General features: G+C 74.1%; 43 protein-coding genes (1 of these 43 running past the window's edge). 21 read left to right on the plus strand and 22 right to left on the minus strand.

Features of this window, described 5'->3' with window-relative positions; all coding sequences use genetic code 11:
• The 5 genes from typA to KZX60_RS08925 all read left to right on the plus strand — a co-directional run.
• Nucleotides 1-858 carry the 3' end of a translational GTPase TypA gene (typA, locus tag KZX60_RS08905; protein ID WP_248117568.1) on the plus strand. The gene continues 1,053 nt to the left of window position 1, outside the view, so the window shows 858 of its 1,911 coding nt (coding positions 1,054-1,911); its start codon lies off the left edge, out of view; it ends in the stop codon at nt 856-858.
• Nucleotides 851-1,366, plus strand: coding sequence for a hypothetical protein (locus tag KZX60_RS08910; RefSeq protein WP_248117570.1), 516 nt, complete (start codon nt 851-853; stop codon nt 1,364-1,366). Before typA ends, KZX60_RS08910 begins: the two co-directional genes overlap by 8 nt.
• Nucleotides 1,363-1,689, plus strand: a complete 327-nt coding sequence (fdxA, locus tag KZX60_RS08915) for a ferredoxin (RefSeq protein WP_248117572.1) — start codon at nt 1,363-1,365, stop codon at nt 1,687-1,689. The genes KZX60_RS08910 and fdxA overlap by 4 nt, the downstream gene beginning before the upstream one ends.
• 6 nt (nt 1,690-1,695) lie before the next feature.
• On the plus strand, nt 1,696-2,847 hold the full coding sequence (gene dapC / locus KZX60_RS08920; RefSeq protein ID WP_248117574.1) for a succinyldiaminopimelate transaminase: 1,152 nt from the start codon (nt 1,696-1,698) through the stop codon (nt 2,845-2,847).
• Between the two features lie 164 nt (nt 2,848-3,011).
• Nucleotides 3,012-4,274 carry a citrate synthase gene (locus tag KZX60_RS08925; protein ID WP_248117665.1) on the plus strand — a complete coding sequence of 421 codons (1,263 nt, stop codon included), beginning with the start codon at nt 3,012-3,014 and terminating at the stop codon, nt 4,272-4,274.
• Between the two features lie 90 nt (nt 4,275-4,364).
• Here the strand turns inward: KZX60_RS08925 and KZX60_RS08930 are convergent, their stop codons facing one another.
• Entirely contained in the window at nt 4,365-5,282 is a 918-nt protein-coding gene (locus tag KZX60_RS08930) for a hypothetical protein (RefSeq protein WP_248117576.1), read from the minus strand.
• Between the two features lie 2 nt (nt 5,283-5,284).
• Nucleotides 5,285-6,286, minus strand: coding sequence for a 2,3,4,5-tetrahydropyridine-2,6-dicarboxylate N-succinyltransferase (gene dapD / locus KZX60_RS08935; RefSeq protein WP_248117578.1), 1,002 nt, complete (start codon nt 6,284-6,286; stop codon nt 5,285-5,287).
• 70 nt (nt 6,287-6,356) lie between these two features.
• On the opposite strand from dapD, the gene dapE reads away from it, so the two are divergent.
• Complete coding sequence (gene dapE, locus KZX60_RS08940; protein WP_248117580.1) at nt 6,357-7,511, plus strand: succinyl-diaminopimelate desuccinylase; 1,155 nt, start codon at nt 6,357-6,359, stop codon at nt 7,509-7,511.
• Between the two features lie 83 nt (nt 7,512-7,594).
• Here dapE and KZX60_RS08945 read toward each other — a convergent pair whose 3' ends face one another.
• The 5 genes from KZX60_RS08945 to KZX60_RS08965 all read right to left on the minus strand — a co-directional run bounded on the left by KZX60_RS08945 (nt 7,595) and on the right by KZX60_RS08965 (nt 12,203).
• On the minus strand, nt 7,595-8,485 hold the full coding sequence (locus tag KZX60_RS08945; RefSeq protein ID WP_248117582.1) for an amino acid ABC transporter permease: 891 nt from the start codon (nt 8,483-8,485) through the stop codon (nt 7,595-7,597).
• On the minus strand, nt 8,482-9,162 hold the full coding sequence (locus tag KZX60_RS08950; RefSeq protein WP_248117584.1) for an ABC transporter permease subunit: 681 nt from the start codon (nt 9,160-9,162) through the stop codon (nt 8,482-8,484). Before KZX60_RS08950 ends, KZX60_RS08945 begins: the two co-directional genes overlap by 4 nt.
• A 109-nt stretch (nt 9,163-9,271) precedes the next feature.
• A complete protein-coding gene (locus KZX60_RS08955) occupies nt 9,272-10,159 on the minus strand; it encodes a glutamate ABC transporter substrate-binding protein (protein WP_248117586.1) in 888 nt (295 codons plus the stop codon).
• Between the two features lie 72 nt (nt 10,160-10,231).
• On the minus strand, nt 10,232-11,044 hold the full coding sequence (locus KZX60_RS08960) for an amino acid ABC transporter ATP-binding protein (RefSeq protein WP_248117588.1): 813 nt from the start codon (nt 11,042-11,044) through the stop codon (nt 10,232-10,234).
• An 85-nt stretch (nt 11,045-11,129) separates the two neighbouring features.
• Nucleotides 11,130-12,203 carry a transporter substrate-binding domain-containing protein gene (locus KZX60_RS08965; protein WP_248117590.1) on the minus strand — a complete coding sequence of 358 codons (1,074 nt, stop codon included), beginning with the start codon at nt 12,201-12,203 and terminating at the stop codon, nt 11,130-11,132.
• Nucleotides 12,204-12,336: 133 nt separating this feature from the next.
• Here KZX60_RS08965 and KZX60_RS08970 point away from each other — a divergent pair, with 133 nt between their 5' ends.
• The 3 genes from KZX60_RS08970 (at nt 12,337) to KZX60_RS08980 (ending at nt 13,763) form a co-directional block, all read left to right on the plus strand.
• Nucleotides 12,337-13,137, plus strand: coding sequence for a TIGR00730 family Rossman fold protein (locus KZX60_RS08970; RefSeq protein ID WP_248117592.1), 801 nt, complete (start codon nt 12,337-12,339; stop codon nt 13,135-13,137).
• Entirely contained in the window at nt 13,134-13,478 is a 345-nt protein-coding gene (locus KZX60_RS08975) for a cell division protein DivIVA (RefSeq protein ID WP_248117594.1), read from the plus strand. Before KZX60_RS08970 ends, KZX60_RS08975 begins: the two co-directional genes overlap by 4 nt.
• Nucleotides 13,479-13,592: 114 nt before the next feature.
• Complete coding sequence (locus KZX60_RS08980; protein WP_248117596.1) at nt 13,593-13,763, plus strand: DUF3117 domain-containing protein; 171 nt, start codon at nt 13,593-13,595, stop codon at nt 13,761-13,763.
• A gap of 79 nt (nt 13,764-13,842) precedes the next feature.
• Here KZX60_RS08980 and KZX60_RS08985 read toward each other — a convergent pair whose 3' ends face one another.
• Nucleotides 13,843-14,493, minus strand: a complete 651-nt coding sequence (locus tag KZX60_RS08985) for a class I SAM-dependent methyltransferase (protein WP_248117598.1) — start codon at nt 14,491-14,493, stop codon at nt 13,843-13,845.
• A gap of 228 nt (nt 14,494-14,721) precedes the next feature.
• Here KZX60_RS08985 and KZX60_RS08990 point away from each other — a divergent pair, with 228 nt between their 5' ends.
• Both KZX60_RS08990 and KZX60_RS08995 read left to right on the plus strand, forming a co-directional pair.
• Nucleotides 14,722-15,618 (plus strand): zf-HC2 domain-containing protein, encoded by an 897-nt coding sequence (locus KZX60_RS08990; protein ID WP_248117600.1) that lies wholly within the window; start codon nt 14,722-14,724, stop codon nt 15,616-15,618.
• A gap of 21 nt (nt 15,619-15,639) precedes the next feature.
• Nucleotides 15,640-16,317, plus strand: a complete 678-nt coding sequence (locus KZX60_RS08995; RefSeq protein ID WP_248117602.1) for a twin-arginine translocase TatA/TatE family subunit — start codon at nt 15,640-15,642, stop codon at nt 16,315-16,317.
• Between the two features lie 21 nt (nt 16,318-16,338).
• Here the strand turns inward: KZX60_RS08995 and KZX60_RS09000 are convergent, their stop codons facing one another.
• Genes KZX60_RS09000 through KZX60_RS09010 form a run of 3 tightly spaced genes read right to left on the minus strand, consistent with a single transcriptional unit; the run spans nt 16,339 to nt 19,634 of the window.
• Nucleotides 16,339-17,502, minus strand: coding sequence for a P-loop NTPase (locus tag KZX60_RS09000; protein ID WP_248117604.1), 1,164 nt, complete (start codon nt 17,500-17,502; stop codon nt 16,339-16,341).
• Nucleotides 17,499-18,311, minus strand: coding sequence for a DUF1003 domain-containing protein (locus tag KZX60_RS09005; protein WP_248117606.1), 813 nt, complete (start codon nt 18,309-18,311; stop codon nt 17,499-17,501). Before KZX60_RS09005 ends, KZX60_RS09000 begins: the two co-directional genes overlap by 4 nt.
• A 60-nt stretch (nt 18,312-18,371) precedes the next feature.
• Nucleotides 18,372-19,634 carry a CBS domain-containing protein gene (locus KZX60_RS09010; protein WP_248117614.1) on the minus strand — a complete coding sequence of 421 codons (1,263 nt, stop codon included), beginning with the start codon at nt 19,632-19,634 and terminating at the stop codon, nt 18,372-18,374.
• A 103-nt stretch (nt 19,635-19,737) separates the two neighbouring features.
• Between KZX60_RS09010 and KZX60_RS09015 the strand changes: the two genes are divergently transcribed.
• A complete protein-coding gene (locus KZX60_RS09015; protein WP_248117616.1) occupies nt 19,738-20,475 on the plus strand; it encodes a general stress protein in 738 nt (245 codons plus the stop codon).
• Nucleotides 20,476-20,548: 73 nt separating this feature from the next.
• Here the strand turns inward: KZX60_RS09015 and KZX60_RS09020 are convergent, their stop codons facing one another.
• Together KZX60_RS09020 and KZX60_RS09025 are read right to left on the minus strand one after the other, a co-directional pair.
• The gene (locus KZX60_RS09020) at nt 20,549-22,369 is read right to left on the minus strand and encodes a pyruvate kinase (protein ID WP_248117618.1); all 1,821 of its coding nucleotides are present in this window, start codon (nt 22,367-22,369) and stop codon (nt 20,549-20,551) included.
• Nucleotides 22,370-22,402: 33 nt separating this feature from the next.
• A complete protein-coding gene (locus KZX60_RS09025; RefSeq protein WP_248117620.1) occupies nt 22,403-23,974 on the minus strand; it encodes an aminopeptidase P family protein in 1,572 nt (523 codons plus the stop codon).
• A 35-nt stretch (nt 23,975-24,009) separates the two neighbouring features.
• On the opposite strand from KZX60_RS09025, the gene KZX60_RS09030 reads away from it, so the two are divergent.
• The gene (locus tag KZX60_RS09030; protein ID WP_248117622.1) at nt 24,010-24,861 is read left to right on the plus strand and encodes a PHP domain-containing protein; all 852 of its coding nucleotides are present in this window, start codon (nt 24,010-24,012) and stop codon (nt 24,859-24,861) included.
• A gap of 142 nt (nt 24,862-25,003) precedes the next feature.
• Here KZX60_RS09030 and KZX60_RS09035 read toward each other — a convergent pair whose 3' ends face one another.
• The 5 genes from KZX60_RS09035 to KZX60_RS09055 form a co-directional block, all read right to left on the minus strand.
• Nucleotides 25,004-26,983, minus strand: coding sequence for a DEAD/DEAH box helicase (locus KZX60_RS09035; RefSeq protein ID WP_248117624.1), 1,980 nt, complete (start codon nt 26,981-26,983; stop codon nt 25,004-25,006).
• A gap of 257 nt (nt 26,984-27,240) precedes the next feature.
• Nucleotides 27,241-28,755: an RNB domain-containing ribonuclease gene (locus tag KZX60_RS09040; RefSeq protein ID WP_248117626.1), complete on the minus strand. Its 1,515-nt coding sequence runs from the start codon at nt 28,753-28,755 to the stop codon at nt 27,241-27,243.
• Nucleotides 28,756-28,773: 18 nt separating this feature from the next.
• Nucleotides 28,774-28,998, minus strand: coding sequence for a DUF3107 domain-containing protein (locus KZX60_RS09045; protein ID WP_248117628.1), 225 nt, complete (start codon nt 28,996-28,998; stop codon nt 28,774-28,776).
• A 173-nt stretch (nt 28,999-29,171) separates the two neighbouring features.
• On the minus strand, nt 29,172-29,819 hold the full coding sequence (locus tag KZX60_RS09050; protein WP_248117630.1) for a TetR/AcrR family transcriptional regulator: 648 nt from the start codon (nt 29,817-29,819) through the stop codon (nt 29,172-29,174).
• The gene (locus KZX60_RS09055) at nt 29,816-31,174 is read right to left on the minus strand and encodes a glutamyl-tRNA reductase (protein ID WP_248117631.1); all 1,359 of its coding nucleotides are present in this window, start codon (nt 31,172-31,174) and stop codon (nt 29,816-29,818) included. Before KZX60_RS09055 ends, KZX60_RS09050 begins: the two co-directional genes overlap by 4 nt.
• 105 nt (nt 31,175-31,279) lie before the next feature.
• Here KZX60_RS09055 and hemE point away from each other — a divergent pair, with 105 nt between their 5' ends.
• The 6 genes from hemE (at nt 31,280) to KZX60_RS09085 (ending at nt 38,210) form a co-directional block, all read left to right on the plus strand.
• Nucleotides 31,280-32,473, plus strand: coding sequence for a uroporphyrinogen decarboxylase (gene hemE, locus KZX60_RS09060; protein ID WP_248117634.1), 1,194 nt, complete (start codon nt 31,280-31,282; stop codon nt 32,471-32,473).
• Entirely contained in the window at nt 32,470-34,029 is a 1,560-nt protein-coding gene (locus KZX60_RS09065) for an FAD-dependent oxidoreductase (RefSeq protein ID WP_248117636.1), read from the plus strand. Before hemE ends, KZX60_RS09065 begins: the two co-directional genes overlap by 4 nt.
• Nucleotides 34,026-34,742, plus strand: a complete 717-nt coding sequence (gene hemQ / locus KZX60_RS09070) for a hydrogen peroxide-dependent heme synthase (protein WP_248117638.1) — start codon at nt 34,026-34,028, stop codon at nt 34,740-34,742. Before KZX60_RS09065 ends, hemQ begins: the two co-directional genes overlap by 4 nt.
• A gap of 107 nt (nt 34,743-34,849) precedes the next feature.
• Entirely contained in the window at nt 34,850-36,097 is a 1,248-nt protein-coding gene (locus tag KZX60_RS09075; protein ID WP_248117667.1) for a ferrochelatase, read from the plus strand.
• A gap of 6 nt (nt 36,098-36,103) precedes the next feature.
• The gene (hemC, locus tag KZX60_RS09080; RefSeq protein WP_248117640.1) at nt 36,104-37,303 is read left to right on the plus strand and encodes a hydroxymethylbilane synthase; all 1,200 of its coding nucleotides are present in this window, start codon (nt 36,104-36,106) and stop codon (nt 37,301-37,303) included.
• A gap of 1 nt (nt 37,304) precedes the next feature.
• Nucleotides 37,305-38,210: a uroporphyrinogen-III synthase gene (locus KZX60_RS09085; protein ID WP_248117642.1), complete on the plus strand. Its 906-nt coding sequence runs from the start codon at nt 37,305-37,307 to the stop codon at nt 38,208-38,210.
• A 15-nt stretch (nt 38,211-38,225) separates the two neighbouring features.
• On the opposite strand, the gene KZX60_RS09090 is transcribed toward KZX60_RS09085, so the two are convergent.
• The 4 genes from KZX60_RS09090 to KZX60_RS09105 all read right to left on the minus strand — a co-directional run bounded on the left by KZX60_RS09090 (nt 38,226) and on the right by KZX60_RS09105 (nt 41,411).
• Nucleotides 38,226-38,459: a hypothetical protein gene (locus KZX60_RS09090; protein WP_248117644.1), complete on the minus strand. Its 234-nt coding sequence runs from the start codon at nt 38,457-38,459 to the stop codon at nt 38,226-38,228.
• A 129-nt stretch (nt 38,460-38,588) separates the two neighbouring features.
• Nucleotides 38,589-39,659, minus strand: coding sequence for an NYN domain-containing protein (locus tag KZX60_RS09095; protein WP_248117646.1), 1,071 nt, complete (start codon nt 39,657-39,659; stop codon nt 38,589-38,591).
• A gap of 329 nt (nt 39,660-39,988) precedes the next feature.
• The gene (locus tag KZX60_RS09100; protein WP_248117648.1) at nt 39,989-40,456 is read right to left on the minus strand and encodes a hypothetical protein; all 468 of its coding nucleotides are present in this window, start codon (nt 40,454-40,456) and stop codon (nt 39,989-39,991) included.
• A gap of 436 nt (nt 40,457-40,892) precedes the next feature.
• On the minus strand, nt 40,893-41,411 hold the full coding sequence (locus KZX60_RS09105) for a GNAT family N-acetyltransferase (protein ID WP_248117650.1): 519 nt from the start codon (nt 41,409-41,411) through the stop codon (nt 40,893-40,895).
• A 224-nt stretch (nt 41,412-41,635) separates the two neighbouring features.
• Between KZX60_RS09105 and KZX60_RS09110 the strand changes: the two genes are divergently transcribed.
• Both KZX60_RS09110 and KZX60_RS09115 read left to right on the plus strand, forming a co-directional pair.
• On the plus strand, nt 41,636-42,112 hold the full coding sequence (locus KZX60_RS09110; RefSeq protein WP_248117652.1) for a hypothetical protein: 477 nt from the start codon (nt 41,636-41,638) through the stop codon (nt 42,110-42,112).
• A complete protein-coding gene (locus KZX60_RS09115) occupies nt 42,109-42,456 on the plus strand; it encodes a transcriptional regulator (protein WP_248117654.1) in 348 nt (115 codons plus the stop codon). The genes KZX60_RS09110 and KZX60_RS09115 overlap by 4 nt, the downstream gene beginning before the upstream one ends.
• Nucleotides 42,457-42,874: the final 418 nt, after the last annotated feature.

Below are 42,874 nucleotides of genomic sequence, written 5' to 3' on the forward strand. Positions count from 1 at the left end.
AAGGGCGCCAAGGTCACCGCGCGCCAGGTGAAGGACCGCCTGGACAAGGAGCTCATCGGCAACGTGTCCCTCAAGGTGCTCCCCACCGAGCGCCCCGACGCGTGGGAGGTCCAGGGCCGCGGCGAGCTCGCCCTGGCCATCCTCGTGGAGCAGATGCGCCGCGAGGGCTTCGAGCTCACCGTCGGCAAGCCCCAGGTGGTCACCAAGACCGTGGACGGCAAGGTCCACGAGCCCATGGAGCGCATGACCATCGACATCCCGGACGAGTTCATGGGCGGCGTCACACAGCTCATGGCCGCCCGCAAGGGCCGCATGCAGGAGATGTCCAACCACGGCACCGGCTGGATCCGCATGGAGTTCCTCGTGCCCGCCCGCGGCCTGATCGGCTTCCGCACGCGCTTCCTCACGGAGACCCGCGGCGCCGGCATCGCCTCCTCCGAGGCCGCCGGCTACGAGCCGTGGGCCGGGGAGATCGAGTACCGCACCAACGGCTCGCTCATGGCCGACCGCGCGGGCACCGCCACGCCGTTCGCCATGATCAACCTGCAGGAGCGCGGCACGTTCTTCATCAACCCGGGCTCCGAGGTGTACGAGGGCATGATCGTCGGCGAGAACTCGCGCGCGGACGACATGGACGTCAACATCACCAAGGAGAAGAAGCTCACGAACATGCGATCGGCCTCGGCCGACAACTTCGAGGGCCTCACCCCGCCGCACATCCTCACCCTCGAGGAGTCCCTCGAGTTCGCCCGCGAGGACGAGTGCGTGGAGATCACCCCGGAGTCGATCCGCATCCGCAAGGTGATCCTGGACGCCAACGAGCGCAACAAGGCCGCCCGCCAGCGCGCCCGTGCCTGACGCGTCCGCCGAGCGTCCCACCCCGCCGGCGGCGTCCGTCGTCGGCGGGGTGCTGCTCGGCCTGGGAGTCGGCGCCCTCGGCACCGCCACCCACCTGAACGCGGCCCCGCTCGCGGGCGCCTGGACCCTGCCGTGGGGCGCCGCCCTGGCGCTGCTGCTGGCGGGGTCCGCCCAGTGGTGGTGGATGCGCCGCACCGCCGACGCCGGCGGGCGGGCCCTCCCGGCCGGCGCCGCCGTCGCGGTGGGCGCGTTCACCGCCGCGCTCGCGCTCTGCCGCCTGCCGGCGACGGACCGCCTGGGCCTGCCGTGGACGCCGGACGTGTTCGCGGCGATGCCGGGCGCCGCACTGGCCTCGGTGGCCTGGATCGCGGGCCTGCCCGTGCTCGGCGTGGTGCTGCCGGCCCTCGCCGCCCGAGGCGGGCGCAGGGGCCCGCGTCGGACCGAGAGAGTACCCTGGGCGGAAGCCCCGAACCCCCATCACCGACGAGAGGTGGACGGTCAGTCATGACCTATGTGATCGCGTTGCCGTGCGTGGACGTCAAGGACAAGGCGTGCATCGACGAATGCCCCGTGGACTGCATCTACGAGGGCGAGCGCTCCCTCTACATCCACCCGGACGAGTGCGTCGACTGCGGCGCGTGCGAGCCGGTGTGCCCCGTGGAGGCCATCTACTACGAGGACGACACCCCCGAGGAGTGGGCCGAGTACTACAAGGCCAACGTCGAGTTCTTCGATGACCTCGGCTCCCCGGGCGGCGCGGCCAAGCTGGGCAAGATCGCCAAGGACCACCCGATCATCGCCGCCCTGCCGCCGCAGAACGCGGACGCCTGAGCGCCCATGCTCACCCTCCCGGACTACCCGTGGGACACGCTCGCCCCCTACCGTGAGCGCGCGGCCGCGCATCCGGACGGCACGGTGGACCTGTCCATCGGCACGCCCGTGGACCCCACGCCGGAGCTGATCCGGCGCGCCCTCACCGAGGCCGCCGACGCCCACGGGTACCCCACCACGCACGGGACCGCCGCGCTGCGCGGGGCCGTGGTGGACTGGTTCGCCCGTCGCCGCGGCGTCCCCGGGCTGGACCCGGCCGCCGTCATCCCCTCCGTGGGCTCCAAGGAGTTCATCGCGTGGCTGCCGACGCTGCTGGGCCTCGGTGCGGACGACGTCGTGGTGCACCCGCGCACCGCCTACCCCACGTACGCGATCGGTGCGCAGATCGCCGGAGCGCAGGCCGTGGCGGCGGACGACCTGGAGGAGCTGGACCCGGACGTGCGCGCCCGCGTGCGCCTCGTGTGGACCAACTCGCCGGCCAACCCGACGGGCGCCGTCCTCGCCGCGGACGCGCTGAAGCGGATCGTGGACCAGGGCCGCGCCCTCGGCGCCGTGGTGTGCGGCGACGAGTGCTACGCCGAGCTCGGGTGGGATGCATGGGAGGACACGCGGGTGCCGTGCATCCTGGCCCCCGAGGTCTCCGGCGGGGACCTCACGGGCCTGCTCAGCGTGTACTCGCTCTCCAAGCAGTCCAACCTGGCCGGGTACCGCGCGGCGTTCGCCGCGGGCGATCCCGCGCTCGTGGCCGCCCTGGTGAACACGCGCAAGCACGCGGGCATGATCGTGCCCGCGCCCGTGCAGCACGCGATGGCCGCGGCCCTGGCCGACGACGCGCACGTGGCCGAGCAGAAGGACCGCTACCGGCGCCGCCGCACGCTCCTCAAGCCCGCGCTGGAGGCGGCCGGCTGCGCCGTGGACCACTCCGAGGCGGGCCTCTACCTGTGGACGCGCCGCGCAGACACCGACCCGTCTGCCGCCACGGAACAGGACTCGTGGGACCTGCTGGGGGCGCTGGCCGACCTCGGCATCGTCGCCGGGCCCGGCGTCTTCTACGGCCCGGCCGGCCAGGGCTACGTGCGCGTCGCGCTCACGGCCTCGGACGACGCCGTCGCCCGCGCCGCCCGCCGGCTCACCGAGCGCGCAGCCGCGCGGGACTGACACCGTCGCCGCCGCGCCGCCCCCGTGCCCCGCCGGGCACGGGAGTTGGTAGCGTGGGCCGCAGACGTCCCCACGTGCGGTGTGCCCCATCCTCGCGTGCTGCGCGGGGCCATCCATGAACCACGACGAGGGAGTTTCCCGTGACTGAGAACGAGTCCGTCCGGCTGAATGTCGGCGAGAAGAGCCTGGAGCTCGGCATCGAGCGCGCCACGGCCGGCAACGACGGCATCAAGATCGCCCCGCTCCTCAAGGAGACCGGCGACGTGACCTACGACCCCGGCTTCATGAACACCGCGAACGCCAAGTCCGCCGTGACCTACATCGACGGCGACCAGGGCATCCTGCGCTACCGCGGCTACGCGATCGAGGACCTCGCGGCGAACTCCTCCTTCATGGAGGTCGCCTACCTCCTGATCTACGGCGAGCTGCCGGAGACCAAGGAGGCGCTCGCCGACTGGGAGACCAACATCCTCCGCCACAACATGGTGCACGAGGACCTGAAGATGTTCTTCAACGGCTTCCCGCGCGACGCGCACCCGATGCCGGTGCTGTCCTCCTCCGTGTCCGCCCTCTCCACGTTCTACGGCGACTCCCTGGACCCGCACGACCCGGACCAGGTGCACATCTCCACCATCCGCCTGCTGGGCAAGCTGCCGGTGCTGGCCTCCTACGCGTTCAAGAAGTCGCTCGGCCAGCCCTTCATGTACCCGCACAACAACCTGAACTACGTGGAGAACTTCCTCCGCCTGTGCTTCGGCGTGCCCGCCGAGGAGTACGAGATCGACCCGGACATGGTCAAGGCGCTCGACCTGCTCCTCATGCTGCACGCGGACCACGAGCAGAACGCCTCCACCTCCACGGTGCGCCTCGTCGGCTCCACCGAGGCGAACCTCTTCGCCTCCGTCTCGGCGGGCGTCAACGCGCTGTACGGCCCGTTGCACGGCGGCGCCAACGAGGCCGTGCTGAACATGCTCCGCAAGATCCAGGCCGAGGGCACGAAGCCCGAGGACTTCATGGAGAAGGTGAAGAACAAGGAGGACGGCGTCCGCCTGATGGGCTTCGGCCACCGCGTGTACAAGAACTACGACCCGCGCGCGAAGATCATCAAGAAGACCGCCGAGGACATCCTCGCCAAGCTCGGCGGCAACGACGAGCTCCTCGAGATCGCGCAGCGCCTCGAGGAGAAGGCCCTGGCCGACGACTACTTTGTGGAGCGCAAGCTCTACCCGAACGTCGACTTCTACACCGGCGTGATCTACAAGGCCATGGGCTTCCCGGAGAAGATGTTCACCGTCCTCTTCGCCCTGGGCCGCCTGCCCGGGTGGATCGCCCAGTGGCGCGAGCTCATGGAGGATCCGGCCACCAAGATCGGCCGTCCCCGCCAGATCTACGTGGGCGAGCCACTGCGCCAGTACCCGCAGCGCTGAACCGCACGCCCCGCTCGGGGGTCCGCCGGCCCGTCGTCCTCCTCGCGGAGGCGGCGGGCCGGCGTCGTCGTCGGCGCGAACCCGCGCCGCTCAGAAGGTGACGCGCACGCCCTCCACCGGCGTCTGATCGATCCCGGCCTCGGCGCGGCTGACGAACCCGCCGCCGCCCGACCGCTCCCACACGAGGTCCCCGGTCTCCACGGTGCGCACCCCGTGGGCGTCCGCGTTGACCACGGACCAGGCGGCGAGGGAGCGGGCCTCGGCATCGTCGAGGCCGCCCGTGCCGCCCGCGACCGCCACGGTCCTGCCGCTCGGCGAGTCCTCGGGCGGGCGGCTCCATGCGACGGAGGGGTGCTGGCGCGCCGCGGCGGCGAGGAAGCCCTCCGGGTCCGCGTCGCCCGGCGTGTCGAGGCGGCAGCGCAGCTTCTCGGTCCACTCGCCCGTGAGCGCGGCGGCCCAGGCGCGGGCCTCGACCTCGTGGTCCGCGTAGGCGTCCGGGTAGGCCGAGCGCTGCACCGCCTGGGCTGCCTCGGTGACGGCCATGTCCTGATAGTCCGGGGCGATGTCCTCCAGCGCGGCGAAGAACGCGTTCGCCGCGTACACCGGGTCCATGACCTCCTCCTGCGTGCCCCAGCCCTGCGAGGGGCGCTGCTGGAACACGCCGCGCGAGTCGGGGCCGGCCCGGTCCCCGTGGTCGAGGGCCCGCAGGCCCGACTCCTGGATGCCGGTGGCGATCCCGATCGTGGCCGCGCGCGGCGGCAGCCCGCGCTCCTGCGCGGTCGCGGCGATCACGCCCGCGACGGCGGCGCGGTCCGGGGAGAGGCGGTGGTGCGCGCCGTCGTCGGTGATCACGAGGCACACCTCCGGGCCGAGCAACGGGCCGTGGCCGGCCTCCGAGGCCCACCACGCGCCCGCCCCGAGGCCGCCGAGCACGAGCACGCCCGTGGCCGTGACAAGGGCGCGCCGCGCCAGGGACGGCCGGCGGCGCGGAGCGGCAGGGGCGCTCATGGTCAGCCGTTCGCGTGCAGCGCGGCGTTCAGCTCCACCGTGCGCCCGGCGCGCGGCAGGGCCTCGACGGCGCCCGTGCCCGAGTGGCGGCGGAAGAGCAGGTTCGGGACGCCGGAGAGGTCCACGGCCTTCACGACGGCGGGCTCCTCGCCCTCGCGGAGCACCGTGACGCGCGTGCCGGCCGTGACGTAGAGACCGGCCTCCACCACGCAGTCGTCGCCGATCGAGATGCCGACGCCCGAGTTCGCGCCGAGCAGCACGTGCTCGCCGATCACGATCCTCTGGGTGCCGCCGCCGGAGAGGGTGCCCATGATGGAGACGCCACCGCCGAGGTCGGAGCCGTCGCCGACCACGACGCCGGCCGAGATGCGGCCCTCGACCATGGAGTGGCCCAGCGTGCCGGCGTTGAAGTTCACGAAGCCCTCGTGCATGACGGTGGTGCCCTCGGCGAGGTGCGCGCCGAGGCGGACGCGGTCGGCGTCGCCGATGCGCACGCCGCTGGGCACGACATAGTCCGTCATGCGGGGGAACTTGTCCACGCCGTGCACGGTGACGGAGCCGCGGGCGCGCAGCTTCGCGCGGGTCAGCTCGAAGCCGTCCACGGCGCACGGGCCGTGATTGGTCCACACGACGTTGGCCAACAGGCCGAACACGCCGTCGAGGTTGAGCTCGTTCGGGCGGACGAGGCGGTGGGAGAGCGCATGCAGGCGCAGCCACGCGTCCTCGGGGGAGGCGGGGGCGGCGTCCAGGTCGACCTCGAGGGCGACGACGGACTGCGTGGTGCCGCGGTCGGCGTCGTCCGTGGCGAGGCCGTCCAGCATGCCGCCGACGGAGGCGTCCGCCGAAGCGAGCGGCCCGGCGACGGGCGCGGGGAACCACACGTCCAGCACCGTGCCGTCAGCGGCACGGGTGGCCAGGCCATGGCCGGCCACGAGGCGGGCGGAGCCGGAGGGGGCGGTCGAGGCGGTCGAGGCGGGGGACGGGTGTGCGGCGGTCTCGGTCATGGGCCCAGCCTACCGATCGGGCCCCGCCGGACCCGGGGCGGGGGCCGACCGCGTCCGTAGACTGGACGCCATGACAGCCCTCGACGCCGCCCCCGCACTCTCGGACCTCACCGCCGCCGACCTGGACGTCGCGGAGCTGACCGCCACCCTGCTGGACATCCGCTCGGTCTCGGGGGAGGAGCGGCCGCTCGCCGACGCGGTGGAGACCGCCCTGCGCGGGCTCGGAGGCCTCGACGTGCGCCGCCTCGGCGACACCGTCGTCGCCCGCACCGAGCTGGGCCGGGACACCCGCGTGATCCTCGCCGGACACCTGGACACGGTGCCGTTGCCGACCGTCCCGGGTTCGCGCGGCACCGTGCCGAGCGCGTGGGACGGGGATACGCTCTACGGCCGCGGTGCGGTGGACATGAAGTCCGGGGTGGCGGTGCAGCTCGCCCTCGCCGGCCGCTTCGGCGGCGGCACGGACGCGCCGGGCGCACAGGCCCCCGTGCACGACGTGACCTGGGTGTTCTACGACAACGAGGAGGTCGCCTCGCATCTCTCCGGCCTCGGCCGCGTGGTCCGCGAGGCCCCCGAGCTGCTCGAGGGCGACTTCGCGGTCCTGCTGGAGCCCACCGACGGCGTCGTGGAGGGAGGCTGCAACGGCACGTGCCGCTACCGCGTCTCCTACGCCGGGGTGGCCGCCCACTCCGGCCGAGCCTGGCGCGGGGAGAACGCGATCCACAAGGCCGGCCCCCTGCTGGGCGCCCTCGCCGCGTACGACCCCGCCACGGTGACCGTGGAGGGCCTGGACTACCGGGAGGGCCTCAACGCCATCCGGATCGCCGGCGGCGTGGCCGGCAACGTCATCCCGGACGCGGCGCACGTGGACGTCAACTACCGCTTCGCCCCGGACAAGACCCTCGAGGAGGCGCACGCCCACGTGCGTCAGGTGTTCGAGCGTGCCGGGGTGGACTGGACGGCGCAGGTGGAGGTCATGGACGCCTCCGCCGCCGCCCGGCCCGGACTGGACCGGCCCGCGGCGGCCGCGTTCGTGGCCGCCGTGGGCGGGGAGCCCAAGCCCAAGTACGGCTGGACCGATGTGGCCCGCTTCTCCGCCCTCGGCGTGCCCGCCGTGAACTTCGGCCCCGGCGACGCCCTGCTGGCCCACACCGACGACGAGCACGTGGACCGCGCCGCCGTGCACGCCTGCCTGGACGCGCTCTCGGGGTGGCTGGCGGGCTGACCGCGGCGGCCCCCTCCCCGACGACGACGGCCGGCCTCCCTGCCCGCGCGGGGCGGAGATGAGGCCGGCCGTCGCAGGTCGGATCAGTGCTTCGCGTGCACCGGGATGGCGACGGCCGAGGACCCCGCGGCGGGGTTGGTCCGGCCCGCGGTGCGCGAGGACAGCAGGCCGGAGAGACGGGACGCCACCCAGGTGAGCAGGACGTTGATCGCGATGAAGATGAGCGCGGCCACCACCAGTGACTGCAGGATGTTCCCCTGGCCCGAGCCGAGCTGCCGGGCGTACTGGAGCAGCTCGAAGAAGCCGATCAGGTAGCCGAGCGCGGAGTCCTTGAGGATCACCACGAACTGGCTGAGGAGCGAGGGCAGCATGGCGACGAGGGCCTGGGGGACCTCCACGAGGCGCAGGGACTGGTTGGGCGTCATGCCGATCGCCGCCGCCGCCTCGCGTTGGCCCTTGGGCAGGGACTTGACGCCGGAGCGCACCAGCTCGGCGATCACGGAGCCGTTGTACAGGGTGAGCCCGAGGATGACGGCGTAGTAGGGGCCGTCCTGGGCGGAGAGCACGCCGCTGCGCGCTGCGAGGGCGAAGGCCTGGTAGAAGAACACCATCATCAGGAGCACCGGCACGGCGCGGAAGAACTCGACCACCACGGCGGCCGCCGCCCGGACCGGCGCGAAGGGCGCCAGTCGGAGGAAGCCGAACACGAGGCCGAAGGCCACCGAGGTGACCACCGCGATCGCGGCCACCTGCAGGGTGAACTGCAGTCCGGGCACGTAGTAGTTGGACCACGCGTTCGCGTCGAGTGCCGCGCTCCAGCGGCGGGGTTCCAGCTGCCCGCGCTCGGCCATGCGGACGAGGACCAGCGCGGCCACCGCCACCACGGCCGCCAGCGCCACGAGGTTGAGGACCAGGATGCGCCGCCGGGCCACGGGGCCCGGGGCGTCGAAGAGGATGGAGGCCTGGGCGCTCATCGGCTCACCGCCCACTTGTCAGAGGCCCACGTGGTGAGCAGGCCGATCGGGATGACGATCAGGCAGAAGCCGATCGCGAAGGTCAGGAAGATGGCCACCATCATGTCCGGGCGGAACTCGATCATCGTCTTCATGAGCCCGGAGGCCTCGGCGACCGAGGCGGCCGCGGCGACGGTGGTGTTCTTCGTCAGGGCGATCACGGTGTTGCCGATCGGGGTGATGGCCCCGCGCAGGGCCTGGGGGAGGATGACGTGACGCGCCGCTGGAAGGAAGCCCAGGCCGATCGCCCGGGCCGCCTCCGCCTGCCCGAGTGGGACCGTGTTCACGCCGGAGCGGATGGCCTCGCACATGAAGGCCGCGTGGTACAGGGAGAGCGCGATCACCGCATAGATGAAGAAGTTCAGGGTGAAGTCGCTCGCGAAGGTGACCTTCAGCTGGCCCCACACCGCCAGGACTCCCAGCAGCATGATGATGGTCAACGGGGTGTTGCGCACGATGTGGACATAGCCGGCGCCGAGCGCTCGCAGGGAGGGGGCGGGGGAGATGCGGCACAGGGCGAGGACGACGCCCAAGACGAACGAGGCCAGCGTGGCCAGGACGGCCAGCCGGATGTTCATCCAGAACGCGAGCGGCACGGCCGAGCCGTACTGCTCCATGAGAGTGGACAGTGGTTCCATGGGTCTTCCGATGCCGTCTCTTCCGGGGGTGGAGGGGCCGTGGCCTGACTGCCCCGGCCGCGCACGCCCGGGTGGGCGGTGCCGCCGAGGCGGTCGGGTCAGGGGGTGATCAGGCGCAGGGCTCGAGCTCGGCGTCCTTGCCCGAGTTCAGCTCCTTGTCGTACTCGTAGCCGGTGCCCTCGGTGTTCTTCGTGAGCGACTTCTCCCATTCGCCGGAGTCCTTCATCTCCTTGACGGCGGTGTTGATCTCCTCGCAGCGGTCGGAGTCCTTCGCGATGCCGACGCCGTAGCGCTCGGTGGTGAACGGATTGCCCACCACCTTGAACTTGCCCTTGTTCGCGTCCGTGGCGGCGAGGCCGGCGAGGATGATGTCGTCCGTCGTGACGGCGTCCACCTGGCCGGACTCGAGGTAGGTCACGCACTCGGCGTAGCCGCCCTGTTCCACGAGGTTCACCCCGGAGGCGAACGTGTCCTTGATCTTCTGGGCGGAGGTGGAGCCGGTGACGGAGCAGAGGTTCTTGCCGTCGAGGTCGTCCGGGCCGGTGATGCCGGTCTCGTCGGTGCGGACCAGCAGGTCCTGGCCGGCCACGAAGTACGGCCCCGCGAAGTCGACGCGCTCCTTGCGGGCGTCGGTGATCGAGTAGGTGGCGAGGATCATGTCCACCTCGCCGTTCTCCAGAGCGTTCTCGCGGTTGGCGGAGGGGGTCTGCACCCACTCGATCTTGTCCTCGTCCACGCCCAGCTTCTGGGCCACGTAGCGGGCCACATCCGTGTCGAAGCCGGTGGGGGCGTTCGAACCCTCACGGAAGCCGAGGCCCGGCTGGTCGAACTTGATGCCGATGCGCAGCGAGTCGGAGGACCCCGCGGAGGCGCTGCCCGAGGCGGAGCCGGACGCGGAGGCGCCGGAGTCGCTCGACGCAGACGGGGAGCAGGCGGTCAGGGAGAGGGCGGCGGCCGCGGCGACGGCGGTGATGGAGGCGAGCTTCTTGGTGATCATGGTGTCTCCTGGGATCAGGTGCGGGTGGGAGAGGACGGGGAGGGCCAGGCGGCGTGGCGGGACCGCGGGGCGTCAGTGGGTGAGGATCTTGCCGAGGAAGTCCTTCGCCCGCTCGTGCTGCGGAGCCGTGAAGAAGGACTCGGGGTCGGTGTCCTCGAGGACGGCGCCGTCGGCCATGAAGATGACGCGGTCGCCGGCCTTTCGGGCGAAGCCCATCTCATGGGTCACGACCACCATGGTCATGCCCTCCTGGGCGAGCTGGACCATGACGTCCAGGACCTCCTGCACCATCTCCGGGTCCAGGGCCGAGGTGGGCTCGTCGAACAGCAGGGCCTGCGGCTCCATCGCCAGGGCGCGGGCGATGGCCACGCGCTGCTGCTGGCCGCCGGAGAGCTGGGCGGGCATCTTCTTGGCCTGAGGGGCCACGCCCACGCGCTCCAGGAGCTCCATCGCATGCCGTTCCGCCTCGGCCTTCTTCTTGCCCTTGACCCGGATCGGCCCGAGGGTCACGTTCTCGAGGATCGACTTGTGGGCGAAGAGGTTGAAGGACTGGAACACCATGCCGACCTCGGCCCGCAGACGGGCCAGCCCCTTGCCCTCGGTGGGCAGCGGCTGGCCGCCGATGAGAATGCGGCCGCCGTCGTCGTCGATGGTCTCGAGGCGGTTGATGGTGCGGCAGAGGGTGGACTTTCCGGAGCCCGAGGGGCCCAGGACGATCGCCACCTGACCGCGCGGAATGGCGAGGTCGATGTCCTTGAGGGCCTGGAACTCGCCGAAGTGCTTGTTGACGTGTTCGAGGCGGATGAGCGCCTCGGACGGTGCGCCGAAGGCCACCGTGCCGACGGCATGGGCGCCGTGGGCGGTGTCCGGGGTGTGGTGGGTCATGCAGGGAATATAGCCCATGTCACAGGACGCCGTGCGGTGCATCACACTCCTGGCGGGCTGACGGCCTCGATCCCCGCCCGTCAGCTCACTGGGCGCCCTGCGCGGGGGAGCGGTCGCAGCGGTCGGGATCCGGGAGGGCGGCGAGCCGCAGCTGTGGAGACAGCGGCACCCCGCTGGCGCGCTCGAGAGCCTCGGCGGACCGGGCCCAGCCGCCGTCGGCGCGGTGCGAGGCGAGGGCCGCTGTGACGTCGTCGCACAGCGTGGAGTCCTCCGGCAGGCCGACGCCGTACTGGGCGGCCCCGAGGTCGGCGTCCAGCAGGCGCGCCTCCGGCGCCTCGTCCGCCCGGCTCAGCGCGCCCAGCAGAGGCTCGTCGCCGGCGATCGCATCCACCCGCCCCGTGCGCAGCGCCGGGAGGCACTCGGCGGCGCCGCCCTGCACGAGCAGCTCCACCTCACCGGGGACCTCGGCGCGGAGGGCGGCCGCGGCGGGGGAGCCGGACTCCACGCAGACCGTGCCGCCCTCCAGGTCTGCCGGCTCCGCGACGGACGAGTCCGCCGGCACGAGCACGCCCAGGCGGGCGGACAGGTACGGGCCGGCCACGTCCATGGGCTCGTCCGGTGCCGGCGTCAGGGGCACCCCGCCGACCGCCAGGTCGACGATCCCGGCGGAGAGGGCGTCGGCGGGGGCGCGCGTCCCGAGCCAGACCCACTGGACCTGACGCTCCTCGTAGCCGAGGAACATGGCCGTGGCGCGGGCGGCGTCGGCGTCGAACCCGTCCGGGGTGTCGTCCCTCTCGCCCGTGCTCAGGCCGGGCCGGTCGCCGGACAGGGCGATCCGCAGCACGCCGTCCGTGCGCGGCCGGGGCGTGGGCGCGGCGGAGGCGCCGTCGGTGGCGTCCGTGGTGCTCGTCGTCCGGGCCGGCGTGGCGGAGCGCGGTGAGGAGGAGGTCTCGACGGGCGTCCCCGGCCCGGCAGGAGGCGTGGGGGCCACCGGCGCGGTGGTCTCGGGCCCCGCCGCCTCGGGCGGCTGCGGGGCCTCGGGCGCGGCCGGCGCGGAGCATCCGGACACCAGCGCCACCGTGGCGGCCAGGGCGGCCGTCGCCGCTGCCCGCCGGGCACGGGCGAGGCGGTGGCGGTCGGGGGACGCAGCGGGCGGCACGGGGTCTCCTGGGGGTCGACGGCGCGCCGCGCTGGGCGGCGGATGTCACCGCAGGATATCTCCCGGGTGCGCGGGGAGCGCAGGCCTGCGCCACGGGGGCGACCAGAGGGCCCGACTGGCTAGGGTGGGGGCCATGGCCGACCAGACACACCCGTCCCAGCCCGCGGACCCCGATCGAGGGCCCGTGCGCCGCGGCGGGCAGATCCTGAGCGGCGCCGCGGCTGCCGCCCCCACCTTCGACCAGCTCCTGCTGGACACCCGCCAGTCGGGCATGACGGCGCCGCCGGTCTCGGACGTGGCCTCCACGACGTCGGACGCGTGGCGCGTGCTGCGCATCCAGGCGGAGTTCGTGGAGGGCTTCGGGACGCTGGCGCAGCTCGGCCCCGCCGTCTCCGTGTTCGGCTCCGCCCGCACGGGGGAGGGCACCGACGAGTACGCGCTCGCCCGCGAGGTGGGGCGTCGCCTCGCCGAGGCCGGCTTCGCCGTCATCACGGGCGGCGGTCCGGGGGCCATGGAGGCCGCCAACCGCGGCGCGCACGACGTGGGCGGCGTGTCCGTGGGCCTCGGCATCGAGCTCCCCTTCGAGACCGGGCTGAACCCCTACGTGGGGATCGGCGTGGACTTCCGCTACTTCTTCGCCCGGAAGGTCATGTTCCTGAAGTACGCGCAGGGCTTCATCGTGCTGCCCGGCGGCTTCGGCACCCTGGACGAGCTGTTCGAGGCGCTCACCCTCGTGCAGACCGGCACCGTGACCCGCTTCCCCGTGGTGCTGGTGGACCGTGCGTTCTGGGGTCCCCTGGTGGACTGGATCCGCGGGGCCCTCGAGGCGCGCGGGATGATCTCACCCGGCGACGTCGACCTGCTCTCCGTGGTGGACACCGCGGAGGAGGCCGTGGCGCTCATGGCCGCGGTCCAGCAGGGGGGCCGGGCATGAGCCAGCCGATCTGGATCGCCCTCGTCCTCGCCCTCGTGGTGGCCGTGGCCGCCCTCGTGGCGGCGGCGACGGGCCGCGCGACCCTGCGCGCGGAGGCGCCCGCCGGCGTCGAGCCCCGCCACCCCGTGCTCCTGCCCGCGGACCCCCGGGCCCAGGACGTGGACCACGTGCGCCTCGCCGTGGCAGTGCCGGGCTACCAGCGGGACCAAGTGGACGCGGTGGTGGCCGCACTGCAGGAGAGCCTCGCCCGGCGCGAGCGCCGGATCGCCGAGCTCGAGGAGGAGCGTGCCGCCGCCGCTCCTGCCGGCTCGTGTGGCGACAGCCAGCGCGATCCGCGATAATGGGCGTGTGACCGGTCACGCCACGCCTCGCGTGCGGGGGCCGAAGGCACCGGGCCCGTCTGCGACATCCGCCGGCGGCGCCGACACGGGAACACCATCAGAAGGGAAGTCGCAATGGCCGCCATGAAGCCTCGCACCGGGGACGGTCCCATGGAAGTGACCAAGGAGGGACGCAGCCTGATCATGCGCGTGCCGATCGACGGCGGCGGGCGCCTCGTCCTGGAGATCAACGCCGAGGAGGCGCAGGAGCTCAAGGAGTGCCTGCAGGGCGTCACCCAGGGCTGACCGCCCCGAACGCCGCACGCCCCGCGCACCGCTGACCGGTGCGCGGGGCGTCGTGCTTCTCCGGGCTCCTCCGCAGGCGTCAGCGGCGCACGGCCAGCAGCATGCCCGTGCCCGTGGGGACCACGGCGGAGATCCACCGCTCGTCCTCGGCGATGCCGCGGTCCACGGCGCGGGCGGACACCGTGGAGGGCTCGCGCACCGCCGGACGCGGCACGCGGTCCTGGTCCAGGGCGTCGAGGACCACCAGCAGCCCGCCGGGGGCCAGCATGCGGGCGGCCTGGTCCACGTCGAACGCGCGGGAGGCCGGATCGCCGTCCACCACGACCATCTCGTAGGCGCCCGTGGTCAGGCGCGGCAGCACGAGGCGGGAGCGTCCCGTGATCATGCGGGTGCGGCCGTTCGGCAGGTGCGCCTCGGAGAAGGCCTCCCGCGCCGCATGCTGCACGTCCGCCTCCGGGTCCACGGTGGTCAGGACGGTGCGCTCGGGCAGCCCGCGCATCAGAGCGAGGCCCGAGACCCCCGCGCCGGTGCCGATCTCCACGACGGCGCCCGGCGCGCGCGTGGCCGCCAGCACGGTGAGCAGCGCCGCCGCGCCCTCGCTGACCGGCGCCACCCCGAGCTCGGCCGAGCGCTCCCGTGCCCGCAGCAGCACCGCGTCCTCCTCCAGCCGGGTCTCCGCGTACGTCCACGAGGCGTGCTTGGCGGTCGGCTGGGGGTGCAGGGCGGTCATGGGCGCTCTCTCCGGGGGTGGGCGGGGTGGTCCGGCGACGGCGGCGCCGCGGGCTTCCGCGGACGGCCGGCACCGGGCCGGATGCCGCCCCAGTGTACGGAAGAACCGGGGGGGACGATTCAGACTTCTCTCAGACGTGCCGTCCATGATGGGCGGACTGGACCGGCGTCGGCGTGGTCCCCGGCCCTCCGGTCCGGGAGTCGGCGCACCAGGAGGAGGTGGGGCGGGATGAGCCCTCATCACTCGCTGCGCCACCTGGACGCCTACCTCGAGGGCGTGCTCTCGCGCCCGGCGGGCCGCCGGCTGGCGGCCCATCTCTCCCGCTGCCCGGACTGCGCCCGGACCGCCCGTGAGCGGGCCCGCGTCCTGGACGCCGCGCGCTCCGTGGACGCCCGCCCCGCGGCCGTGACCCATCCCGTGCTCCCCGTGCGCGGCGTGTCCGGCCGCCTCGTCGTGCTGGCGCTGGCCATGGTCGTCCTGCTGGGCGGGCTCCTCGCGGCCGTGTGGGTGGCCGGCGCGCCGCGTGGCGTGGCCCGGGCGCAGGCCGGTCCGACGGACGCGCTGGGGGTCGTCCAGCGCCAGTCCGCCGCCGCGTCCTCCCCGGGGGCCACCGTGGAGGAGCTCCGCGGCCTCGGCTGGACCGTGCCGTCCCTGACCGGCGCAGGCCTGCAGCCCCTCGAGGTGCGCGGCGAGCAGGCGGCGGACCTGCTGGAGGTCGCGGTGGTCTGGGGGCGCGCCGAGCCGGCGGTCACGGTGCACGAGTGCCGCTCGCGCTCCGCGACCGCTGTGCCCCGCGGCTGTGCGTCGGGGCGCGAGGACGCCGCAATGCCGGGGAGGCGGCTCCCCGGCGGTGTCGCCTACCGGCTGACGGACGACCCGTCCGGAGAGGGGTGGATCGCGGACCTCGCGACGGCGCAGGCGGCCTACCGCGTGGAGTCCACGCTGCCACGCGAGCAGGCGGAGCCCCTCCTCACCCTCCTCGTGGTCTCGGACCGGTCCGGCCTCACCGAGCTGCGGCGCGACGACGCCGTGACGGACCGCCTCGAGCGCGGCCTCGAGCGGATCGTCGAGGCCGTTCCGAGCATGGGCCGGGTGGCCGGCATCCTCGCGGTGGGGCGTCGGTGAGCCTCTAGTAGAGTCTCCACCGTGGCAGGAATCAACGGATCCGAGTTCATCGTCCTCCTGGTGCTCGCCGTGATCATCCTCGGTCCGGAGAAGCTCCCGGAGTACACCCGCGCCTTCACCCAGTGGCTCCGCCGGATGCGGGACATGGCCGAGGGCGCCAAGACGCAGTTCAAGGAGGAGACGGGGACGGACTTCGACGAGGTCAACTGGCGCAAGTACGACCCCCGTCAGTACGATCCCCGCCGCATCATCCGCGAGGCCCTCACCGAGCCGGTGGACGGCAGCGGCTCCTCCACCGCCGCGCATCGGGCCCAGGCGCTCACGGGCGTGGCCCCCGAGGACCTCCACGGCGGGCTGACCCGCCAGGACATCGCGGACATGGACCCCCGCTCCCTCTTCCGCCGCCCGGGCGGCACGGGCAGCAGCGCCGCCGAGGCCACCGACGTCGAGTCCACCGCCGTCGCGTCCGCCACGGGCACCGCCGCCCCCGACGCCGAGCTCACCCCCGTGGCCGCCGCCGTCGTCCCGGGTGCCGGGACCGCCGTCGTGGGAGGCGCGGCCGTCGCCCTCATGGCCTCCGGCCGCGCCGAGGCCATGGTGGCCGAGGAGCGCCCGGCTCCGGTCCCGGCCGCCGCGGGCCCGGACCCGCTCGAGCTGCTCGGCCTGGCGCCCGCACCCTTCGACGTCGACGCCACCTGATCGCCGCGGTGATCCCGGCGCTCAGCGCGGGCTGAACGGCAGCCGGCGCCCGGCCAGGCTGCGGGGGCGCACCGCGAGCCGCTCGGCGATCGCCAGCAGGGCGCGCGCCGCTGGGCTCTGCGGTGCCGAGGCCACCACGGGGGCGCCGGTGTCCCCGCCCACGCGCAGGGCCGGATCCAGCGGCACCGAGCCCAGCAGGGGGACGTCCGCACCGAGCGCGCCGGTGAGCCGCTCCGCCACCTCGGCGCCGCCGCCCGTGCCGAACACGTCCAGCACCGTGCCGTCCGGCAGGGCCATGGGGCCCATGTTCTCCACCACGCCTGCCACGCGCTGGCCGGTCTGCTGCGCGAGCTGACCCGCGCGCGCGGCCACCTGGGCGGCGGCGTGCTGGGGGGTCGTCACCACCACGAGCTCGGAGTCCGGCAGCAGCTGGGCCGCGGAGATCGCGATGTCGCCCGTGCCCGGCGGCAGGTCCACGAGCAGCACGTCGAGGTCGCCCCAGTGCACGTCCGTCACGAACTGCTCCAGCGCCCGGTGCAGCATGGGGCCGCGCCACGCGACCGGTCGGTCGGCGTCCAGGAACATCCCGATCGAGATGACCTTCACGCCGCGGGCCACGGGCGGCAGGATCAGCTGCTCGAGACGGGTCGGGGAGGCATCCACGCCCAGGAGCCCGGGGATGGAGAAGCCGTGCACGTCGGCGTCGATCAGCCCGACCGCCAGGCCCCGCTCGGCGAGGGCGACGGCGAGGTTGGCGGTGACCGTGGACTTGCCCACGCCGCCCTTGCCCGAGGCGACGGCCAGGACGCGGGTGAGCGAGCCCGCGGCGAACGGGTTGGCAGGGCGCGCGCCGCGCAGCGAGTCCTGCAGGGCGCGGCGCTGCTCGGGGGTCATGACGCCCACGCGCACCGCCACGGACCGGCAGCCGGGCACCGCGGCGGCGGCCGCCGTGACGTCGGCCTCGATGGTCCCGCGCAGGGGGCAGCCCGTGATGGTCAGCAGCACCGCCACCTCGACCTCGCCCGGGGCGGTCTCGCGGACGGACTCCACCATGCCGAGCTCCGTGACGGGGCGGCGGATCTCCGGGTCGACGACGTCGGCCAGGGCCGCGAGCACGGCCCGCTCGAGCTCGGTGCGGACGGCGGGCAGCGGGAGGCCGGCGTCGGCCTGCGGGGACTCGGTCATCGCCGTCCGTCCGCCGCGCTCGATCCGGTGGCGCTCGGTCCGGTCGCGTCCGGGCCGGGGGCGGCGTCGTCCTCCCGGACGCGAGCGGCGGCCTCCTCGGCGGCCTCCTGGGCCGCGATGATCGCGAGCGTGGTGGTCTGGGCGTCGTCGGCGTCCCCGCCGGGCCGCGCGCCGCCGTCGCGGTCCCGGGACTTCTTCTTCTTCGCCTTCTTCACGGAGCCGGCGGCGTCCCCGCCGTCCGAGGCGGGGGAGAGCAGGTCCGCGCGCATCTCGGCGCGGAGCTCTTCGCGGAGGGACTCGCGCAGCTCGCCGATCAGGTCCTCGTGCACGCCGCGCAGCTCGCCCCGCACGAAGTCGCGGGTGGCCACGTCCTGCAGCGCGATGCGCAGGCCCGAGATCTCCCGCGTGAGGTACTCCGTGTCCGCGAGGTTCCGCTCGGCCCGGTCGCGGTCCTCGCGCATGGACACCTTGTCCCGGTCGTCCTGGCGGTTCTGGGCGAGGAGGAGAAGAGGGGCCGCGTACGAGGCCTGGAGCGAGAGCATGAGGGTCAGCGCGGTGAAGCCCAGGGCCGCGGAGTCGAAGCGCAGGCCCTCGGGCCCGTAGCTGTTCCAGCCGACCCACAGGAGGCAGAACAGGGTCATCCACACGAGGAACTGCGGCGTGCCCATGAACCGGGCGATGCCCTCGGTGGCCTCCCCGAAGGCGTCCGGGTTGGGGCTGAAGCGGGGCACTCGGCGTCGGCGCGCGCTCAGCGGCGTGTCCAGGCCCGTGCCTCGGGTCTCGCGAGGCTCCCTCGTGGTCTGCGACATGCTCACTCCTTCGGTGCGGTCCGTGCGGTCGATGCGGTTCGGGGGGTGGTGCGGGAGGGGTCAGCCGGCGGCGGCCGGATGGTCGTCCGGGTCCATCGCGCGCCAGTCGTCCGGGAGGATGTGGTCGAGGACGTCGTCCACGCTCACGGCGCCCACCACGCGGTGCTGGGCGTTGACGACGGGGATGGACGTCAGGTTGTACGTGGCCAGCTCGCGGGTGACGTGGGCCAGTGGGGCCAGGTCGGAGACCGGCTCGAGGTCCTTGTCCATGATGTTGCCGATCGCCTCGGGCGGCGGGTACCGCAGCAGGCGCTGGAAGTGCACGACGCCCAGGAACCGTCCCGTGGGCGTCTCCAGCGGCGGGCGGGCCACGATCACGAGGGAGGCGAGCGCGGGGGAGATCTCGTGCTGCCGGATGGTGGCCATGGCCTCGGCCACGGTCGCCTCGGGCGGGAGGATCACGGGCACGGGCGTCATGACGGAGCCGGCCGTGTCCTCCTCGTACTCGAGCAGGCGGCGCACGTCCTCGGCGTCCTCGGGCTCCATGAGCTCCAGGAGCAGCTCCTGCTGGGAGTCGGGCAGCTCGTGGAGGAGGTCCGCGGCGTCGTCGGGGTCCATCTCCTCGAGGACGTCCGCGGCGCGCTCGATGTCCAGGTGGGAGAGGATCTGGACCTGGTCGTCGTCGGGCAGCTCCTGGAGGACGTCTGCGAGGCGCTCGTCCTGGAGCTCGTTGGCGACCTCCACGCGGCGCTTCTCCGGCATCTCGTGCATCATGTCCGCGAGGTCGGCGGCCTTGAGGTCCTCGTGGGCGGCCACGAAGCTCGTGGCCCCCTGCGGCTCGGCCTGCCCGGCCCAGCGGGCCTCGTCCCACGTGAGGAGCAGGTGCTCTCCCCGCGGGCGGCCGAAGGCGCCGCGGCCCGTGGGGCGCAGGACGTACATGTCCGAGACGAGCCAGTCGCCGTTGCGCTGCTGCTCCAGCCCGATGTCCTCGAGGACGGCCTCGCCCGAGCCGTCCGTGAGGCGCACACGCCGGTCGAAGAGGTCGCCCGCGACGGTCTGCTCCCCGCCGCGGCGGGAGAAGCGGCGCAGGTTGATGAGGCCCGTGGTGATGATCTGGCCCGAGTCCATGGAGGTCACACGGGTCATGGGCACGAAGACGCGCTTCTTGCCGGGGACCTCGATCACCAGGCCGGTGGCCACGGGGGTGGCGACCCCGCCCCGGTCCAGGACCACGACGTCGCGCAGCCGGCCCAGACGGTCGCCCAGCGGGTCGAACACGTCCAGGCCCAGCAGGCGGGCCACGAAGATCTTGGGGGAGTTCACCGGGCCAGCCTAGTGGGTCCTCTCCGCGCCCGCCCGGTGGGGCGGGTGTCCGCAGTGGGCGGACTCCCGGGCCTCCGCGCCCGCGGCCAGGCACAATGGGGACATGTCCTTCATGATGTCCAGCCCCGCCCCCGGATCCGGCGACACGGGCCTGCCCCGCGGAGAGCTCGTGGCCACCTACTCCACGTACACCGAGGCGCGCGAGCAGGTGGACCGGCTGGCCGCCACGGACTTCCCGGTCAGCGCCGTCTCCATCGTCGGCAAGGACCTGCGCGTGGTGGAGCGGGTGCGCGGCCGCCTCAACTACGCCCAGGTGGCGCTCGGGGCGGGCGTGCGGGGCCTGATGTTCGGCGCCCTGATCGGCGCGTTCCTCCTCCTGCTGGACCCGTCGGGAGGGCCGCTCCAGATCCTCACCTCGGCGCTGCTGGGCCTGGCCGTGTGGCTGCTGTTCGGGGTGATCGGGTTCGCGCTGCGCAAGGGCCGGCACGGCTTCGCCTCCTCGCAGGCCGTGGTGCCCGCCGGCTACGACCTCGTGATCGCCTTCGAGCACGCCGCGCGCGCCCGCCAGGAGCTCGGCCTCACCGCCCGCCCGGCCCCGGCGGCCCCCGCGCCGGCGGCTCCGGCCCCCATCACGGCGGCCCCGGACCAGGCCGCTCCCGCGGACCACGACGCCGGCACGCCCGCTCCGTCGGCCCCGGCCGGCACGCCCGCGGCCCCGGCCGGCCTCGACCGCTCCTACGGCGTGAGCCTGCCCCCCGAGGAGGTCGCGCGCCTCATCGAGGCACGCGGCGGCCGCCCCGGGCCGCAGCCTCCGTCCGAGGGCGGCTCCCACCGCGCCTGACGCGCCGCCCCGCACACCGCGGCCCGGTCCCCCGAGGGGCCGGGCCGTCGTCGTCGGGGGACCGCCGCCCCGTTCAGAGGCTCCAGGACTCCAGCCGCCGCAGCATGTCCCCCTTCTTGCGGGTGTGACCGCCCATGCGGGCGAGGATGTCGCCCAGCGAGGTGATCGCGTCCTCGATGTAGGGGCCCTTGTTCAGCATCGCGGCCTCCGCGCGCTGGGCCATCGCGGCGTCGGTGATCTCGGCGCGCGAGGGCAGGCCCTTCTTGGCCAGCGACTCGAGGATCTGCGTGGCCCAGATCGCGGGCACGTGGGCGGCCTCGCAGAGCCACAGGATCTCCTCCTGGAGCTCGGCCATGCGCTCGAATCCGGCCTCCACCGCGAGGTCGCCGCGGGCGATCATCACGCCCACGTCGTTCCACCGCATGGCCTCCAGGAGCATGAGCGGCAGCTGCTCGAACGCGGCCACCGTCTCGATCTTGAGGGTGACGTCCACGTCCTTCGCGTCCTGCTCCTCGAGCGCCTCGATGAGGCGGGCGACGTCGGCGGCCGAGCGCACGAACGACATGTTGACCATGTCCGCGTGGGAGGCCACGAACGGGATGTGGGAGAGGTCCTCCGCCGTGAGCGCGGGGATCTCGAGGGCGGTGTCGGGGAAGTTGATCCCCTTCTCGGCCTTCAGCTTGGCGCCCGCCGGCCCGGCGTTCGTGACCGTCAGGGTGATCTCCTCGCCGTCGTTGGCGGTCACCTCGCCGCCGATCCGGCCGTCGTCGATCCACACCCGGTCGCCCACGGAGACGTCCCGGAAGGCCTGCTCGAGGGAGCAGCCGATGCGGTAGGGCGGGGCGGCGACGGCGGGGCGCGCCTGCATCGAGCGGGTGAGCACCACGTCCTCGCCCACCTGCACGCGCATGCTCTGCTCGAGCGGGGGCAGCTCGCCGACCGTGAGGGGCCCGTGCGGGGTGTCCACCCGCATGCCGGTCTCCCAGTACACGGTGCGGACCGTGCTCACGAGCAGTCCGGCGCCGCTCACGCGCTCCACCATCAGCGTGCGGCGGGATCCGCGCGCGTCCTTCAGGTCCACCTCGTCGCCCGGCTCGAGGGCGGCCAGCACCTGCACGTCCGGGTCCTGCAGGGGCACGACGACGCCGTCCCCCGCCGGGTGCTCCCCGGCCCCGTCCGGAGCGGCGCCGAGCCACACCCGGGACGGCTCCAGGACCTGCCCGCCGTCGTCGCGCGAGGGCTTCACCTTGAGCACCCGCGGCCCCGGCTCGAGCGGGCCCGTGCGCAGCTTGGGCCCGGCCAGGTCCATCGCGACGCGCGGTGCGGGGCGCTCCTCCGAGCCGAGGCCGCGCAGCGTGTCGATCATGGCGGCCCACGCGTCCTCCCCGTCGTGGGCGCAGTTCACGCGGGCCAGGTCCATGCCCGCCGCCGCCATGCCGCGCACCAGCTCCGGGTCGGTGGCGGCCTCGCTCGGCATGGTGACCATCACGCGGGTCTGCCGGTCCTGGCGCATCGGGCCCAGCAGGGCGTTCGCGTTGCGCTCGAGGATCTCCCGCCCCACGGCGGGGGTGAGCGCGGACGGCGCGCCGTCGTCGGGCTCGGCCGTGGGCTCGGCCGCAGGCGCGCCGTCCAGCGCGCGGACCGCGCGGAGCACCGCGTCCAGGTGGCCGAGCACCCCCGCCTCCATGCGCCCGAGGGAGGAGAGCCCCACCTCGCTGAGCGCGTCCTGGAGGGGGCGCAGGTCCGTGCCGCGCAGGGCCACGTAGTGCACGAGGTTGCGGGCGGAGGGCCGGTGGCGCTCGCGCACACGCTCGATGAGGGCGGCGTGCTCGGCCTCGGCGTCGAGGAGGCGTTCCCGCAGGTCGGTGAGCTCGGAGACGAGGTGGGCGGTCATGCCCGCGAGCCTAGCCAGAGCCCCCCGCGCCGATCACCCCTGGAGGCGCGCCATCCAGGCCTCCACGTCCTCGGGGGCGCGGGGCAGGGCGGCGGAGAGGTTCTCCGCGCCGTCCTGCGTGACGAGGACGTCGTCCTCGATCCGCACGCCGATCCCGCGGTACTCCTCCGGGATCGCGAGGTCCTCGGCCTTGAAGTACAGCCCCGGCTCGATCGTGAACACCATGCCCGGCTCGAGCACGCCGTCGAGGTAGAGCTCCCGCTTGGCCTGCGCGCAGTCGTGCACGTCCAGGCCGAGGTGGTGGGAGGTGCCGTGCGGCATCCAGCGGCGGTGGTGCTGGCCCTCCTCGGACAGCGCCTCCTCGGCGGAGACCGGCAGCAGGCCCCACGCGGAGAGGCGATCCACGAGGACGCGCATGGCCTCCGCGTGGATCTCGCGGAAGCGGATGCCCGGCTTCACGATGGCGAACGCGGCGTCGGCGGCGTCCACCACGGCCTGGTACACGCGGCGCTGCACCTCCGTGTAGGCCCCGTTCACCGGGAGGGTGCGGGTGATGTCCGCGGTGTAGAGGGAGTCGTCCTCCACGCCCGCGTCCAGGAGCAGGAGGTCGCCGTCGCGGACCTCCCCGGTGTTGCGGATCCAGTGGAGCACGGTGGCGTTGTTCCCGGCGGCGGCGATCGTGTCGTAGCCGAGGTCGTTGCCCTCCTCGCGGGCGCGGGCGAAGAAGGCGCCCTCCACGACGCGCTCTCCGCGGCGGTGGCCCACCGCGCGCGGCAGGGCGCGGACGACGTCCTCGAAGCCGGCGATCGTGGCGGCCACCGAGGCGCGCATGCGGTCGACCTCCCACTCGTCCTTCACGAGGCGCAGCTCGGAGCAGAACTCGGCGAGCTCGACGTCGGCGGCCTGGGCGGCCGCGAGGTCCTGGCCGGCCTCGGTGCGGGCGGCGGCCACCTGGGCGTCCACGTCGAGGTCGGACTCTGCCAGCAGGCGGACCTGCCCCTGCCCGGCGTCCTTGGTCAGGGCCGACTCGAGCTCCTCGAGGCCGGCGGTGCGCAGCCCGGTGCGGGCGGCCATCTCCGCCAGGGTGGGCCGGGGTCCGATCCAGAACTCGCCCGCGCGGGGGTCGGCGTAGAACTGCTCCGAGTCGCGCCCCGCGAGGGGGCGGAAGTACAGGGTGGCCTCGTGGTCGGCCCCGTCGTCGCCCACCCCGGGGTCCGTGGGCTCGAGGATGAGCACGGCATCCGGCTCGTGGTCCACGCCCAGGCCCGTGAGGTGCGCGAACGCGGAGTGTGCCCGGAAGCGGTAGTCGGTGTCGTTGGAGCGGACCTTGAGCCGGCCCGCGGGCACCACGAGGCGCTCGCCGGGGAAGCGGGCGGAGAGTGCGGCGCGGCGGCGCGCGGCGTGGGGGGCCACGGCGTCGGCGGCGGGCAGGTCCTGTGAGGCGGGCGCCCAGCCCGAGGCCATGAAGGCGCGGAAGGCGTCCGAGCTGGGGCGCTGGGAGCGGTTCTCCACTCGCTCGGCCAGGGGCTGGGGGGCCGGGCTGGTCTCGGCGGCGGGACCGCCCTCGGGAGCAGGGTCGGCGGGGTGCTGTGCGGAGTCGGTCATGCCCACCATCATGGCACCGCCTACGCTGGGGACTCATGGCGCGCTATGACCTGCACACCCACTCCACGGAGTCCGACGGCACCCAGCCGCCCGCCGACGTGGTGCGGGCCGCGGCCCGTGCAGGCCTGGACGGACTGGCCCTCACCGATCATGACACGGCCTCCGGCTGGGCCGAGGCCGCGCAGGCGGCGCTCGAGGAGGGACTCACGTTCGTCCCCGGGATGGAGATGTCCTGCATGGCCGCCGACGGCACGAGCGTGCACCTGCTCGCCTACCTCCACGACCCCGAGGACCCGACCCTGCTGCGCGAGCTCACGGCCGCGCGCTCGGCGCGCCTCACGCGGGCGCAGGAGATGGCTGCACGGCTGGGGGAGGACTACCCCCTCACGTGGGAGCTCGTGCAGGAGCACGCGGCGGAGGGCGCCACGATCGGCCGCCCCCACCTGGCCGACGCCCTCGTCACCCTCGGCGTGGTTCCGGACCGCTCCGCGGCGTTCGCCACGATCCTGACCGGCCGCTCCAAGTACTACGTGCCGCACCACGCCCCGGACCCGGCGGACGCCGTCGAGCTCATCCGAGGTGCGGGCGGCGTGCCCGTGTTCGCCCACCCGCGGGCGACGATGCGCGGCCGGGTGGTGGGCGTGGAGGTCATCGAGTCCATGATCGAGGCGGGCCTGGCCGGCCTCGAGGCCGACCACCGGGACAACCCCGAGCCGGAGCGCGCGTGGCTGCGGGAGCTCGCGGACCGCCACGGCCTCATCGTCACGGGCTCCTCGGACTACCACGGGGCCGGCAAGCCCAACCTGATCGGCGAGTTCACGACCGGCGAGGACGTCCTCGCCGAGATCGAGCGGCAGGGGACCGGCGCCGCCGTCGTGCGGGGGTGAGCCCGACCGTCCCTTCTCACTCCCGGGGCCCCGGCCGCACCCGTGATCGACCCTGGAGCCGCAGCGACCCCTCCGCGCGCCGGATCGGCCGTCGGAGGGGTCGCGGGGGCGCCACGAGCGCTGCGGCGCCGGGCGGGGAGGCTCAGCGCGTGGTGCCGCGCTTGCGGGCCTCCATGCGGGCGCGGCTGCGCTCGCGGCGGCGGGCGTGACGGTCGCTCGTGCCCTCCGCGCGCCGCTCGGCGCGCTCCGTGCGCGGGGCACGCTCCGTGCCCGCGGAACGGGGAGCCGCGGCCTCCGCCGCGGGGCGCTCCGCACGGCCCTCGGACCGCGACTCGGCCCGGCGGCCGGTGCCCTCCGTGCGCGGGGCGCGCTCGGACCGCTCAGCACGAGCGGGGCTCTCGACGCGCTCGGCGCGGGGCGCGCGATCCGCGGAGCGCGAGGCCTTCTGCTCCGCGTGCTCGGGGCGGGGGCGCTCGTCCGCGCGGCCCTCGGCGGGGCGCCCGTTCACCGCGGCGCCCGCGGAGGGACGCCCGCCCCGACCGCGTCCTCGACCGCGGCCGCCGTCGCGGGAGCCCTCCCGCTCGGCGTCACGGCCACCACGATCGCCGTCCCGGCCGCCGCGCTTGCGGTCCTCGTCCCGGGCGACACGGCCTCGACCGCCCTCGCGGGCGCCGTCGCGTCCGCCGCGCTCGCGGTCCCCGCCGCGGCCCGCGCGGGGCGTGGACTCAGGACCGCCGAGGTCCTCGAGGCGCTCGCCGCTCAGGCCCTCGAGGGTGCGCTTGTCCTTGGGCAGGCGGCCCTTGGTGCCCTTGGGGATGTCGAGGTCCTCGAACAGCCACGGGGAGGAGGAGTAGGTCTCCGGCGGCTCGGGCTGGCCCAGGCCCAGGGCCTTGTCGATCAGCTTCCAGCGCGGCAGGTCGTCCCAGTCCACGAGGGTCACGGCGATGCCCTTGTGCCCTGCACGGCCGGTGCGGCCCACGCGGTGCACGTAGGTCTTCTCATCCTCGGGGGCCTGGAAGTTGAACACGTGGGTCACGTCGTCCACGTCGATGCCGCGCGCGGCGACGTCGGTGGCCACGAGGATGTCCACCTTGCCGTTGCGGAATGCGCGCAGCGCCTGCTCGCGGGCGCCCTGGCCCAGGTCGCCGTGCAGCGGGCCGGCGGCGAAGCCGCGGGAGACCAGCTCGTCCGCCACGCGGGCGGCGGTGCGCTTGGTGCGCGTGAAGATGATGGTGCGGCCGCGGCCGTTCGCCTGCAGCGCGCGGGCCACGAGCTCGTCCTTGTCCATGTGGTGCGCGCGGTAGACGAGCTGGCGGATGTCCTTCTTCGTCAGGCCCTCGTCCTCGCCGTCGGAGGCGCGGATGTGGGTCGGCTGCGTCATGTAGCGGCGCGCCATGGCGACGACGGGGCCGGGCATGGTGGCCGAGAACAGCATGGTCTGGCGCTTGCCCGGGACCGCGGAGAGCAGGGTCTCGACGTCCGGGAGGAAGCCGAGGTCCAGCATCTCGTCCGCCTCGTCCAGCACCACCGTGTTCACGTGGTCCAGGCGCAGGTGCTTCTGGCGCAGCAGGTCGATCAGGCGGCCGGGGGTGCCCACGACGACCTCGACGCCGCGCTGCAGCTCCTCGATCTGCGGCTCGTAGGCGCGGCCGCCGTAGATGGTGGCGATGCGCACGGGGCGCTTCGACGCGGCGAACACGAGGTCTCCGGCCACCTGGACGGCGAGCTCGCGGGTGGGGGCCACGATCAGAGCCTGCGGGGCGCCGGCGGTGCCCGCGGCCTCCAGCCGGTCCCAACCGGGCTCGCCCGGGCCGATGGCGCGCTGCAGCGCCGGCAGGCCGAAGCCCAGGGTCTTGCCCGTGCCGGTCTTGGCCTGGCCGATGATGTCGTGGCCGCCGAGGGCCACGGGCAGGGTCATCGACTGGATGGGGAAGGGGTGCACGATCCCCTTGCCCTCGAGGGCCTCCACCATGGCGGGGTGCACGCCGAAGTCGGCGAAGGTCTGCTCGGGGGCCGCCGGGACGGTGTCCTCGGTGAGCGTCTCGCGGGCGATCTCGGCGACCGCGGGGTCGACGTCGTCCGCGGCGGTCTGGGCGGTGTCAGGGGTGGTGTTCTCGGTCATGGTGACTCGCGATCGTCTCGTGCGTCGCAGCGACGGGCGGGTGGGCCCGGCCACGCCGTGCGCGCGGTGGTGGAGCCGATCGCGGAAGGGCGGGGGCGATGCCCCCTGGACTCGGTCTCGACCGCGCCGTGCGAAGGCGGGCCATGCCGGATCCGGCAGGTCGGTCACCCGCCGAGGAGCCTCGGACACGAGGGACCGTGGAGCGCTGCGGCGAGTGGGGTTCGTGGGTGATCAGATGCGACCGGTCATCCCAGGGGTCAGCGTGAGCTGTGGGGCCAGTCTACCCCGGAGGCCGTGACCTTCCCGGAGGCCACGTCCACCGCGTCGATCCGGATCCGCACGCGGGTGCCGGGCTCCGCCGCGGCCGGCACGCGCACGGCCACGGGGGGCTGGGCGAGCTGCACGTCCGCGGACTCCCCGCCGGAGCGCACGACGACGCCCTCCAGCTCGGCGCCGACGTGCTCCGAGAGCTCGGCCGCCTCCACGAGGTCGCCGGCCGCGCGGTCCGCTGCCGAGGCGCGCCGGCCGGCGTCCTGCATCAGGGCGGGGAGCTCGGGCAGCGCCCGGCGGGCCCACGCGGGCACCGGCGCGCCGCTCACGAGGGCGTGGCACACGGCCAGCACGAAGCGGTCCACGAGGCGCCGCAGGGGTGCGGTGGCGTGCGCGTAGGGCGCGGCCAGGGCGGCCTGCTCGGGATCCGCGGGGAGGGCGCGCAGGGCGGGATCCTCGGCCTCGGCGTCGAAGGCGGTGTACCCGGCTCCGCGGAACAGGGACGTGGCGGCGTGGAGGACGGCGAGGTGGCGCGGCTCGCGGGGGTCGACGGTGCGCAGGTAGGCCCCGTAGTCGGCGCCCTCCTCCCACGGATGCCCCAGCGCGCGGGTGCGGGCGCGGAACGCGGCGACCGCCTCGGCGTCCGGGGCGGGCATGGTGCGCAGGACGCCGACGCCGCCGTCGAGCATGATGCGGGCCGCCTCCATGCCCGTCATCAGGGAGAGCTGGGCATTGTGGTCCTCAGCCGGCAGCGGGATGCGCTGGCTGATCTCGTACCGGCCGTCCACCACGTGGATCTCCTGGTCCGGCATGTTCAGGGACGCGCCGCCGCGGGCGACCTCCTGCGCGGTGCGCCGTCGTCCGACCTCCGGCAGCAGGGCGATCGACGCGCGGAGCTCCTCCGGCCAGGCCGCCGCCTCGGGCGCGTCCGCGGAGTCCAGGAAGGCCTGCACCTGCTCGTACGTGAGCTGGGCCCGCGAGCGCACGCGGGAGCGCACCAGCGCGGTGCGCTCCACGGCCCCGTCCACGGCGAGCGTGAACGTCCACACGAACGCGGGACGGTCGACGTCGGGCAGCAGCGACGCGGCGCCCTCGCTCAGCACCTCTGGGTGCAGGGGGACGCGGCCGTCCGGCAGGTACACGGTCTGGCCGCGACGCCGGGCCTCGCGGTCCACCTCGCCCTCGGGCGCGACGAAGGCGGGCACGTCGGCGATCGCGTAGCGCACCGTGAGCCGACCGTCCTCGGCGGCCGCGATGTGCAGCGCCTGGTCGAGGTCCGTGGACCCGGATGGGTCCACGGTGACGAAGGGGACGGCCGTGAGGTCGACCCGCTCCGCGTCCGAGCCGAGGGAGGCGAGCACCGCGGCGGCGGACTCCTCGGCCTCGGCGAGCACGGGCGCGGCGAAGCCGCCCGGCAGGTCGAGCTCGGCCCGGAGGGCGGCCAGACGCTCGGTCAGCGCGGCGTCCTCAGACCCGCGCACCTCGACGGCGTGGTGGGGCATGGCGGCGCGGCCCGCAGGTCAGGAGGCCGCGAAGCCCAGGGGGCCGGACTTCTTGGCGCCGATCTCCACGAACCCGATGTTCGAGCCCGGGACCACGACCTGGCGGCCCTTGACGTCCGTCAGGCTCAGGAGGGAGCCGGCGGCGAGGGCGGCGTCCACGAGGGCGCGCACCTCCTCGGCGGTCTGCTCGCTCTCCAGGACGACCTCACGGCCGACGTGCTGCACTCCGATGCGGATCTCCATGGGTGGACCTCACTCTTCCCTCGTGCGTGGACTCCTCGCTGCGCGGACACGCGTCCGCGCGGCGGATGTGCGGTCAGCCTACGGGACGGCCCTGTCGCCTCATGCGGCGGGGGCGGGGTTCACGCGCGTGGCGTAACCGGGCGGCATCCGCGGAGGCGGCGGCGCCCTCCCCGTCAGGCGGCGCGTCCGGTGGGCAGGTGGGAGAGCCCGGTCCACAGCAGGGCGTCCACGATCGCGGCCGTCCGCGCGGCGTCCGGGCGGCGACCCGCCTCGAGCCGGTCCGCCCAGTGGCGAGCGGCGCCGAGCACGTACGCCACGAGGCCGCGGGAGAGGATCTCCGCCTCGGCGTCGCCCACGCGCGTGTCCTCGGCGAGGATGCGGCTCACCTGGGAGGCCACGGCACGCTCGACCGCCTCGACGCGTGCGCGCACCTCGGGGTCGTGCTCGGCGCCGGAGTCGAAGAGCAGCCGGTGGGAGCGCCCGGGGGATCCCATGTAGGCGAAGACCGCCTCCACCGTGGCGTGCACGCGGTGACGGTTGTCGCCGGGGGAGGACATGGCCGCCGTGAGGCGGCCCGTGAGGTCGGCCACCTCGGTGTCCAGCAGCTCGAGGAAGAGCTCGTGCTTGCCGAGGAAGTGCTGGTAGAGCACGGGCTTGGAGACGGCGGCCGCCTCCGCGATCTGGTCCATGGCCGTGCCGGCGTAGCCGTGCTCCACGAACACGCCGCGTGCGCACCCGAGGAGCTGGCGGCGCCGCTGGGCGCGCGGCATCCGCACGGTCCGCTCGCGCGGGCCCGCCCCCTCACCGGGGTGCACGCTCATGCGGTGCGGGCCGCGCCCGGCCCGTCCTCCGCGGCGCGGTGGGCCGGGCAGGCCTCCTCGGCGGGGGCCGGGGCGGGCGCGGCCGAGGGCGGGGCGATGTCGAACAGCACCTCGAGGGCGCGCTCGTACTCCTCGAGCCTTCCCTGGGCGGCGAGCTCCTTGGCCCGCACGCTCGGGCCGTGGAGGAACTGGTTCACCATGCGGCGCAGGGCGAACTCCACCTCCTCGGACGCGGCGGTGCACCCGTGGCGCGCCCGGACCCGCTCCATCTCGTGGTCGAGGGCCGTGAGGGTGTGACGCCGCAGGGCCTTGATCGCGGCGTCCGCGCTGCGGCTGCGCTGGGCGGCCGAGTACTCGGCGACGGCGCCGTCCACGAGGGAGCGCGCTTCGTCCACCGCGGCGCGCGCCTGCTCGGGCGCGGCCAGGCGGACGGACTCGAGGGTGATCAGGTCCACGCCCTCCACCTCGGCGACCGCGGGGTCGAAGTCTCGGGACAGGGCCAGGTCCACCACCGTGAGGGGGTGCGCGGAGCCCTCGCGCAGCTGGGCGAGGCGCTCGGGGCTGATCTGCCGGTCCCCGCCGGAGGAGCCGATGATCACGTCGGCCTCGGCGACGGCCCCGGCCACGTTCTCCCCGCCGAGTGGGAGCGCCCAGCCGCCGCGGTCCGCCACGAACTGCTCGGCGCGCCCGGACGCGGAGTGCACGCCGACGGCGACGGCGCCGCGGTCGGCCAGCTGGGCCAGAGTCGTCCCGGCGTAGGCGCCGGTGCCGATCAGCAGGACGGAGGCATCCGCCCAGAATGCGGCGCGCGCGTCGGCGTCGTGCAGGCCGCGCAGCTCCTCGGTGAGGTCCAGGGCCACGGAGACCACGGAGCGGCCGGTGGCGCCGAGCGCCGTCTGGGAGCCCACGTCCTTGGCGGTGCGCGTGGCGGCCTCGAAGAGGCGGACGAGCGAGCCGGAGGCCGTGCCCTTCTCTCGGGCGTCCAGGAGCGCGCGGCGCACCTGGCCGGCGATCTCCCGCTCGCCCACCACGGCGGAGTCCAGTCCCGCGCCGACCTCGAAGAGGTGGCGGGCCGTGGCATCGGCGCCGAGCACGCGGAACGCGCCGCGCACGGAGTCGTCCGGCAGGCTGCTGCTCTCGGCGATGGCGGCCACGAGGTGCTCCCGCGCCTCCTCCACCCGCCCCTCGGCGGCCTCCGCATAGACCTCCACGCGGTTGCAGGTGGCCAGCACCACCGCCCCCGCCGTGGCGGGGGAGGGCAGGGCGGAGCAGACGCCGGTGGTCCCCGCGCTCAAGCGGGCCACCGTGTCCAGGTCGAGGTCGTGGTGCGAGGCCACCAGGGAGAAGACAGTCACAGCGCCAGCCATCCTACGCGCCGGCGGCCGGATCGGCAGGGAACGCGGCCCGCGTCACAGCCGTCGCGATATGCCTGCGGGCGGAGCCGGTGCGAGGATGGGGTCATGTCCACTGATCCTCTGACTCCCGAGGGCGGCACGCCGGACGCCGGCGTCCCCGCCCCCGCGCTCCCCGCGGGGCACCCGCTCCGCACGGGCGACACCGCTCGCTCCACCGCGGCCAGCCCGCTCATCCGGGCGCTGCGCGGCCAGCAGCCCACCCGCCGCCCCGTGTGGTTCATGCGCCAGGCCGGCCGCTCGCTGCCGGAGTACAAGAAGGTCCGTGAGGGCGTCGGCATGCTCGAGTCCTGCCTCATGCCCGAGCTCGTCCGGGAGATCACCCTCCAGCCCGTGCAGCGCCACGACGTGGACGCCGCCATCTTCTTCTCCGACATCGTGGTGCCGCTGAAGCTCGCCGGCGTGGACGTCGAGATCCAGCCCGGTGTGGGCCCCGTGCTGGGCGCCCCCGTGCGCACCGCCCGGGACGCCGCGGCGCTGCCGGACCTCGAGGACTCCGCCCTGGACGTGATCCGCGAGGCCGTCGCCGCCACCGTCGCCGAGCTCGGGGACCGGCCGCTCATCGGCTTCGCGGGCGCCCCCTTCACGCTGGCCGCCTACATGGTGGAGGGCCGTCCCTCCCGAGACCACTTCGGGCCGCGCCGCATGATGCACGGCGATCCGCAGGCGTGGGCGGCGCTGGCCGGCTGGGCCGCTCGGGTCTCCGGCCAGTTCCTCCGCGCGCAGCTCGAGGCCGGCGCCTCGGCGGCCCAGCTGTTCGACTCGTGGGCCGGCTCGCTCTCCGCGGACGACTACCTCGAGCACGTCCAGGCGCACTCGGCCGCGGCCCTCGCCCACGTGGGCGACATGGCCGGCCCGGGCGTGCCCGGGGGCGCGCCGCTGCTGCACTTCGGCACCGGCACGGGCGACTTCCTCCACCACATGCGCGACGCCGGCGCCTCCGCCGTCGGCGTCGACCACCGCCTCACGCTCGCCGAGGCCGATCGCCGCCTCCGCGCGAATCCGGGCGCCGACGGTCGCGGTGCGGTCCCGTTGCAGGGCAACGTCGACCCGGCCCTCCTCGCCGCCCCGTGGCCCGTGCTCGAGGCGCACGTGCGCGGCGTCGTCGCCTCCGGCGCGGCGGCCCCCGGACACGTGGTGAACCTGGCCCACGGGGTGCCGCCCGAGACCGATCCGGACGTGCTCACCCGCGTGGTCGAGCTCGTGCACTCGATCCCCGCGACCCCGGGGGGGCGCGCGTGAGCGGGACGGCCCTCGTGGTGGGCGGCGGCATCGCCGGCCTGCTCTCCGCCCGCCGGCTGCGCCAGGCGGGCTGGGACGTCACCCTCGCCGAGGCCACCTCAGTGCTCGGCGGCGCGCTGTCCTCCCGCTTCCTCGACGTCCCCTCGGTCTCGCAGTCCGGGACGGGGTGCACCCAGGCCCTGGAGCTCGACGGCGGCGCGGAGTCGTTCGCGGTGCGCGGAACCGCCGTGCGGGCCCTCCTGGAGGAGCTCGGGCTCGGCGGCCGCCTCGTCGCGCCCGCCCCGCTGGGCTCGTGGCTCCACGGCCCGGAGGCCACGGTGCCGGCCCCCCGCCTGGGCCTCCTGGGCATCCCCGGCGACCTCGACGCCGACGACCTCGCCCGGGCCCTGAGCCCCGCGGGGCTCGAGCGCGCCCGGGCCGACGCGCACGCGCCGATGGACCGGTGGACCGAGGCCCTCGCCGCGGGCCGCCCCGTCACCGTCGCCGAACTGGTCGCCGACCGGATGGGGGAGGAGGTGCTCACGCGCCTCGTGGGCCCCGTGGTCGGCGGCGTGCACTCCGCCGACCCCGCCGTGGTGGACGTGGAGCGCGTGGCGCCAGGCCTGCTCGCGGCCGCGGTCGCCCAGGGCGGCCTCGCCGCCGGCGTCGCGGCCCTGCGCGGGGGCGCCACGCCCGGCGCCGCCGTCGCCGGCCTCGAGGGCGGCATGAACCGCCTGACGACGCGCCTCGTGGAGTCCCTCCGCGAGGACGGGGTCACCGTGCTCCGCGGCGTGCGCGTGGCCGCCCTCTCCCGCGTGGGTGAGGGGTGGTGGGCCCAGATCTCCGACCGCGACGACGAGGTGGTGCGCGGGCTCGACGTGGACCGCGTGGTCCTCGCCGTGGACGGGTCCACCGCATGGGACCTGCTCTCCCCGCTCTCCCACGGCGTGCTCGGCGAGGCTGACGGGCCGGCACTGTCCGACGGCGTCGCGCTCGCCACCTTCGTGGTCGACGCCCCCGGGCTCGACGCCGCCCCGCGCGGCACGGGCGTGCTCGTGGCCGAGGGCACCGATGTGGCGGCGAAGGCCCTCACCCACGCGACCGTCAAGTGGGACTGGCTGCGCGACGTCGTGGCCCGTCCCGGCGCCGACGGCGAGCCGCGCCACCCGCACCGGCACGTGCTGCGTCTCTCCTACGGGCGCCACGGCGGCGGGGACGAGCAGCTCGGCCCCCGCTCCGGGGATGAGGAGCTCCTCACCCAGGGCCTCGCCGACGCCGCCGCCCTCACCGGGGTGCCGCTGGCCGAGCAGGACGTGGTGGCCCGCGCCGTCACGCGCTGGCGCCACTCCATCCCGCCCCAGGCCGGGCCCGATCGGGAGGCCACCGACGCGCTGCTCGCATGGGCCGCGCCCGTGCCGGGCCTGGACGCGGTGGGAAGCTGGGTGCACGGGACCGGCCTGGCCGCCATCGTGGCCGGGGTGGAGGCCGTGTTCGCGGCCGACGGTGCCGACGGTGCCCGAGCCGATCTGGACGCAACGACGAAGAACGACGAGACGAACGAGGACGGAGCACCATGACCCAGGACGCGACCACCACTCCTGCCGCCGCCGGCAAGGACTGGTTCACCACCTATACGATGTTCGCCCGCCCGCAGGGTGAGCCGGGCTGGCTGGACCTGTCCGGCAAGCAGGCGCGCAAGGCGGTCAAGGAGTTCGACGCCGTCGTCGAGGGCCTCGCCGGCCGCGGCGTGACCGTGCGCGGCACCTACGACATCTCCGGCATGCGCGAGGCCGGCGACGTCATGGTGTGGATGTACTCGCAGACCCCCGAGGACCTGCAGTCCGGCATCCGCGCCCTGCGCCGCACCCGCCTCCTGGAGCGCACCACCACGGTGATGTCCGCGATGGGTGCGGACCGGATGGCGGAGTTCAACAAGGAGCACGTGCCGGCCTTCGCGATGGGCCGCAAGCCGCTGGACTGGCTGTGCTTCTACCCGTTCGTCCGCTCGTACGACTGGTATCTGCTCGACCCCAAGGAGCGCGCCCGCATGCTGCGCGAGCACGGCAAGCTGGGCCAGGACTTCCCGCAGGTGTGGGCCAACACCACGAGCGCGTTCGGCCTCAACGACTGGGAGTGGCTGCTGGGCCTGGAGGCTCCGGAGCTGAAGGACCTCGTGGACATGATGCGCCACCTGCGCAACAACGAGACGCGCATGCACGTGCGCGAGGAGGTCCCGTTCTACACGGGCCGCCTTGTCGAGACCGCCGAGCTGCTGGAGGTGCTGGCCTGATGAGCGGACAGAACGCCGCGGGGGGCGCCCCCGCCGAGACGATCCCGTCCGGACCGATCGAGGTCGAGCGGGCCGAGCCCGGCCTCGACTACGACGCCGCGGGCGCCATGGCGCCCAAGGAGTACGACGCGCTGCTGCTCGCCTCCTTCGGCGGGCCCGAGGGCCAGGAGGACGTGATCCCGTTCCTGCGCAACGTCACGCGCGGCCGCGGGATCCCGGACGAGCGCCTCGAGGAGGTGGCCACCCACTACCGCGCCAACGGCGGGGTCAGCCCCATCAACGGGCAGAACCGGGCGCTGAAGGCCGCGATCGAGGCCGAGCTGGCCTCCCGTGGCATGGACCTGCCCGTCTACTGGGGCAACCGCAACTGGGAGCCGTACGTCCCGGACGCGCTGCGTCAGATGCACGAGGACGGCCATCGCCGGATCCTCACCGTCACCACCTCGGCCTACTCCTGCTACTCCTCGTGCCGCCAGTACCGCGAGGACATGGGCATGGCCATGGAGAAGACCGGCCTGGAGGGAAAGGTGGACCTGGACAAGACGCGCCAGTACTTCAACCACCCCGGTTTCATCGCCCCCTTCCGCGAAGGTCTCGCCGCCGACCTGGCGTCCCTGCGCGCAGAGCTCGGCGAGGACGCCCGGATCCACGTGCTGTTCGCCACCCACTCGATCCCCGTCTCCGACGCCGCCGCGGCCGGGCCGCGCGGCACCGCCGCCGCGCTCCGCGAGGCCGCCGGCGGCGAGCCGGGCGAGGTCGAGGGCGCGGACGTCTACTCCGCGCAGCACCTCGACGTGGCCCGCGAGATCCTCGCGGGCGTGCCCGGTGGCGAGGACGTCGACTGGTCCCTGGTGTACCAGTCCCGCTCCGGCCCGCCGTCGGTGCCGTGGCTCGAGCCGGACATCAACGACGCCATGGAGAACCTGGCCGGCCCCGAGGCGCCGGTGGACGAGACGGGCCGCGCGGTGGCGGGCTTCGTGGTCGTGCCGCTGGGCTTCGTGTCGGACCACATGGAGGTCGTGTGGGACCTCGACACCGAGGCGAAGGACACCGCGGCCGAGCTGGGCGTCGGCTTCCGCCGCACCCCGACCCCGGGGACGGACCCGCGCTTCGTGGCCGGGCTCGTGGACATCGTGGAGGAGCGCCTGGGCCGCCGCGAGGGCCGCGCCGCCCAGGGCTGCTTCCCGGCCTGGTACGACGTGTGCCGTCCGGACTGCTGCTCCAAGGTGATGCGGGACGGCTCGGTGCGCCCCACGACGTCGGCCGTGGACGCGCCGGTGCGAGGGCTCGGCGAGCACCAGGCGGGGTCCGACGGCACCGCCGCTGACGCCGCCGTCGAGCCCCCGGAGGCCTGAGCCGTCATGGAGGCACTGCGCATCGGCACGCGTGGCTCGGCCCTGGCCACTACGCAGACCCGGCAGACGGCGGAGGCCGTGTCGGAGCGCGCCGGGCTGTCCCATGAGCTCGTGGTGATCCGCACGGAGGGCGACGTGACCACCGGATCGCTCGCCTCGCTGGGGGGCACCGGGGTGTTCGCGTCGGCCCTGCGCGCGGCGATCCTCGACGGCGCGGTGCACGCCGCCGTCCACTCCCTCAAGGACCTGCCGGCCGCCCAGCCGGCGGGCCTGGAGATCGCGGCGGTGCCCGCGCGCGCGGACGTGCGCGACGCCCTGTGCGCGCGCGACGGCCTGACCCTGGAGACCCTGCCCGAGGGTGCGCGGGTGGGCACGGGCTCGCCCCGCCGGGTGGCCCAGCTCAAGGCGCTGCGGCCCGACCTCGAGCTCGTGGACATCCGCGGCAACGTGCAGACGCGCCTGGCGCGCGTGCCGGGGCTCGAGCAGCACGACGACGGCGCCCCCGCCGCGGCCGGAGCCCCCCGCGGCGACCTCGACGCCGTGATCCTCGCGTGCGCCGGGCTGGACCGGCTCGGCATGGGCGAGGTCATCACCGAGCGCATCGACCCGGACGTCCTCGTCCCGGCGCCGGGCCAGGGGGCCCTGGCCGTGGAGATCCGCGCCGACGAGCGGCCCTTGCTCGACGAGTCCCTGATGGACGGCCCGGCCGGGGGGCTCGCGGGCCTCGATCCGGACTCGGACGAGGCCGTCCTGCGGAGCGCCCTCGAGCTGGTGGACGACCTGCCCACGCATGTGGCCGTGACCGCCGAGCGGGCGCTGCTGCGCCGCCTCGAAGCCGGCTGCGCCGCGCCGATCGGGGCGCTCGCCACCGTGGAGGACCTCGACTCCGGGGCGCCTCGCATCGAGATGCGGGCGATGGTGGCCGCCGTCGACGGCTCCCAGGTGCTGCGCCGCACCTCCTCCGTGCAGCTGGACCCCGTGCCGGACGACGTCGCCGCCGACCCGGCCGAGGCCGCCGAGTGGATCGAGGACACCCTGTTCCTCGCCGCCGAGGCCCTCGGGGTGCACCTGGCGGAGCTGTTCATCGCGGAGGGCGCGGACCTGCTGCCCGGCACCGTGCGCGGCGTGAAGGAGTCCGCCGAGGACGTCTACGAGGGCGGCACCCCCGCCGACGTCGACGCCACCGGCACCGACACCGAGGCTTGACGTGCGCGTCCTGCTCACCCGGCAGCCCGCTCAGGCCGGAGCCCTGGAGGCCCGGCTGTCGGGCGCCGTCGTGGGCGGGGAGGCCGTGGAGGTCGCGTTCCTGCCGCTCGTGGACTTCGTGCTGGCCGGCGACGCGGAGGCGGACGCCCTCGGCAGGATGTCCATGCAGCTCATCGCCCCGGGTGCGCGCGGCGTGCTCGTGGTGACGAGCCCCAACGCCGTGCGGGCGCTGCGAGGACACGACTTCGGAGGCGTCGACGAGGGCGTGCGGGCGGTCGCCACCGGCCCCGGGACGGCGCACGTGCTGGTCGCCGCCTCGCCCGGCATCCGCGTCTGGACGCCCCCCGAGGACCGGTCGGCCCGGGGCATCCTGGCCGGGATGACCGGGCCGACGGCGGCCCCGGAGGTCGTCGAGGGCCTCTGGCCCCCCGCGGCGGGGCATGCCGTGCCGATCGCGTGGCTGCCCCAGTCCGACCTCGCCCGGCCCGCGCTGGCCGACGGGCTCCGCGCGGCGGGCTGGGACGTGCGCACCGCCGTCGCCTACCGCACCGTGCCGTATCCCGGGACGCCGCCGTGGCGACGGCTGCTCGCCGAGGGGGAGGGATCCGTGGGCGCCTCGGACCCGGTCGTCGCGGAGGCGTGCACGGCAGCTCCCGACGCGCCCGTCGTGACGCCTGCCCAGCTGTCCGAGGCCGAGCCGGGCACGGTGGTGCTCCTCACGAGCTCCTCGTCCGCCGAGCAGTTCGCCGAACGGGGCCTGGGGCCGGCGGCGGGGGAGCGGGTGCGCCTGCTGGCCATCGGCGAGCCGACGCGCGCCTCGTGCGAGCGCCTCGGCCTGCCGCTCGCGGGGACGTGCGCCACGCCCGACGCCGCGGGCGTGCTGGCCGCTCTCGCCGGGCTGGGCTGACGGAGCGCCGAGGCGTCAGAGGGTGCCGTCGCCGTTCTCGTCCTCCGGGCGCTCGCCCAGCGTGCCCAGGATGTCCACGCGGGGCTCGCGCAGGATGGCCACGGCGACGTTGGCGAAGCCCGTGTTGGACAGCAGCGTCGAGGCCTCCTCATCCGAGAGGTCATAGGCGTGTGCCAGCATGCGGACGTTCTCGGTGTAGAAGGCGTGCAGGCGGTCGACGGCGCGCAGGAACTCCAGGGTGTTGGCCATTCGTCCATCTTAGAGGCGTTCGGGGACCGTCCGGTGGATCCGGGGTGAACACAGGGCGACGGCGGGCGGGCGGTGAGCCTGCCCACCGCTCGCCCGCCGTCCCCTGTCCGCGCCGCGGGGTGGGGGCGCTCAGCCCTCCGCGCGGCGGCTGCGGCGCTTGAGGCTGACCTCGATCGAGCGGCCCTCTGTGCGGGTCTGCAGGTAGGGCTGGTCCGCCACGAGCGTGGAGAGCTTCTGGTGACCGAAGTCGCGGGGGTCGAAGTCCACGTGGGTGCGGCTCAGGTGCTGGCCGATCAGGCCCATCGAGGCCCAGCCGTCGTCGGAGCTCGTGGCGGTCACGGCCTTGACGAGCGCGGACTGCAGGTTGATGCGCGGTGCGACGTCGTGGTCGGCGTCCGGCTCCGCGTCCACCGGCACCTCCGGCGGCGTGGGATCCTCGGCGATGGCCGCCTCCGATCCCGACGACGACGCACGGCGGCTGCGGCGACCGCGCGCGGCGGCCTTCGGCTCTGCGGGTGCGTCGGCCTGCTCGGCGGCGGACTCGTCGGTCCCGCCCGCGGCGGCCCCGGTGTCGGAGGTCTGATCGACCGAGGCGGCGTCGTCGTCCTTCGCGTCCTTGTCCTCGGCGGAGCGGCCCCGACCCCGGCCGCGTCCGCGGCCTCGGCCCGAGCGCGAGGGCTTCTCGGCGCCCGACTCGTCGGACGCCTCGGAGGCGTCGTCGTCGGTCTCGACGTCGACGTCGTGGTCGTCCTCGGCGCCGAGCAGCTCGAGGTAGATGAACTGGTCCACGGCGTTGCGCAGCGAGGCCGGCGTCTTGCGGGCGCCGAGGCCGATCACGCGCTTGCCCGACTCGCGCAGACGGGTGGCGAGGCGGGTGAAGTCGGAGTCGGAGGAGACGAGCGCGAACGCGTCCACGTTGCCCATCCAGAGCAGGTCCATCGCGTCGATGATGAGCGCGGAGTCCGAGGAGTTCTTGCCCACGGTGTAGGCGAACTGCTGCACGGGCTGGATGGCGTGGTGGTTCAGCGCCTTCTTCCATCCGTTGAGGTTGGTGGTGGTCCAGTCCCCGTAGGCGCGCTTGATCGTGGGCGTGCCGTAGGTGGCGAGCTCCTCGAGGATCAGCGGGGCGTACTTGGGGGAGACGTTGTCACTGTCCATGAGGACGGCGATGCGCAGGGAGGCTGCGGTGGGTTCAGGCATGACTCCAGGGTAGCCGGGGGATCGTGGTGGGGAGGGGCGACTGCGGCGGCCCCGGGTGTGGGTGGTCAGCACGCGCCATGAACGGTGAGGCGGCGGAGGTTGTGACGAGGTGGTTGTGGCGACGGTTGTGGCGTGCCCAGAGAGCTACGAGCACGCTATTCGGAGTCTCGTGGTGAGGACGCCACAAACGACCGTTAGCGCCGCCGGCCCCTTCCGGGCGCAAAGTCACTCAGCCTAGGCCCGAGCATGACTAACAGGCGGGCCCTAGCCGCAGTGGGTCGGACGTTCTCGTGGTCCATCCACGACTGATCCCTCCGTGGGTGCCTTGGTCACCCCGCTGCGTCGGTCACGAACACGTTGTGCCGTGTTGGGCATCCCTTCACGGCGGTCGGCACCTCGGGCTTCAGGTCTTCGAGGATGACCCTGCCGCCCGTGTAGCCACGGCTCTCACCGAGGCGAATGAGTCGGTCCGGGGTGCGGACGCCCACCACCCGGTCGTCTTCCCGCTCGATCCGCGACCCGGCGGGGAAGGCCACGGGATCGGATGTGGCATCCGGTGCGCTGACCGTGTCCTCTTCCGCTACCACCAGGCATCCGCCGTCGGTGAGCTCCAGGCGGCCGGTCACGAGCTGACTGGACTCGCCCGAACGTTGCACCCAAGGCTCGTCCGCCACGAGGAGTCGCGTGCCGGCGTCGTCGATCAGTGAGATCCCCGGGCGGTCCGGGCCGCACCCGGTGGCGCAGAGCGCGACGGCGGCAAGTACTGCTGTGAATGAGAGGGTTGCTCTGCGTGTCATTAGTTGCTCCTGGTGTCCGGGACGAGGACTGGACTGCGCCAGTCTGTGAGCAGTGCGCGAGCTTGGAGGTGACCCGCCTATCACGTCCAGGCGCCTTGTTAACGGATGATCCAGGGCCGGCGAGTGCCGCCTGGGTGATGCCCTCTCGGCGGTATGGGCCAAAGTGCCTCACAGCGATGTGACAGACGTTACTGTCCCAAATCTGGCCCGTCTATGCCCCGGATAAGGCCGCGCGTGTCGTACCACCTCGCTCGTCATAGGTCTAAAACCTGGGAGCCACTTGCGACGGGAAAAGGGGGAGGCCGGGCCGGCAGGTTGAGGGCGTTTGGAGCTGTCTTCCAGTAGGACCTCGCCGTCTCTCGTCCCACGGTGATGTGGTGGCGAGACTTGTGGCTTGAATCTTGCGAGACACAAACGACCGTATGGGCCGTCGTGGTCACTCGGCGCGGGGGAGAGCGAGCCGTTCGGGGAATCGGTAGACGATGTGGTCGACCTCGTCGTGGGGGTGGGGCTCGGGTTCCATGCCCAGTTTGAGTGCCAGCCGGGCTGATGGCTGATTGACGGGGGAGATCAGGGCTACCACCGGTGCGGAGGGCTTCTGCGCCATGGCCCAGTCGAGGGCTGCTCGGGTCGCTTCCTCGGCGTACCCCTGCCCCTGGGCTTCTGGGGCGAAGCGGTAGTAGAGGTTCAGGACCAGCTGGCCTTGGTGCTCCGTGGGGCGGGTGCCGCAGAAACCGATGGGGCCGGCGTGCTGCTCGGAGACGAGGAAGTATCCGATCCCGTGGTCGGACCAGTCTGCCTGCCAACGGTGCAGCAGATCGTGGGCCTCGGCTCTGCTTGTCATGACCAGCTCAGGTCGGTGTGGGTAGGTGCGTGGGTCCGAATGGATCTTCCAGATGACCTCTTCATCCTCGTCTCGGGGGGCTGTGAGCGTGAGGCGTCGCGTGGTGAGCATGCAGACAACCTAGACAGCCCAGGCGTGCGCACTGCGAAGCTGGAAAGACCTGGGCTGGCGTTGGGCCCCGTCTCCACAACCGCGGCGGCTGCTTTCGGATGCGGCGGCCGGGGGTGACTTGAGGGCGAGTTCGGTACCACGGAGGTAAGTGTGGGCACCAGTGGGGTCGATGCCCACGCGAGCAGAGGTTGCTTTCGTCATGTTCATGCAAGTAGCTTGAACGCATGGAAAACAACTCTTCCTCCCGTGTCACCGCCCCCGAGGCGGCCCAGGCCCTCGCGCAGGCCGAAGACGTCCATCGGCGTGCCGCCTATGCCGGGGTCGAGCCCTGGTGGGTGGACGCCCTGGCTGCGGTGGGCATGGCGACGATGGCGGTGGGCCTCATCTCACGTACCCTGTGGGGTGCGTTGCTGGGAGCGGCCTTGTTCGTGATCGGGTCCTTCGTCTTCACCTCGCGTCAGCGACGCCGCGGGATGCTGAGGGACCGGCAGGTCACGGTGAGCACGGCGCTGATGTTCGGAGGTGTCTACGGGGTGACCTTCGCAGCCGGGCAGCTGCTGCCGGAGCAGCGGGATCCGGTCGCCCTGACAGTGGGGGCGCTGGTGCTGGCCCTCGTCGGATTCGTGTTCCTGCGTTGGAGCTCTCACCGGGCGGCGCGCCGGCTCGTGGAGACCCAGGGAAGGACTCGCACTCTCTCGTGACTGCTGCCCCCGCCTTTGACGAGCTGATCCACCAGTCCACGCGGTTCCGGATCTGCGCTGCGCTGGACTCCAGCGTGGAGATGGAGTTCGCCCTGCTGCGGGAGGTGGTCGAGGTCTCTGACTCTCTGCTGTCCAAGCAGCTCAAGGCTCTGGCCGAGGCCGGCTATGTCTCCACGCGGAAGCAGAAGCAGGCTGTGGGGCGGCCGCGGACATGGGTGGCGCTCACGGACCCTGGCCGCGCGGCTTTCCAGGGGCACCTGGCCGCGCTGAGGCAGATCGTGAGCGCCCCCTTGGATGCTGGAAGTGCTGTCCCCAAGGGTCGCTCTGCGCCTCCTGCTACGTGATCCGAACGGGCGCTGCCGACGGCGGGCTAGGGCGTGTCTGATAATGCTTCGAGGGTTGGGCTAAGACCCCGGATCCATTCTCAGACACGCCCTAGCGGAGAAGAGAGAGCAACCCCATGCCCGCCGAACGACTTGGCAGCATGCTCTGTCCATGTCCAGACGGGTGTGGCTTGCGCCGCTATATGGCGGGGTTCTGTCGGAGCTCAGTGGCGGCCTCCAAGCACGCGGGCAAGAGGGCGCTGCGAGTGAGGCTCACGTTCCGCAAGCCGATCCTTCACCGGGACAGCGGCCGGTCAAGCCCCTTGTGGTGGTGTAGCGGTTGGATCCTTCGTTGGGGTTGTCAGGTGCTGAGCTCGAGGGCAGTGTCGGTGTCGGTGCCCACCTCGCTTCCGGTGTCCTCGACGGGGGTGAGGCGGCA

The organism is Micrococcus sp. EYE_212 (assembly GCF_023147585.1).
Classification (GTDB): domain Bacteria; phylum Actinomycetota; class Actinomycetes; order Actinomycetales; family Micrococcaceae; genus Micrococcus.

Coding starts and splice junctions, on each gene's coding strand:
- fdxA (WP_248117572.1), top strand. CDS start 1,363: ATGACCTATGTGATCGCGTTGCCGTGCGTGGACGTCAAGGACAAGGCG.
- dapC (WP_248117574.1), top strand. CDS start 1,696: ATGCTCACCCTCCCGGACTACCCGTGGGACACGCTCGCCCCCTACCGT.
- KZX60_RS08930 (WP_248117576.1), bottom strand. CDS start 5,282: ATGAGCGCCCCTGCCGCTCCGCGCCGCCGGCCGTCCCTGGCGCGGCGC.
- dapD (WP_248117578.1), bottom strand. CDS start 6,286: ATGACCGAGACCGCCGCACACCCGTCCCCCGCCTCGACCGCCTCGACC.
- dapE (WP_248117580.1), top strand. CDS start 6,357: ATGACAGCCCTCGACGCCGCCCCCGCACTCTCGGACCTCACCGCCGCC.
- KZX60_RS08945 (WP_248117582.1), bottom strand. CDS start 8,485: ATGAGCGCCCAGGCCTCCATCCTCTTCGACGCCCCGGGCCCCGTGGCC.
- KZX60_RS08950 (WP_248117584.1), bottom strand. CDS start 9,162: ATGGAACCACTGTCCACTCTCATGGAGCAGTACGGCTCGGCCGTGCCG.
- KZX60_RS08955 (WP_248117586.1), bottom strand. CDS start 10,159: ATGATCACCAAGAAGCTCGCCTCCATCACCGCCGTCGCCGCGGCCGCC.
- KZX60_RS08960 (WP_248117588.1), bottom strand. CDS start 11,044: ATGACCCACCACACCCCGGACACCGCCCACGGCGCCCATGCCGTCGGC.
- KZX60_RS08970 (WP_248117592.1), top strand. CDS start 12,337: ATGGCCGACCAGACACACCCGTCCCAGCCCGCGGACCCCGATCGAGGG.
- KZX60_RS08975 (WP_248117594.1), top strand. CDS start 13,134: ATGAGCCAGCCGATCTGGATCGCCCTCGTCCTCGCCCTCGTGGTGGCC.
- KZX60_RS08980 (WP_248117596.1), top strand. CDS start 13,593: ATGGCCGCCATGAAGCCTCGCACCGGGGACGGTCCCATGGAAGTGACC.
- KZX60_RS08985 (WP_248117598.1), bottom strand. CDS start 14,493: ATGACCGCCCTGCACCCCCAGCCGACCGCCAAGCACGCCTCGTGGACG.
- KZX60_RS08990 (WP_248117600.1), top strand. CDS start 14,722: ATGAGCCCTCATCACTCGCTGCGCCACCTGGACGCCTACCTCGAGGGC.
- KZX60_RS09000 (WP_248117604.1), bottom strand. CDS start 17,502: ATGACCGAGTCCCCGCAGGCCGACGCCGGCCTCCCGCTGCCCGCCGTC.
- KZX60_RS09005 (WP_248117606.1), bottom strand. CDS start 18,311: ATGTCGCAGACCACGAGGGAGCCTCGCGAGACCCGAGGCACGGGCCTG.
- KZX60_RS09015 (WP_248117616.1), top strand. CDS start 19,738: ATGTCCTTCATGATGTCCAGCCCCGCCCCCGGATCCGGCGACACGGGC.
- KZX60_RS09020 (WP_248117618.1), bottom strand. CDS start 22,369: ATGACCGCCCACCTCGTCTCCGAGCTCACCGACCTGCGGGAACGCCTC.
- KZX60_RS09025 (WP_248117620.1), bottom strand. CDS start 23,974: ATGACCGACTCCGCACAGCACCCCGCCGACCCTGCTCCCGAGGGCGGT.
- KZX60_RS09030 (WP_248117622.1), top strand. CDS start 24,010: ATGGCGCGCTATGACCTGCACACCCACTCCACGGAGTCCGACGGCACC.
- KZX60_RS09035 (WP_248117624.1), bottom strand. CDS start 26,983: ATGACCGAGAACACCACCCCTGACACCGCCCAGACCGCCGCGGACGAC.
- KZX60_RS09040 (WP_248117626.1), bottom strand. CDS start 28,755: ATGCCCCACCACGCCGTCGAGGTGCGCGGGTCTGAGGACGCCGCGCTG.
- KZX60_RS09045 (WP_248117628.1), bottom strand. CDS start 28,998: ATGGAGATCCGCATCGGAGTGCAGCACGTCGGCCGTGAGGTCGTCCTG.
- KZX60_RS09050 (WP_248117630.1), bottom strand. CDS start 29,819: ATGAGCGTGCACCCCGGTGAGGGGGCGGGCCCGCGCGAGCGGACCGTG.
- hemE (WP_248117634.1), top strand. CDS start 31,280: ATGTCCACTGATCCTCTGACTCCCGAGGGCGGCACGCCGGACGCCGGC.
- hemQ (WP_248117638.1), top strand. CDS start 34,026: ATGACCCAGGACGCGACCACCACTCCTGCCGCCGCCGGCAAGGACTGG.
- KZX60_RS09075 (WP_248117667.1), top strand. CDS start 34,850: ATGGCGCCCAAGGAGTACGACGCGCTGCTGCTCGCCTCCTTCGGCGGG.
- hemC (WP_248117640.1), top strand. CDS start 36,104: ATGGAGGCACTGCGCATCGGCACGCGTGGCTCGGCCCTGGCCACTACG.
- KZX60_RS09090 (WP_248117644.1), bottom strand. CDS start 38,459: ATGGCCAACACCCTGGAGTTCCTGCGCGCCGTCGACCGCCTGCACGCC.
- KZX60_RS09095 (WP_248117646.1), bottom strand. CDS start 39,659: ATGCCTGAACCCACCGCAGCCTCCCTGCGCATCGCCGTCCTCATGGAC.
- KZX60_RS09100 (WP_248117648.1), bottom strand. CDS start 40,456: ATGACACGCAGAGCAACCCTCTCATTCACAGCAGTACTTGCCGCCGTC.
- KZX60_RS09105 (WP_248117650.1), bottom strand. CDS start 41,411: ATGCTCACCACGCGACGCCTCACGCTCACAGCCCCCCGAGACGAGGAT.
- KZX60_RS09110 (WP_248117652.1), top strand. CDS start 41,636: ATGGAAAACAACTCTTCCTCCCGTGTCACCGCCCCCGAGGCGGCCCAG.